This window comes from Paenibacillus sp. CAU 1782, from assembly GCF_054551715.1.
Genome location: NZ_JBTOLL010000012.1, coordinates 57,672 through 115,342, shown reverse-complemented (window position 1 = coordinate 115,342; position 57,671 = coordinate 57,672). Strand labels below are relative to the sequence as shown.

Here is a 57,671-nt window from a genome sequence, read left to right as displayed (position 1 = left end):
CAGGGCATTGACGTACAGCATTTTGATGGCAATCGGCAAAATAGCGCTTTGTCCGGAATTGAACAATCGGCTGATTACCGGGTTGTCGAGATTCAGATACAGCGTTGCGTATCCCGCATTTTGCAAACCTGTGCTCAGATTGCCCAGCACGGACGAAAACAGATCCGTCGCGGCTTCCCTTGTAAGCTCCAGCGAACGCAGATCGGAGGATTCCTTGGACAGTGTATATAGCGCGGGCAGCTCCGACGGCTTGAACCGCTTCAGCTGCACCTGCGTGCGGAAGTCCTGCAATACGGCGTCTGCCGAACGCGTTGCTTCATAATAGTAGCGTCGCTCATCACCTGTCAGGTCAGTGAAGGTGAAGGAGACGTCTTCAGGCAGCAGCCGCTCAACCTCTACGCCGCCATGCACCAGCGGCAAGCGGGACATAAGCTCGGAGTCGTAGATGTACCCGCCGTTAATGACCACAAGCGATTGGGCGGCGGCGACATGCGTAATTTGGCGATATTCATCCAGAGTCAGCGTGTAGTACAGGTGCTTGTGCTCCCGAAGCAGCTCGCCAAGCTCGCGTTGGCCGGCGCTGCTGTGGAAAGGAAGCCAGCGGTAAATGATCCGGTAGAACTGGTCGTCTTCTACGGCAAGAGCTTTCATGGACAAGGCGTGAGCGCCGATAATGGCCTGCAATCTGTCGGGAGCCAGCTCCGCCATCGTGATCAATTCCCCGCGAATGGATTCGCCCAGCTCGGAGCGAACCTCCTCCAGCTGCTCATTTTCATAGAAATGCTCCCGTGAAGCAGTAAGCTGCAGCTCGTCGCTCCAGATCAGGCATTTAACGAAAAAAGCCCAATCAGGCAATATATTTTCCGCTTTTTCGGATACAAGCATATGCTTCAAATAAACGCGGTGCGCCCGTTTTGCGTTCAAGTTGACGCCTTGGGGCAAAATAAAAGCAATGCCGCCCGTGCGGCCGGATGCGGTCTGCAGCGGGATGAAATCCCGGAACCGTTCTCCCAGCAGCCGTTCGCCCCATGCCAATACCTCCGCCTTGTGGCTGCGAGCCATATCGGGGTGTTTGATCCAAATCGGCAAGGTTTCGTTTATTTTTTTGAAGCCTTGCTCCGTCTGCAAGGTAATGGGATAAGGCAGCATGGCGCCATAATAATAGATGGAGTTTTCCAGAAACTCTTGTTCAAAATAAGCCTCGCTGCCGGGTTTGCAACGAAGGAATACTCTAGTTCCCGGCGTCAGCTCGGTATCCAGCTTGCGAATGGAATAAGTGCCGTCCGGCTTGCCGCGCCACTCAAGCGACGGACCGCCTTTAGCGGATTGCGTCAGGACGACGATTTCGTCGCTGACCATAAAGCAAGAAAGTAAGCCGATGCCGAAACGGCCGATAAATGTTGTATTTTGAGCAAGCAGATCGCCGCTCCGTTTGGAGGATTGGCCAATCACCGCCAGAAATTCATGAATATTTTCTTCGGTCAGACCTATGCCGTTGTCTTGTATCGTCAATGTGGCTGGCCCGCCTGCTCCGGTGACGTCGATTTTGATGGAGCCTTCGGCCGACGGCTCGATCTCCCGTCTTGCCGTTACGGCGTCTACCGCATTTTGCAGCAGTTCGCGCAGATAAACCTTGGGTGAGCTGTACAAATGATTGGACAGGATGTCGATCATCCCGCCTAAGTTTACTTGAAATCGATAGTTGTCTTGCTGGCTCATTGCCTCTCCATCCCCCTGAACATTTGTTCGTCTTCGCCATTTATTTTACTCCATTGGAAAATAATACGCCAGCAACCAGCCCCTCCTTCGCCAAAACAGTACAATGGTACTAGGCAAGTAGTATCATTATATACCCTACAAGGGTATCGTAAATAACAATTGACTAATATAGGGTAGGGGGGTATACTGAGGACATAAATCGGCAGCAGGAGTTGATTACAATGGGAGCAATCCCGGCAAAAGAGCAAAGGAATGGAACTGGGCAGCAATCAGACGTTCAGGTGACATTGGATATAACGGGAATGACCTGCGCGGCATGCGCAAACCGGATTGAAAAGGGGTTAGGACGCATGGCAGGCGTCACTAGCGCCAGTGTCAATTACGCAATGGAAACCGCTAACGTTGTCTTTGCGCCGGACGCAGTGTCGACGGCGGATTTGCAGAACAAAGTGAAGCAGCTGGGGTATGAGGCGGCTCTGAAGCAGGAAGAGGAGAATAAGGAGCAGCGTAAAAAAGAGGAAGCAGCAAGGCAAAAACGAAAATTTTGGCTGGCTGCCGTATTGTCCTTGCCCCTCCTGTGGAGCATGGTGGGACATTTCAGCTTTACTTCATGGATGTTTGTTCCTGATCTGTTTATGAATCCGTGGTTCCAGCTAGCGGTGGCGGCCCCGGTGCAGTTTTACGTAGGAGCGCCGTTTTATGCAGGAGCCTACAAGTCACTTAGAAGCCGCGGCGCCAATATGGATGTGCTGATTGCGCTTGGCACGTCGGCGGCTTATTTCTATAGCGTCTATCTGACGCTGGACTGGTTCCGTGGCGGGGGAAGCTCCCATCACGCGCCTTCGCTCTATTTTGAAACAAGCGCAGTGCTTATTACCCTCGTTGTTCTTGGAAAATGGTTCGAGAGCAAGGCAAAAGGCCGCACCTCCGATGCGATCCGTTCACTTATGGGGCTGCAGGCGAAGATGGCTCATGTGCTGCGGGACGGCAAAGAACTGCGGATCCCGATCGAAGAGGTGCTTGTTGGTGATCAGGTGCTGGTCAAACCTGGCGAGAAGGTTCCGGTTGACGGAGTGGTGGTTGAGGGGGCGTCTTCTGTCGACGAATCCATGCTGACGGGGGAAAGCATTCCGGTGAGCAAACGAGAGGGCGACCCCGTCATTGGTGCGACCTTGAATAAAAACGGCTTGCTTATAATCAAGGCGGAAAAAATCGGAAAAGATACGGCGCTTGCGCAAATCATCAAAATCGTCGAGAAAGCTCAAGGCTCCAAAGCGCCGATTCAGCGGATAGCCGATGTCATTTCCGGCATCTTTGTTCCGATAGTCGTTGCCATAGCGGCAATCGCTTTTGTACTGTGGTATTTCCTGTTGGAGCCCGGCAATGTAAGCGGGGCGCTGGAGAAAAGCATTGCGATTTTGGTCATCGCATGCCCTTGCGCATTAGGGCTGGCCACGCCAACCTCCATCATGGCGGGTTCCGGACGGGCGGCGGAGCTTGGCGTTTTGTTCAAAGGCGGAGAGCACTTGGAAAAAACGCAAGAAATCGACACGGTCCTGCTGGACAAAACGGGAACCGTTACGGTAGGCAAACCGGAACTGACGGATGTCATCGCAGTATCTGACGAGGCTGAAATGCTGGCTTTGGCGGCGGCGGCGGAGAAGGGATCGGAGCATCCTTTGGCTGAAGCTATCGTCGCCGGAGCGGAGCAACGCGGCATCCAGCTGCCACAGATAGAGGCTTTCGAAGCGATTCCGGGTTATGGTGTCCGGGCTGTTGCGGGAGGCCGCAGCGTATTAATCGGCACCCGAAAGCTAATGGCGGCGGAAGGCATCCATGCATCGAAAGCCTATGGCAGAATGGCGGAGCTGGAGGGCAAAGGAAAAACCGCTATGCTGGTTGCCATTGACGGAGAATATGCGGGATTGCTTGGTGTGGCGGACACAGTCAAAACGACCTCCGTTTCGGCTATTGCAAGGCTGAAGGCTATGGGCCTTGAAGTCGTTATGATCACCGGGGACAATGAAGCAACCGCCAAAGCTATTGCCGCGGAAGTAGGCATAACCCGAGTACTTGCGGAGGTGCTGCCTGAAGGCAAGGCGGAGGAGGTCAAGAAGCTGCAGCAAAACGGCAGAAAAGTCGCCATGGTTGGCGACGGCATCAATGATGCCCCGGCTCTGGCGACTGCGACGATCGGCATGGCGATTGGCACGGGCAGCGACGTGGCGATGGAAGCCGCAGACGTAACGCTTATGCGCGGGGACTTGTCCGCAATCGCCGACGCAATTGCCATGAGCCGCAAAACGATGTCCAACATTAAGCAAAACCTGTTTTGGGCGCTGGGCTATAACACGCTTGGCATACCGATCGCCGCGATTGGTTTGCTTGCGCCATGGGTTGCAGGAGCGGCGATGGCGTTAAGCTCCGTATCCGTGGTGCTGAACTCGCTCAGGCTGCAGCGAATGAAGCTGTAGCCGAGTACGAAGCTGAGTACGAAGCTTCGCACGAAGCTGTGCGTGAGGCTACAGCGGCACGAAGCAGTATCCGAGTACGAGAAGCTGTGGTCGAGTACGAAGCTGCGCACGAAGCTGTGCGTGGGGCTATATCGGCATGAAGCAGTATCCGAGTACGAGAAGCTGTGGTCGAGTACGAAGCTGAGTACGAAGCTGTGCGTGGGGCTACAGCGGCACGAAGCAGTATCCGAGTACGAGAAGCTGTGGTCGAGTACGAAGCTGTGCGTGGGGCTACAGCGGCACGAAGCAGTATCCGAGTACGAGAAGCTGTGGTCGAGTACGAAGCTGCGCACGAAGCTGTGCGTGGGGCTATATCGGCATGAAGCAGTAGCGTATGGATCAGCAACATGAAGCAGCAGTAGACGAATCAATGAATGAAGCTTTAGCTTAAGAAGCGACATGTAGTAAAAGCCGCATAGAGGGGCTGTCCAAAAAGTTACAAAAATTGGCTGGGTGAGACGACGTAAGGTTTTCCGTCCAGCCTTCGTATGATTAGGTCAACCAATTTTTTCTGGTTGGCCTTTTTAAGTATCTGATTTTGCAGGTACATGGGAGGTGCATCTCCATCATATTCATCTGCTTGTCATTTTCGCTGTAGCGGACATGAATGTCCCTTACAAGGGGAAAATGCAACTTTTCTACATTGTAACGGACACATATGACCATTACAGCTTGAAAAAGAGCTAATATGGCATGATTTGAGGCTGTAACGGACACGGATGTCCGTTACATTCGCCAAAAGCTATGAAAAATACGGTTAATGGACATGGGTGTCCTTTACATTCATCAAAAGGTGTACTCCTGTCACAGAATTGAGAAACTGCTGCGTGAAATCTCCCTGTGATGTGGCTGACGGCGATGCAACAACCTGATTTCCGTACGATCTAATGGCGACCGGAAGATTCCTTTGTCTGTTGTCATTTCGTTTGCAGGCTGAAGGGGTTGGAATGGGGTCAAGAGGGCAGTCTATAATTGTCACCTATAAACGCGATCGCCCGCCCACCTTCTATATAAGTTCAACTAAATAGTGTTGGCAGGGGTTTAGGCTGCCGTAAGGAAGGTTCTTCCGATCGCAGTTGTTTCCAGATTTCCTGATTATATAGGTGTAATGTTGAACTCCGGAAACACAAGCGAACGCCTGAAACGTTCTGGAAGAACGTTACTTCGTAAGCATATGCTTTTCTTCAGAACCATCCTCACTTTGGCCTGCTACTGCCGGTTTTAAGTTGAACTTATATAGCAGCCAAAAAATATGCTTGACGATTGGACACTTAAAATATATACTTAATAACAAATAGTAAGTAACAATTCAATATATAGATATATACGAAATGAATGAGCCGAGGTGATAAAAATGTCTCATAAGCTGCACCCCGATACAAAGCTGGGAGCCGTTAAGCTGCGTGTCAGCAATTTGGCGCGTTCGCTCGCCTTTTATCAAGAGATCATTGGATTTTCCCTGCTGAAGCAGGAGGGGAATACGGCGGAACTAACCGTTGACGGTAAACATGCATTGCTGGTCCTTCAAGAGGTACCGAATGCCGTCGTTATTCCGCCGCAATCAGCTAGCGGGTTATATCATTACGCTATCCTGCTGCCTTCCCGCAAAGCGCTGGGGGTTTCGCTCAAGAGGCTTGTGGATGCCGGACTTCGAGTTGGGCAAGCGGACCATCTGGTTAGCGAGGCATTGTATCTGTCGGACCCCGACCTGAACGGTATCGAGATTTACCGCGATCGTCCAAGGGACGAATGGAGCTACAACCCGCAAGGTTATGTGAACATGGCTACCGACCCAATCGATTGGGAGGGGTTATTGAAGGAAGGCGAAGGCGTTCCATGGACCGGATTGCCGGAAGGAACTACGATCGGGCATGTCCATTTCCATGTAGGCGATATGTCAAAGGCCAAACGTTTCTATAGCGAAGCGTTGGGTTTTGATATTGAGGCCGATATGATGAGGATGGGTGCTTTGTTTCTGGGAGCGGGACGTTACCATCACCACATTGGCCTGAATCTGTGGGCCGGAGCGGGCGCTCCTCCCGTACCCACAAATGGAACGGGCATTGACTATTTTACCGTTGTTGTGCCAAACCGCGAGGAAATGGAAAAAACGTCTAAATCCGCTCAAGAATTCGGATTCCAGGTGGAAATAGACGGCGGCATCACATGGATTACAGATCCCTATGGCATCAAGATCAGACTCATCGCTGAATAAGCAACTGAAAGTAATTGAATGTGGAATATATTAATAGTTCTGCGCTTTGGAAACGAACGAACGAACGAATGCATGAACGAACGAATGCATGAACGAACGAATGCATGAACGAACGAATGCATGAACGAACGATCGAACGAATGCATGAACGAATGAACGAATAAATGAACGAACGAGCGAGCGCCAGACTCTAGGAAAGGAGGTTTACCGGTATGAAAATAGCCATTATCGGAGCAACCGGAAAAGCCGGCAAGCTCATTGCGGAGGAAGCGCTCAGCCGAGGCCATCAAGTAACAGCTTTCGTAAGAGACGCATCCAAAATAAGCGACAGCAGGCTTTCGGTTAAGCAGCAGGATGTATTTCACTTAACAACAGAGGATTTAACGTCCTTTGATGTGGTGGTTAATGCATTTGGCGCCACGCCAGGCAACGAGGCGGCTCACGTGCAAGCGGGCAACGTGTTGATCGACGCGTTAAAAGGCGTTAGCGGCACACGATTGTTTGTTGTTGGAGGCGCAGGCAGCCTGTATGTGGACGAAGCTGCAACTGTCCGTTTGATGGACACGCCGAATTTCCCAAAAGAATATTACGCTACAGCAAGCAATCAGGGAGAAAACCTGAATCTATTGCAAAAAACCGAAGGGTTGAACTGGACCTTCCTGAGTCCTGCCGCCTTTTTTGATCCACAAGGGAAACGAACCGGCTCCTATAAAGTCGGCAAGGATCATCTGCATACGAACAGCCAGGGCAAAAGCTATATCAGCTATAGCGATTATGCGATTGCAGTGGTTGATGAAATAGAGGAGCCCAAATCGTTAAACGCACGTTTTTCCGTAGTAGGGGAAGAATAAGAGAACGACTACGCTTCAAACCTAAAAAATATACATTTATTGGAGGAGTTTGCATTATGGGAATCATGGACAGCTTGTTTGGACAAGGAAAAAAATCGGAAACAGGTGCAAAAAGCTTTAACGAAGCAATCGAAAGCAGACGTTCTATTTATGCCATCAGCTCGGAGCAAGTTGTATCTGACGAGCGCATTCAAGAAGTCGTTAATCATGCAGTGAAACATACGCCATCTTCCTTCAACTCCCAAAGCGCACGCGTGGTGGTTTTGGTTGGCGAGCAACATAAAAAGCTATGGAACCTGACGACTGATACATTGAAAGCTATTGTACCGGCTGATCAGTTTGGCCCGACTCAGGATAAAATGAATGCTTTTGGCGCTGGTTACGGCACGGTGCTTTTCTTCGAGGATGTTGAAGTAGTGGAAGGCTTGCAAAAACAATTTGCGGCTTATGCCGACAATTTCCCGATCTGGTCCAATCAATCCAATGGCATGCTGCAATTGGTAATCTGGACAGGTCTTGAGCAAGAAGGTTTTGGCGCAACGCTTCAGCATTACAACCCGCTGATCGACGATGCCGTTAAAGCGGAATGGAGCATTCCATCCAGCTGGAAGCTGATTGCCCAAATGCCGTTTGGCAAACCGGTAGCGCCTGCTGGCGAAAAGCAATTTGCGCCGCTAGAAGGCCGCGTGAAATTTATCAAGTAAGGAAAGAGAAGATTCTTGCCGCTAACGCTGAACGCTAACGCTGAACGCTAACGCTGAACGCTAACGCTAAACGCTAACGCTAAACGCTAAACGCTAACGCTAAACGCTAACGCTAAACGCGGTTGCGCCTCCTCAAAGGGAGCTCTAGAGGCTTTCTCTCCAAACGAAACCGTCTGCAAAACAAAAGGCGCCTGTCGCCTCCGTCTTGCAGACGGTTTTTTTCTGCGCGCTGTCTCACTTGCCTTCTCCGCTCGGTACCAGGGATAGTTGGTACTTTTCGCGTCTGCTGCTCCTTGATATAGTTGTGACAACAACCAATCATTCAAGGAGGAGATTGTTATGCCGGCGGCCCGCATTCACAGCCATGTTCATGAAACCAGCAGAGAACGTTCCATTTATGTGCTGCTTACCGACACGGGAACGTTGTTTACGAAACTGATCAAAGGCTTTACGGGCGCTCCATACAATCATGCCTCCATTGCGCTGGATGCCGGGCTGAACGAGCTGTACAGCTTCGGGCGCAAAACAGCCAACAATCCTTTAATTGCGGGTTTTGTAAGGGAAGATGTCTATACGGGTACCTTTGCCCATTATCCCGCTACAAGCTGCGCGCTGCTCCGACTGGAGGCGACTCCCGAACAGAGGCAAGCCGTAAAAGAGATCATCTCGCGTTTTCAACATCAAAGCGAGGACTATCATTATCACTTGCTGGGGCTGCTGGGATTTCTGTTAAAGCGGCCTATCGAAACCGACAATGCTTATTTCTGCTCGCAATTTGTGGCAGATACGCTGCGGCAAAGCGGCTTTGAGCTGTGGGACCGCTCGTCGGCGCTGGTATCGCCGGATGACTTTTTGCGCCATGGAAGCGTGGAAATATTATATGAAGGCGATTTGTACGATTATCCGCTGCTGGACGAATTCCGTCTCCGTCAGGCAAACATATACCAGACTCGCACAGTGGCGCGGTACGTCAGTTGACCTGGAATAATGGAAGTGCCAAAGCTGTCCATAGCTGCGGCGGCTTTGAATAAAGGCTGACCTGGCGGCGTAAAGCCTGACTCCTCGACCTTGCAGGGAATGGCAGACAGCGAGACGCCAAGCGTATTGGCAATGACGGCAGCTTTTTCCTGCGCCTGCTTGATGGCGTTGGCTAGAGCTTGATGATAAGCAGCCTCCGTATTGGCGGCCTGGAAGGTTACCTCCGATACCCGGTTGGCTCCGTTTGCGACAGCGGTGTCGATAACCGTACCTGTCATTGCGATATCGTTCAGCGTGACGGACAACATATGAGTCACTTGATAACCTTGAAATTGCTGCGTTCCGTCTTCATAGGTATAACGAGGCTCGATTCCAAAAGCAGCGGTTGAGATATCGCTGATTTGCGTTCCCAATGACTTTAACGCCGCCGTGATCCCATTGATTGCAGCGGCATTTTCCCGTTGGATGGTTTCCAGACTTTCGCCTTCGCTTACAACCCCCAATTGAATGACTGCAATTTCCGGGTTTGCATTTGCCGTTCCTTCGCCAACAACCTCAATTGTGAAGCTGCATGCATCGGTGTTCGTTTCATTTTTGCCCAAACCGGTCATGGCCACCACTCCTTTCTTCCATTTATGACGTCTCCCGTCGTCTAATAGTTTCTTAACTCCTGAACCTTTCCAAATTAGAGATTAACTGGTATCCTTTGAAAAGGGAACGACTACCACTACGTACCATTATGTTCAGGGGGAAAAACATATGCGTATAAATGCTGCAAAGATGGCGGTAACGAAAAACCGCTCAAGCAGAAGGGAGATCTGCAAAGTTGATTGATCTGGAATTTCCGGGAAATCTCGTTTCATGGCTGCTAACTTCCGCGGCCTGGATCGGTATATCGATTGTGTTGATTCGTCATTACAGGAGGCAGGAGAGCAAACCTGTTTTATGGAAAGCGCTGCTGGCCGTTATTATAGGGATTCCCGCTTTTAATGCCCATATTGATATGTTCGGCTTTACAGGCAAGCTGGCGGTGTTGCCCATTGGCGTTGGATTGATTTATGTTGTCATAAAAAAAGAATCCTGGCAGAAGTATAGAATGTTTGCTTGGGCCGGTTTTTGGAGTAACTACGCCATGTTGGCCGTTGCGCTTTTAACGGGAATGCTGTTTTCGGCAGTTTATCCCACAGGCGAGTTGTCCACTTACCTTGCACATGTGGATAAAGCCAGGCTGGTGCAAACCCATCCGTCCGCGCCGTCTGGACAATTCACTGTGGAGAAGCTAAAGGTTTCAATACAAGAAGCTGTGCTTCAAGACAATTTTCCGGTTTTAGACTGGTATCATCAGTCCATGCTGGAAGGCGAAGTTTTATACCGGAAGGAACGATTTCCGTTTATGCTAAACGGTATCGAACCCCAATGGGGCAGCGGCATCCATAGCTCGGCGTTTGTGGAAGCTGACGGCCAGGGGCTGCTAATTGTTACCGGGAGCGATTATTTATATTTCAGGTCCGAGGAGCCATTTGTTTGGATTGGAGGGGAGGGGCAATGAACAGAAGGAAGCTGTTGAAGATTTTGATTGCTTTGGCGGCTGTCATATGGCTGGCCTGGAATTTTGACGGCAAGCCGGGAGCCGTCCCGGCACATGATGAGGCTCTAACTATGCTGAAGTCATTTGCCCCCGACGTCAAAATAACAGAAGCGCTGGATGTGATGCCCCTGGGGCCAAAACATCTGTTTGTTCCCTTTTCATATGAAGGAAACAATCGCGGCTCCAGCTTCATTGTCTGGGAACGCTTCAAATGGCGCGTTGCAAGGGTTACTACTGACACGACCCCGATTATTTGGCAGTCGGGATTAAGCGATAACTCCAAAAAAGCGATCGTTTGGCATTTTGCTCCCGAACAAAATGTGGCGGAGCTCAGCTTTTATTTTTTAGCGGATAGGAATGTCGGATATAGCGGGGGACAAAATATCTATTTTCCGCGTATTCAAATGGAGCAGGCGATTCCGTCGGAAAACATCTCCTACGGGGTGATGGCATTTCCGCAGGAATGGGAACACCTCGGCAAGCTGCGAAAGGTTTCTTATGCCGGCTGGTTTATCCGCAAAGAGAAAATGGGAGAAGCTCCATCCATAGTTGAGAGCCGTTCCATTGAAACCGGCAAGATCATTACGCGTCATTTGCGAATTATTAATGAATCGGAATTGGATTAAACGGATATTTCGCAAACCAGCATGAAAAACGGCCGATCGTCCCTTTTGCAAGGGAAGGTCAGCCGTTTTTTTGATCCCATGTCTCGGGAAAGCTGAGCGTCTCAGCCGTATCGTAGGAAATATAGGTCATGCCATTCTGTACAAAAAAGTGAGCGGCCAGCTCATAGCCGTTTTTCATCACTGTCCCTTCGTGCAATAGCAAGGAAAAGGATTCTTCGCCGATCGTGATATCGATTGTTGCATTTTCGGCATTATAGGTTAAAGAGCCTCCATGCTGCTCGACGTATCCGCGAAGAGGTATAAAGCTTCTGCCCGCCGTGTGAACGACGTCAAGTCCAACTTGCGGAGATGCTGCGGCAGAAACAGAGACGGCTTGAGCTTGAGCCGCCACTGTTGATGGATTGTTTTCCGCCTTGAAAAATGCCGCTCCGATCGTTTGCTCTTGAGGCGCAGCAGCAGTTTCTCCGGATGTATAGTTTTGCAATAAAGCCGAGGGTAACTCGGCGCTTTCTTCGTGGATCGACAGGGATACAGGCTGTCCGGCCGCTGCGCTCCGATTGTATTGATCGTCAGGCAAGCGGGGATTGGTCAACGCGCCGATCAATGTAAAGAAGGCAAGTGTCATGATCGTAATATTTCCAAAGTTCAGCTTCATGGTTGCAGTCTCCTATCCTGAAATTAAGGATAGTGTACCCCGCAATTGTATGGAGAATGATAACGTAATATAAATTTTTCGTTATCTTTAAGAGGAAGCTTTCAGCTTGGGAGATGCGCTTTCTGGTTGAGAGGCATTCATTTTGCTGGTTCCGTTAAAAACGCCGCCGGCTTCAATAATAAGCGAAGCTGCCGTCAAATTGCCGTTCAGCACGCCCGTCGAACAAATTGTCAGCTTGCCGCGCACGTTGGCGTCGCCGTTTAACTCGCCTGCAAGCACAAGGTCGCGTGCGGAAATATTGGAGTTGGCGCAGCCTTTTTCGCCAATGATGACGTCTCCGCTGGAGGCGATATCCCCGATGACGGTTCCCTCCACGCGAATGCCGGCTTCGGATTTGATTTTTCCTTCAAAGGTGGTGCCTTCCCCAACTAAAGTGTCCGTGGAGTCCGGATTGATTTTGCCGCCGCTTTTTGGTTTAAACATCGTTATTCACTTTCCTTTCGATCTTCTTTAAGATAGGGCATCGGATTGACGTTTGTTCCATTGACGAATACCTCGTAATGCAGATGCGGTCCCGTGCTTCGCCCCGTATTGCCAAGCTCTCCGATTTGCTGCCCCTTGGTGACGGTGTCCCCAACTTCCACCAAACGTTTGTTTAAATGCAGGTAGCGGGTTTTAATGCCGCGTCCGTGATCCACAATAATGTTGTTGCCCTGGGGATATGTATTTTCGGACAGAGTAATGACGCCATCGGCCGCGGCATAGATCGGATCACCTCTGCTGCCGCCCAGGTCAAGACCGGAATGCAGCGACGTTCGGCCTGTAAAGGGATCGCGCCTGACGCCGAAGGTCGAGGTAATCTTGCGGGAATCCGCAGGCCAGATGGTTGGCGTGATGTCCTGTATATGCTGGTATTGCAGCATGGCTTCCTTGGTTTTCTCCAGGCTAGGCTTAAGCTCCTCCATCAACTGTGACAATGCGGAAAAGTCTTCTATGGTCTGCTTCGCCAGATGCTCCTGCTCCATTTGCGGAAGAGGGAATTCTTCTCCTCCTTGTCCTCCGCTTTCCTCCGTTAAGGCAGAGCTGATTTGGACTTCGGAGCTTTCGATGCCGGCAATATCCTTTAATTGCGCTTCCAGCTCCGCAATATCAATCATCTTGCTTTCAATTTCCCGCGCCTGCTCCGCCAGCACTGCCAAATCCGACTCCAATGTGGCAATTTGGTTGATTTTGTCCGACAGCTCTTCTGCGTGTTGCTCCTGCGAGGCTGCGATTTGACCGGTTAGTTTTCCTATGACGGCTTGATTGTCAGTGAACAGGTAAATAAACAGCGCCGAGCATGCCGCCAATAATATGAAAATAGCCGGAATAAGCACAAGCAGACTTGCGGATACGCTGTAACGCCGGACGGATTGATTGGCGTCGGGAATAAAAACCAGCGTAAACCGTTTGGACATCCATTTCATGACGTTCCTCCTACATTTTCCAGAGCATTAAAAAGTTAGGAAATATATGGTTCATAACATAATTAACCAGTTTTTTATTCGACAACCTCTTGCAGAAATCCTTTATTTTGCTGAAATATAGCGGGAATTGGCTTCTGTCATCTCTTCATGTCGTGAAAAAGGGAAGGGCGCGTTATTCCCTTTACGAGGATACCCGGGGTTATGGTAATCTATTGATAGGAGTACGTACATGTTAACCTGAAGATGGAGGAGCATTCTGATATGTTGAAGTGGGATGGTCATACACATACCAAGTTTTGTTATCATGGCAGCAACGATGAACAGGAATTGTATTTGGAAGAAGCAATCGCGCAGGGCTTTCAGCGTTATACCATGAGCGAGCATCCTCCGCTGCCGGAGGGCTGGGTCGATAATGAGAAGCTGATGGACGAGCTTGCGATGCCGGAGTCCGAGCTGGCGAGTTATTTCGCATATGCGAAAGAAATGAAAGCCCGTTACGAGGGGAAAATCGAGGTGACGGTCGGGTTGGAGCTTGACCATTTGCCCGGTCATTATGGCTTCACCAGACGATTTGTCGAGAAGTGGGGACATGAGCTGGAGGATGTCGTCTATTCGGTCCATTACCTGCGCGGAGCGGGGGGAATGCGATGCATCGATTTTACGCCGGATGATTTCAAGGAAGGATTGTTGTCTTTTTACGGCACGATGGATCAAGTCATTAATGAATATTTCGATCACGTTGAAACGGCCATCGCTTGGGCGGGCAAGCTGCCGATGCGCAAAAGAATCGGCCACCTGGGCCTGATCCGCAAATTCGAAAAAGAGCTTCCTCCCATAAACGAAGCCTTGTTTCGTTCGCGGCTGGAGGCGCTTCTGCCGATCCTGCACGATACGGGGGTTGGGGTGGATGTAAACTGCGCGGGCTTGCGCGTGCCGACAATCGGGACGCCGTATGTGCCGGACTGGTTTATAGCGGAATGTCTAAAGCGGGGCATTCCATGCGTCTATGGCTCCGACAGCCACAAGCCTTCGCATGTGGGGCTGGGCTGGGACTGGTTTGCTGCCCAAACAAAAAAGGCTTAAGGGCTGATTAACATAAACAGAATAGAAAGATAACGGGATGGAGAGAAGGATGGAGATGAAGGACATACTCATTAAGGAAGTACCCAGCGACAGCGCCGATTTAGCGGAATTGATTGCCGCGCTTGATCTCTATCTGTTGGGCCTGTACAGACCGGAGGAGATTTACACCGTTGATTTTGCCGATCCCAAAACAAAAGATATGATATTTGTAGTTGCTTACGACGGCGACCGGGCGATCGGCTGTGGCGGCATCAGGCTGCTTGATGCCGAATCGGTGGAATTAAAGCGATTTTTTGTTGTGCCGGATATGCGCCGTGGAGGTGTTGCCGGCAGCATTTACCGGTATTTGGAGGAGCGCGCGGCGGGGCTTGGATGCCGGATTATGCGGCTGGAAACGGGTGAGCCGCAGCATGAGGCGGTTACCTTTTACCAGAAATACGGATATTACAAAATTGAGCCGTTTGGCGAATACGAAGGCTGCGAAAGCTCTCTTTGCATGGAAAAAGTACTGCCGTAATTCAAAATGCCCGCCAGCCGGTGTTGTGTCGCCGGTCGGCGGGCATTTTCATGGGAGTCTAGGTATACGAATTTTCGCCGCTGCGCTCGAAAGCAACAATCCAATCGCCTTGCGTGGCCGCATAGCCGGTATCTCCTTCGACGACTAGGCCATACAAGCCTTTAACATCAAGGTATTCCTTGCGGGAGCCGTTGTCGAATTCCAGCGTGATGTAATAATAGGTTCGTGACGTGCCGGTTGTGCCGATATGGTCATTTTGATGGTGCATATTATGACTGGCATGCGACCGGACCTCGGTCCGTTTCGCGATTACTCGGACAAAGGCGCTTTCCTTCGGCGCTTGAGCATTTTTCGCGTTTTTGAAGATTGAAAATATGAAGGTGCCGATAATCAGGACAAATACAAGGATGAATAAAAAAGGAAACACATTAGCTATTAACGAAAATCCATAATCTCCAAATGAAGGACCAAAACCCACGACCGTTCACTCCTTATGACGATATTATAAGTGTTATACGCACGAATTTGTGTTTTGTAGCAAAAGCTGTTGTTTTTGGTCTATGCCGGAAGCCAAAGATTACCGGTTACCGGAACCATAAATCCCGAAACCGTACCCAACTCAGCGATTCCAGCGCAATACCGCGCACGGAAGGGTGAAAAGCGGTTTTGAGATGCTTGCGGTACAGAAACATCAAGTTTCCTCGGGCAGTCAGCCATTTTTCAAGCTCGATAAACTTTTCCCTCCTGACGGAGCTGTCCTCTTCTTTCAGAATAGATGAAACCATGCCTTCCGTTGCGAGGCGGCTTTCCGAAAGCATATGCTGCCCCATGCTTGTAAACAGATCCACTAGCCTCAGCTCCCGGTGTTCGTCGAGCATGATGGAGAACAGCAGCAGATCGGCGCTCATCCGCGCGGTGCCCTTGAATTGAGCCGCCGGAATCGTCTCGATATCCAGCGCTATTCCTTGGCTGGCGAGCAGACGACGAAGCAGTCTTGCATCGCTTCCGTATTGCGGAATCGTCACCAGCTTAAGCGGCGTTGTCCCGAATAACGCCTTGCTTCGTTTCTTCCAGTATTCATCGTTATTTTCATTGCTTTCCTCCAGGGAATCGGACTCGCCCCAGAAGCTGGAGGCGGCTTCAATGACATCGCCGGATAACAGTGCAAGTAGCTGCTTGCGGTCAATGAGGGCATTTAATGCCTGGCGCGCTTCGATGCTGGACAACGGGCCGTCTTTGGATTCGTTGACGGTCAAATATTTGCATGTGGTGCCGGATTGCCGCACCTGCTGCCATTCGCCAGCCGCATGGTCGCTCATGCGGACATTGTGCATCACCTGATATTGGCGACGCTCTTGACCGGGAGATGTCGATGCCTCCTGCTGGTTGGATTCTTCAACAGATGTTTTCTGCTCGGACGTTTCCGCTATTTTGCCCATTAAATCGGTGGACGTCTTGATACGCGATGGCTCGCCCGAATCGGAGCTGGCGCCGAAAGGATCCATTTCCCTGGCTTCCGAACCCGGCATGGCCCATACCTCAACCCGATCCAGAAACGCCCGCCCCAAAAAATAATTCGAAAAGGCTTCCAGGCTCCATATGCCATGCTCGGAGGGAAGAAGGCGGAAGGGACCGGTACCGATCACGGAACCGCCGGACTCCTGATGCCCGAATCGTTCACCTTCGGCTTCGCAAATATCGCGCGGAACGATGGATGCCCTGTTTGTGGTCAAAAAGGACAAGAAGGCTTCATTACGCTCCTTCAGCTTGATGACTACCGTTGTATCATCGGCCTTTTCCATATGTTGAATGCCGTTGTAGACCCAGCTGTACAAACCTGCCGGCGCCATCCGCCCCAGCCGCTTAAGAGAATAAATAACATCACTTGCCGTCATGACCCTGCCATGGTGAAACTGGACGCCCTTGCGCAAATAAAGAATCCATTCGGTGCGGTCTTTATTGCTCTCCCAGGCATGGGCGAGATGGGGAAGCGGCGTCTCCCCCTTGGCATCCATACGAAGCAGGCTGTCGAAGAGCTGATTGACCAGATGCGATTCGCCAAAATAATGGATGCGGGCGGGATCAAGCGATTGAATCGTGCCGGGCAGCGGGAAACGGAGCGTGTCCATGCGGCGGGTATTTTGCATTTCGGAATGGAAGCCGAATTGGCCCGTCAGCCAGTCCTGGAACGGTTCAAGCAAAGCCGTTCCGCCAGGCTGCAGCAGCTGCAGCGCGGACTTTAAATCGCTTCGCTGGGCCAGCTCCTTGGCTTCTTCAAGACGCAGCGCGTCTGCGGGAATTACAAATACCAGCTGCGAGCGGTTGCCGCGACCCCGTCGCGGCGTCCATTGCAGCCAGCCTTCGCCCCGCATCCGTCCCAGCACAAAAACAACATTGCGATGGGTGCAATCCAGCGCTTCCGCAAGCTCGGTCAAGGTTGTTTCGATCGGCTGGCCTTCTCCGACGCCGGGAAACATGCCTCTTAACACAAGATAATGCCGCCTGATTTTCACCGTATCCCTCCTTTTTGAACGATTATATATAAAATATGAAATTACTGACGCAGAAGTTGCACTTTTTGTTCCTGTTTTATAGGTTACAATAAAAGTGAGAGTTTAAAAAGTCTGGTTTTCAGACTCGAGAAGTTTGGGAGAATGTGAAAAAGGAGTGTTTAGCAATGAGAGATCCGGCGCCATGGCAGAGAAGGTATGACCGGCTGCTGGCAATGGCAGTGGTGTTTGGCATTGCCTCACAATATTTGTTCGTTGGCAAATCGTTTGGCCTTTCGATTCCATTATTTGTTCTAGGCTTTTATGGCCTCTACTTTTATTCCATGAAAGGGAGATTCGGCGGCTTCGACAAATGGCAGGGCCAGTCCAAAACCGGATGGCTGTTATTTGTGCCGATCGCCATGTTGTCTCTTAGCTATGTTTTTTTCGCCAATTATCTGTTTTGGTGGCTGAATATTCCTGCCTTATTCCTGTTGATCGTCATTCAGACGATGCTGCTTACTAGAGGCGGCTCCCAGCCGTGGAATCGTCCGGTTTTCTATAGCGAGCTGCTGTACCAGTGGATGATCAAACCTCTGGAGCATGTGCCGGTTCCCTTTGGAATGGTGGCGGAAAAGCTGCGCATCGGCAAAAGCTCCCCCGCCCGCAAAGGGCCTTGGGGGAAAATCGCGCTTGGACTGCTCATCGCCGCGCCGCTCTTATTGATTATCGTATCCTTGCTGGGATCGGCAGACAGCATCTTTATGTCATGGATTAACTCGATCCCGTCATTGTTCGACTCCCGATTTGCCGGCGAAGGTTTTCTGCGAGTATTTACAGCTGTTTTCATAGCTATCTATGTATTTTGTTATTTGTGGGGTTTGATGTTTCCGCGCAAACCAAAGCCTCAGCCGGATTTTGGTCCGGAATTTGGCCGGGTTGCGGAGCTCCCCTCCGAAAAGGCCGCGATAGGCGCGGATCCCGTAATAGCTTCAACTGTTCTGGTCTGCATCAATTTGGTTTACGTATTGTTTGCCGCCGTGCAATTTACTTATCTGTTCGGAGCGGCGGAAGGCTTGCTGCCTGCCGGAACGGCTTATGCGGAGTACGCGCGCCAAGGCTTTGCCGAATTGGTGATGGTCGCTATTCTGAATATTGGCCTGCTGCTGCTGGGGTTGCATTACATTTCCCCTGGCGGCAAAGGAATGGATGCGCTTCGTCGCATCTTGCTGACCCTGCTGATGCTTAGCTCTCTCGTCATGCTGGTATCGGCCTACAGCAGGCTTTCCCTGTATGAGGATGCTTACGGCTACACCCAGCTGCGCTTGCTGGTGCATGGGTTTATGATCATGCTTGGCGTCTGGATGGCAGTGGCGCTAGCCCGGATCTGGTATGGACGTTTTTCGCTAGCCAAAATATATATTGCGATTGCGGTGGCATCCTACGTCGTGATGAATTACGCCAATCTGGATGCGCGTATAGCGGATAACAACATCGCGCGTTATGAAGAAAGCGGAAAAATCGATTTTAGCTATTTGGAGATGCTTTCGCCGGATGCAGCTCCATCGCTGCTTGCCTTCAGCGAAAAATATCCCGATCTTCTGACGCTGAGTAATGTGGTCAAGGAATTGAAGCTGGAAGCCAGGAATGAAAGACGAACCACCTGGCCGTCTTGGAATTTGTCGTACCATCGGTTGATGGAGTAGGAGGATGGCAGCATGAGCAAAACAAAACGGTGGCTGTTTATCTATTTGCCCGGAGCGATCGTGCTGTTGTTTGTGTTCCTCCATCAGGAGAACAACGCCATCGGCATAACGACGCATCAATTGATGTCGCCTGCGCTGCCGCAAGGTATTGAGGGATATCGTATCGTTCATTTGTCCGATCTCCAGAGCAAGGAGTTTGGCAAGGAGCAGCGCCCCCTGCTGCGCAAGGTGAAAGAGCTGAAGCCCGATCTCATTCTGATGACGGGCGATCTCGTGGATTCCTCCCATTTTGATAGGGATGCCAGTATGGGGCTGATGGATGGGCTTCTGGATATCGCGCCGGTGTATTTTTCGGTGGGCAATCATGAATATGCGGTGCGAGAGTACCCCGAGATGGAAGAGGAAATGATCGCAAAAGGCGTTCACGTGCTTCGCAATGAGCTGGAGTATGTGCCCGCAGGCGAAGGGCAAATTGTTCTGATCGGAGTGGACGATCCTATCTACAACCGGGTAGAGGACGGGGATGTGGCCAAAATAAACAGCCATCTGGATCAGGCGATGCAAGAGGATGATGGCGAAGGATATTATCGCATCCTGCTCAGCCATCGGCCCGAGCTGTTTGACGTTTACGCCGAACGCGGCTTGGAGCTAAGCTTGTCCGGCCATGCCCATGGCGGGCAAATCCGGCTTCCTTTTGTCGGCGGCATGTTTTCCCCAGGCCAGGGAAGCTGGCCCAAGCTGTCGGAAGGCATCCACTGGCAGGACGAGTCCGCCTTGATCGTAAACCGCGGCCTCGGCAATAGCGTCTTTCCGCAGCGGCTGTTCAACCGCCCCGAAATCGTGCTGATCGAGCTGTCTCACGGCGAGCCGGCTACGCTGCCTCTCTCCTGACAAGCTCCCGGTATTGTCGCCTAAGCGCTGCAAGGCGCTCTCAGAACTAACAATCGGGCGTTTGGCTTCGTTGCAATGGCCAAGACCCCCGAGGCTGCTCCTTCATAAACTATGGAGACGAGATGTTTTGGGGATTGAGCAAGTGCAACGGTCGAGACGGGATGTTTTGGGGGATTGAGCAAGTGCAACGGTCGAGACGGGATGTATTGGGGATTGAGCAAGTGCAACGGTCGAGACGGGATGTTTTTGGGGATTGAGCAAGTGCAACGGTCCAGAAGGGAAGTTTTGGGGATTGTTCAAGTGCAACGGTCCAGAAGGGAAGTTTTGGGGATTGTTCAAGTGCATCGTTAGAGACGGGATGACTTGGAAATTGTTCAACTGGAGCGCCTGAGGTGGCGGCATTTTGAACAGATGGGTTGAGGGAGCGGCTTGGCATGAAGCGTTATTGCAGCGGAGTTACCATTGTCAAAAATGAAGGCACAATTGTGTTCGGAAATATCTTTGAGCTGTCGCCCTCCTCCAACTCCACCACGATTGCAAATTCCGGTGCGGGAAACGAGGGCGAGGTTATGCTGGAAAACGGGCGCAGTGGGAGCAATGGCGGGAATGGGGCAAGTGGGGCGAGTGGAGGCAGCGGGACCAAGAGGTCTAAGAGTAGCAAGAGATGCAACAAGAGGTCTAAGAGTAACAAGAGATGTAAGAGGCGTAAGAAAAACAAGAGATGTAGATGTAAGAAAAACAAGAGATTTAGATGTAAGAAAAACAAGAGATGTAGATGAAAGAGAAACAAGAGATGTGATAGAAGTTAGGAATGTATGAAAGCACGAATATTAAGAAATGGGAGAAAAAATATGTAAAGAGTATTTATTATGTAAAAATATATATAATGAAAAAATGTGATAGAGGTAATAAAGTATGGGGAGCAAGAGAAGTAAGAAATGCAAGAAGCAATAGAGGAAGCAATAGAGGAAGCAACAGTTGTGGTAGGTGTAAGAGAAACAGGAGATGTAACAGATGTACGAGAAACTAAGGGTCAAGAGGTTTGAGAGCAAGATGAGGACCGAAAAAGCAGCGAGCGAAAAAGACTCGTGATGCGGAAGGTGCAATATGAGCAGGACAAGGGCAGGCAAGATCAGGATAAGGGCAGTACAAGGGCAGATATAAGAGAAAAAGCCAGGTATGCAGCAACCCAAAAATCTCTAACGGACATCCGTGACCGCTAGCAGCGTTTTTTGGAGAATTTTCGCGGCTAAAGGACATCTGTGACCATTAGAACAGTTTTTTGGGAGAAATGGGCTGATTTTCGAGCGCTAGTGGACATAGATGTCCGTTACAGTTGCTGTTTTGTTCATATTTCGCCTTTAACGGTCACCGATGACCATAGGTTCAGCCGAGAAGAATTCCCAGAGAAAAAAGGTTGCGATCGATTCGACCACTTGCTTGCCGCGAATGGTTCAGTCGAGGAGAATGCCCAAAGAAAAAAAGGTGCCCGCTGCAACGGGCAGCGGGCTAAAAATTTATATTTTAAAAAAGGGGGTCGAGTTCTATTATAGGCCTTCTTCATTAAGAACGGATGAAAGAAATATTTCAGTTGCATTACAAATGATGGATGAGTCTTCCACCCAATTTAATTTATGTATGTAGGAGCTTGCTTTTGATCTGTTCCAGGTGATGGCTGTCATGTTCCTTCACCGACCGGTTCAAGCAATGTAAGCTCATCTATTTCTGCTAACGCTGCAAGTTGTTCGGTTGTTTCTTGAAATGCGGCAGCCGCCTTCAGTCCCACCACGATTACCTCCTGTCACAGCTAAAAATGGGGATCTCTGAAATATTATAAGTCAAAGAACGTGTAGAGACAAAGAGCACGGAGAGACAAAGAGCACACAGAGACAAAGAGCACGGAGAGACAAATATCATCTAGAGACAAAGAGCATAGAGAGACAAAAAATATGCAGATACAAAAAATATGTAGATACAAAGAAATTGCGTTGCCATTTTGAGATTCGATTGCGAAGCAGAAAAATATCTTCAATTGCGAAGCAGAAAAATATCTTCAATAAATCAATGGCGGCAGGGAAGGCTGAACGACCTTGGGCGTAATATTTAAAGCTCCATTATCGTCCACTGTTGCAAAAAAAATGTCCTCGGCTGCATATCCGCTGCTTTTCAACTTTTTCTCGAGCCACGCCTGATTGTACCCCAAAGAAGACAATGTTTTTTCCAGCACGATGCCTTCTCGTATGAGAGGATAGGACAAGCCGATGGCGGCGTCGTTGTTTTGAAGCAGCTCCTGCGTCAATTGCTGATTGTTTTTTTGCTGGAGCACGCTAAGCCCGCCATCGCCTTCCAGGATAGCCAGCTCGACCGTTGAAGCGTCAAAAATGCTCTGTTCCCTCAACATGGCTGTAACATCCTCAATACTGTATTGCACCTTCCGCATATTGCCCTGAATAAATTGCCCCTTGTTGATGACGATAACGGGTTCAAAGGTCACCAGTTTGTTGAATTTGCGGAATCTAATGACCAGATAGGCGAACAAGCGCTGGAGTATGCCAATTGCGATTACGGCTACAGCCGTATGGATATGCTCCACTTTTGGGTCCGCGATATCCGCGCCAACAACTGAGCCCAACGACAAAAAGATCAAAAAATCAAAGATCGGCAGCTGTCCAACAGACCGCCTCCCCATGTACAGAGCGACAATCAGCAGCAAAGGATAGATGGTATAGATCCGTCCGATTACCAGCATGGAATCTTTAATAAACGACATGCCTGCCTCCTGGAAAAAAATTACCGTACAGATCCGTTTGCCTCGGCTCTCCCGGTTGCGAAACCTTGATTAGTTTGGTCACCAGCGTAATTTTCCAGTTTATGGTGTCCGATTGGTCCATTGATTATGCACGCCGGATTGAGGGACTCTAGTAATTTTGAAGAGAAAAAATAAACAGATTAGCAGGATTTCCCTCGTATCCCGTCGAAATTCGTAGAGATACGTTTGTAAATGGAGGGGAACGGGCTTTGAAGCTGCGAAATGTTGGAATATGGGGAACTGCCGCCATTTTGTTATGGAGCGGGGCAGGGGATGCAGCTTACGCATCCGTAAAAGTGACGGGCTCGACCACCGCCATTGCTGCGGAGGCAACAGCAGAAATTTTGAAACAGGCAACTGTTGTACATATAGTGGCAGTCACGAATTTGCGTAAAGGACCGGGCATGGAGCATGACATTGTGGGCAAAGCCCAGGCCGGAGATACGTACAAAATCGAAGGTATAGAAGGGGACTGGTTCAAAATAGCGCTCCCGAGCGGCAGCAAGGCTTATGTGGCCAACTGGGTCGTGGAGACGGATGCCTCCGCGCAGCCGGAGCAGCCAGTTTCGGAACAGCCAGGCTCGCAGCAGCCGGGCTCTGGGGATGGCAACGCCAATCCCGGGGGGAATGTTGAACCTGCGGCGACTATGGTGCATATTGTTGCTGTCACCAATCTTAGAAGTGGCCCCGGCATGGATTACGATGTTGTGTCCAAGGCCAAAAGCGGCGATGCTTTCCGGATTGACGGTTCGGAAGGCGAGTGGTACCGGATTCTGCTTGTTAACGGCAGCAAGGCTTATGTGGCCAAGTGGGTGGTTAAAACAGGCGAGGTGCCGCATAGCGAAAGCCTTGTCTATATCTACCATACTCATAATCGCGAATCATGGAAAAATGTAGCTCGCAGCACAAAAGGCGGAGCCTACGATGACCGCGAGATCAATATTACGCTTGTAGGCAAACATATGGCGGAAGTGTTGTCGAAAAAGGATATTCCCGCAATTGCGGAAAATGCGGACATCGCTACCCGGCTGACAGAGCAAAAGCTGAGCTATTCGCAGTCCTACGCGGAATCAGGCAAGGTTGTTTCCAATGCGGTCAACACCTATGCTTCGTTGTCCTATTTTTTCGATATCCACCGGGATGCAGATGTGCCGCGGAGCAAAACGACGGCATCCATCAATAAAAAGTCATACGCAAAAGTGATGTTTGTCATCGGCACGGCCAATCCCAACTACAAGGAAAACAAAAAATTCGCGGATGCGCTAAATGCGATTATGAATAAAAAATACCCCGGCATGTCGCGCGGCGTTTTATTAAAAAGCTCGCATCAGGGCAACGGCGAATATAACCAGTCGGTTTCCCCCGGCAGTCTGCTGATGGAATTCGGCGGCGTAAACAATACGCTGGAGGAAAACCTCAATACGGCCGAGGCGTTTGCAGACGTATTCGCGGAATACCTGAAGCAGCAAAAGGCGGCAAAATAAAGATTCGCCCATACGCCAATAGAGTGTAACCTTATGCAAACAGAAACAATACCTTTACGCCAATAAAGACAACGTCTTTATGCCAACAGAGCGGAAACCTCTGTTGGTTTTTTGCGATTAAAATAAAAAAAGAACAGTGCATGAGAAGGGGGCCTAGGGCTTGGATTTGGCGGAAACGACAAAACAAATGCTGATACAGGCGGGATGGGAGCCTGGTGAGCGAGTGGATATAGACCATGCGGTCCGTTTCCTGGAGGGCATGGGGTATGAGGTGCCCGAGGCTGTCAAAGAAGCATTAAGCCGCTTTGGAGGAAAAATATTTGAGGTAACGCATCCTGAGGGACATATGGAACGGTTCCATTTTTGCCCCGATATTGCAGCGGGAGATTATTACGAGAAGGAAGATTTTGAAGAGTTCGAAGACCTTGTGAAAGAATCATTATTAATTATCGGAGAAGCGTACCGCGAGCATGTCATTTTGTTAATTTCCGAGTCGGGCAAAATATATGGTAAAAACGGCGGCTCCTTAAGTAAACTCGGCGATACGATTTTTGACGCCTTGGATACGTTTTGCCTTTTCAAGTCGACGGAGGAAGTGTCGGGGAGATGAGGATGTGTTAGGAGTCCGAGGAAATGCTAAGGAGTCTGTAGAGGTGTTAAGGGGTCTGTAGAGATGTTAAGAAGTTAATTAAAAACGACAAGCCGTCCAATTAAAACGGCTTGTCGTTTTGCCTTAGTGGCGGTAGGATTTGCTTCGATCACACTGTTGAAAACTCACAGCACTTAACGAGATGATTTAAGACTAGTCATCACATCTTGATTGCCCTGAATTGTCCTGAATATTGGTCTTAGTTTGGCAGCTTGCCCCGCAGCTCTTGCCATTGAGTCAATTGACCTTGCAGAGCCGTAATAATAGCGTCGATCTCTCCGGCGGACAAAGCTTCGGCCTCCTCTTGAAGAGAAGCCGCCAGCTTGTAAATCGTGCTGCTCAGTTCATTCTGCCTCGGCAAAATCTCCTGCAGCTGCCGCATCAAAGCCGACACGCTGCTGCGAGCTTGCGAACCCGGAACGCCAAAAGCAGGCGCCGTGGCCGGCTCGCCAGAATAAACAACGCCGCTGCCGGTTGTCCCGCCCACGCTCACGCCTGCGCCCCCTGCCGCTCCAGCCCAAGCGGCAGCAGCCGAGTTAGGGCCGCCGCCGGCAGCTCCGTTAAAGTCAGCTGCTGCACCGCTGCCGCTGAGCATGCCACCGGCAGCCGAGCCGCCGGCACTGTTGGCCGTGCTACCGCCACCGGCAGCCGAGCCGCCGGCACTGTTGGCCGTGCTACCGCCACTGGCAGCCGAGCCGCCTACACCGCTGGCCGTGCCACCGCCAAATGCTGCACTACCGCCACCGGCCGCCGTACCGCCCGGCGCAGCGGAGCTGTTGTCGCGGGAGGCTTGGGCCTCGGCGGCAAGCTCAGCTTTCCTAGCTGCGGCTTCCTCTTGCTCCTGCTGAGCCTTGGCGCGTTCTTTGCGGTTTTGTTCATAGACCGACCAGGTTTCGATCAAGCCGCCGCCATTTTTGAGCAGCAGCTTTTCCTTGGTATTGTCGGAGATCGTTTTGTCCTTGAACAGCTTGGCGATTTTTTTGACATCGCTGACGGCCAGCTCGTCCCGCGCCGCGATAAGCGCGAGCGGATCGCGATGCTCCATCGGCAGATCCTTCAACGGCATCAGCTGATCTTCCGTCAGCCGGTCCTTGCGAATTTCCGTTCCGCTCACGATCAGCTTTTTGACGGCGTTGCTGAATTTGAGCAGCTCCATTTTATTTTTTATGTAGCTTTCCGGCTTGCCCAGCTTGGCCGACAGAAACTTGACGGAGCTGCGGAACCGGTCATCATTCAACAGCTTATGGAAGGCCTCGGCTTCCTCGATCGGCGAAAATCCTTCCCGCGTCAGGTTTTCCGCGATTTGCTCCAGGTAAATCTCCATTTCATCCGTAGCCTGGGATACGATACACGGAATCGTTGATCTTCCCAGCATCTGGCTGGCTTTATATCGGCGGTTCCCGTAAATAATCATATAACGTCCGCCTGCTATAGGCCTTACTTTGATGGGAGACAGCAGACCGATCTCCTGAATGCTGCTCATCAGCTCCTGCAGAGCCTCTTCGTCAAACTGGTATCTAGGTTGATCTTTATCCTCGTCGATCAACGCCATTTGTATTTCAACAACGTTCATTTCGATTCTCCTTCGCCGTTCTGACCATTTCTACTAATTGTCCTTATTATATAATAGAGCAAAAGTAAAAGGTAACTAATCTTCCCTTCGTAACGTCTTATAAACAACAACATGACCTGCCCGTTGAAAAATGATTTCAAGGGATAGGAGTATGGAATATGAATAAACCATTTTGGATGACGGCTTTGGCATCGTTGCTGATTTTGGCGTTTCTGATTATTCCGGGATTAAAGAAGGATACCGGACAAAGCCCTGAGAATGCAGGCAGTGAGCAACATATTCCGGCATCAGAAATGCAGGCACCGGAAATGCAGGCATCAGAAATGCAGCATGCCGAGGTTATTCCGCCCTCCTTCACGCCAGTGGATGTAAAAGAAAAGACGATGGCGGAGTCAATAACAGCCGCGGACGTCGACGGAGGAGGCTTCAAGCTTTCGTTCCCGGCAGACTCTTACGTGAATCTGCTGGCATTGGAGCGGACGGGGGATTCTTTTGTGCAATTGATCTCCTATGAGGACGGAAGCAAAAGCGAAGGGGAAAATGAGACGATTCGTTACGAAGCGCTGGTAGTGAATCCAGGCGAAAAGGAATGGAGAGGCATACCGCTTTACGAGACTTGTGGACATGAATACAGCTGGGATTACCCCTTCCGTGTCATCGATGATCGTTACATCCTGTTTGTGAAGCAAACAAGGACAGGGGATATTCTACAATACGATTTAGTCCGTTTGGATGTGAAATCGAACACCGTAGAGACTGTTGCGCCAGCATTTTGGATACGGTATCAGGAGCCGAATAGCTACGTTGATGATTTTTTGCTGGCAGACTGGCAAAGCGACAGCGGCGACAAATTGCTGTTGTCAACATTTATGGGAAAGATGTGGCTTTTTGACAAGTTTAACGACCGCGTCACTTCCTTCTCGCAAACATTCCCGGCATATGGCGATCTCGGCAGCAAGCCGCTCCGCAGCTTGTCTTATCCTTCACCGGATTTGAGCCGGATGGTGTACCAGGTTGTCAGTGGCTCGCAGATTGAGCCAAGCCGGCATTTTCAAGTCGTTGATTTGGAGAAAACCGACGTTCTCGCCCAGATCAGCCTGGAGGATAGCTATATCGCAGGCGACGGGAGCGTGGTATGGAACAAGAGCGGAACGGCTTTTTTTCTGGAATATGCCAATGACATTGAACCAATGGGAAGCGCATTTGAAAACGGGCAAACTGTATTCGCGCAAGGCATCGGTCTGTATGACCGTAACGGAGGCGAAATCCGCAAGCTGAAGGTTCGACCCGGCTCGCGGGAGCGAATGAACGTGTTTGGATGGATTGGCGATGACGAGCTGCTGGTAGAGCATTATGTTCCGACAAAGCAGGGAGAGAACGGCTGGGAGAAAAGCGATTCCGTCTACAAGATTCATCATGTGGAAACCGGACAAACAACAGTCCTTGCGACGGTTTTGGATGGGGCCGATTTAAAGGAACCGCTGTTGATCAGACGGCATGAAGGGATAGCGGTTGGTTTATCGGGGTTTGTGCTGCTGGACATGAATAACAAAAAGATTTGGGATGCTGGGACGGAAGGGCGGACATGGGAAAACGAAGGCGAGGTTTACTTCCAGCCGTATAGCGGGGAAACCACTTTTTTGTTCCGCTGGAATGGAGAGACCAGGGAACTGGAATGGATGTCCGATATGCGGAGCCAATTCATCGGCGCTTTTGCCGGGGGCTGGATAGCCTCATGGGATGATGATGGAGGATTGCAATTCAGACCAACAACCCTCGATCCTTTTAATGTAAAAGGCGATTTGCCTATCCTTCCAGCAGCATTTTCGGAAGAGCTGTCAAGCGGAGAGTGGTGGCAGAGAGAAATCACGTCAGTTAACATCTTGCCAAGCCTTGGTCAGAAACGCGACGAGGGCAAAAGCCGATTCGGATCGATTGAGCTTTTGGCAACGGACGGGGAGCAGTACATGCTGGACGGGGGGGAGCGGCGCTATTACGGAACCTATGAAACGGTATTTGTTGGTCAAGACGGCAAACGCCATGAGCTGCAGCCCGACCTCCGGGAATTGTCTCTCGTCTTGGATTCGGAGAAGGCTTCTATGGAGGTATTCGGGATGGAAGAGCATGATCTGATTCTGCTGGATACCGATCAGAACCATTAATCTATTTTATGCCATCGGCCATGCTGCCCATCTGGAAGCCTGTCTTAAGCCGGTTAACGGAGAATGGCAAATCTATGATTTTGGCACGCTTGAAACAGAAAAGGTCGATGGCTTTCCGGGTTACAATGGCTTTAAGCTTGAGGATTCGCTTGATGTTCATTAACGGCTATACAAGGTTGTAGACGCTTTACATGCGCCGGGCCTGGCTGCAGCACTTTCAACATGTGTTGTTGCCAAGTCCGGCGTTTTTTGCAGAGGTCCTAACTCCCGCAGACAAGGCTGGATTACGCGGAAGTCAACAAATGGAAGCAGGCCACTCTGTTTCAAAGGGAGAGGATGCGGTTAAGAACTAGCAAGCCGGTGGCAACTGATTAGATTTACAAAAAAGAAAGCGTGGTGATACTTATGTTACGCTGGGCATTAGCATTTTTTATTTTCGCCATTGTGGCGGGCATATTCGGCTTTATGGGCATTGCTTCCGCCATGGCAGGAGTCGCCAAAGTATTGTTTGTTATCTTTGTTGTACTGTTCCTGGTATCCCTGATTTTTGGCCGAAGACGCGCTTGAAAATGATCATTTCAGATGGCGGTTTGCATCGCCGATACTTGAAGCTTATAATTTACTCTTTTTAAACAATAGATAACGGAGGGATTTATGATGAAAACAACGAATACAGCTATTACGAGAGTGTTTACAGTAGATTCCCGCGAGGAAGTGCAAGAGCAAGCAGACAAGTTCCGCAGGGATGGTTATAGGGACGATCATATTTTTGTACTGACGCATGATAAATCCAGAACCAAACGGATCGCCGAGCAAGAAAATGTAGAGGAAATCGGGATCGCGGAGGAAGGGCTGGGAACGGCAATTGCCAACCTGTTCCGTTCGACCGGCGACGAGCTGAGAGCCAAAATGCAGTCGCTCGGCATATCGCCCGGCGAAGCGGAACGGCTGGAGCGGGAGATGGACGGCGACCGGATCGTTGTGATCGCATGGGGCGGCAAGGAATATGGCGAGGACGACTTCGACAGGGATGTATATTACCATCCGTATCCGGGCTTTCATCATGGAGGTTTTCCGCATAACCGTCCTCCATTCTAATGTATTGAAATAGCCTGCTCGAAAGGGTAGGCTATTCTTATATGTACGCAGTATCGTGAACCGTTCATAGGAGGATAGACAGATGCGTATTATAATCGTAGACGACAACGTAACCAATCAGATGATTATAAGGACAATATTGAGCAAGGAGGGGTATTCCGATCTCCGTATTGCTTCTTCGGCGGCGGAACTGTTTCGCATGCTTCATCTGGATTCGGAGTGCGGCGCGGAGGAGCCGGTCGATTTGATTTTGCTGGATATGATGATGCCGGAAATCGATGGGCTGGAGGCTTGCCGGCGCATTCAGGCGGAGGAACGGTACCGTGATGTGCCTATTATTTTTGTCACGGCGGTCGGAGAGTCTACCAAGCTGGCGGAAGCGCTGGATGCGGGAGCTTCCGATTATGTCATGAAGCCGATCAACAAGCTGGAGCTGATGGCCCGAATTCGTTCCGCGCTGCGTCTCAAGCAAGAAAAGGACTGGCACAAAAAACAGGACAAGCGTATCCGCTACGAGTTGGAATTAGCCAAGCAAGTGCAGCGAAGCGTGCTCAGCGATCCCATCCTTAACGAGCGGATTGAAATAGAAGCCGAATACCGGCCATCCTCGGAGCTGGCGGGAGATTATTACGCATGGTTTCGGATTGACCGGAACCGTTACGGCATTATTTTGCTGGATATGATGGGGCATGGTATTTCCTCTTCATTGGTTTGCATGTTTATATCATCGGTTTTGAAGGATCTCATTTTGCGAATTACTGATCCCGAAGAGGTGATGGTGGAGCTGAATCGTTACATGGGGCAGCTTTATCAGAAGGATGAACTCATCAATTATTATTTTACCGGAATTTTTCTGGTCGTGGATACAGACAGCCGAACGTATGAATACGTCAATGCGGGCCATCCGCCCGGACTTGCCATTACGGAGGACGGATGCTCCGAGCTGTTGCCTGGCGGTCCTGCAATCGGACTGTTTCATCAAATAAAGGTCGTAAAAGAAGTAGTATCGTACCAGCCTGGCACTGTTATTACGCTTTATACGGATGGCTTGCTTGACGCAATGGGGGAAAACGGCGATGAAGAGCGCCGCGAAGTCATGAGCGCCGCTGTTCGCGGCGGGCGGGGAGACAATCCCGGCGTATTGGTCGACACCCTGCTTGGAGAAGGTGAAGAAAACGCGCAGCGGGATGATATTTGCCTGGTTCGCGTTACGTTGAATTGATTTTGCCCCGGCTGCTCCCACTCCTTTTATACAATTTGCCGCAAAAGGGTTTCAAACGTTCCATTTACGTTTATAAAGAATTATAAGTGCGCGTTCAAAAAATACGGTTAGCAGTACCGAGAAGACGGGATTTCGACTGAATGCCAGATTCGACGACTGACGATGCCGCTTGGCATGCTTCGTAATGGAAAGCGGATGTTTTGAACAACCTCTATAAGAACCTTAAACCGAGGCAATAAGCTGGGAGGCGACGGACATGAGAGTATTGTTTCTCGTCACGTTGATCATATGCGGTGCATTGGGAACAGCTGGAGGCGAAGGAGCGGACAATAGTAATGCGGTGCCGGAAAACCCGCCTGTATTTGTAGCGGGGGTCCCGGGAGGGCAAAGCCTGGGATTGGCAGAGCCGAATAAAGACGATGCGTTATGGACATCCAATTCGGTGAAGGCATCAACAACAGAGCCCGTAAGAGTTGAAAAGAGTGCGACAACGGCGATGCAGCCGGCAGAGCATAAGCTGAAGACGGTATGCGGCGTTTCGCTTTACGATAGCCGGGAGGATGTTGTCGCCAAGCTTGGCGAGCCATCTGTTATCCAGACGGATGAGTTTTTTGCCGATTTGGAAGTTTATCAGTATGAAGGTTTGCGCGTTGCCTTTATGGGCGAGTTCATCCAATACGTTGATATCGAGCTGACGCATGGCCTGGAGCTTGACGGCATTCCCGTTGAATCCACCAAGGAAGCTTTGGTGAAGGCCTTGGGCGAACCGGATTATAAGGCCGAGGACGGTATTGTGTTTCAGCGGGACGAAGCGCTGCTTAAGCTGTTTCTCGACCCCGAAACCGGAAAACCGTATGCGATAAGCTATTATCATATTGCGACCGTTTGACGGCTAGACATAGAGCGCTTTTTAGAAGAAACCTATTTTTTCCAAATAAAGACTTGTCAACCATGTATTCAACCGATATGATTTAATTATGATAACAGGGCGGAGTGAAACAATGATGAAAACGGTACCTTTTGCAATCCAGCAGAGCGAGCGCGACGGAGTTTATACACTAAAGCTGAGCGGTGAGCTTGATTTGTCCGTCGTCCCCCAGCTGCAGAAGTCGCTCCAGCACGTGCTGCAGCGCACCGATGTGGCGTTGGCGCTTCATCTTGGCAGTTTAACGTACATCGACAGCACGGGAATTGGCATAATCGTGTCGATTCTGAAGGCGAGGGATGCCATTAACGCACCGTTTTACGTTCAGGAGATTCCCTCCTCGATTCGCCGTTTGTTCGACTTGACGGGATTGTCGGGTTATTTGAAGGAAGGGACAGAGGCGCAGGGATGAAAGCGATAGGATTGCAGATACCGGCCCATGCCGATTATATTGACGTGGCAAGATCGTGCCTGTACGGAGTGGCAGTTAAGCTGGGGTTTAGCTTTGAGGATATAGAGGATATGAAGGTTGCGCTGTCGGAGGCTTGCAATAATGCGGTGTTGCATGGCAGCGGCGATGATGATGGTCCCGTGATCGACATCTCGTTCCAGCCAGGCGACGGCGTTCTTGCCATTTCCGTTATCAATCGCGGCCCTTCCTTTCCGTACGAGGCTGCGCGCCATGATTCATTGCCGCTCCAGGGCGGGAACAGCAGCGAGCTTCGCGTAGGCGGACTTGGGATCTTCCTGATGGAGGCGCTGATGGACGAAGTTAATGTGTTATCGCAAGAAGGCTGCACGGAGGTGCGCTTAATCAAATACAAATCCTGAAAAAAGGAGGCCTGACATTTGTCGCCCTCCTTTTTTGCGTTTTCGTCTATTACCCCTCGATCGGAAGCTTTCGGAAAATACGTTCCTCCGGCATAAATTCACTAAATTGCGACTTGTGGGGGGAGATAAAAGATTCTTTTCCTCCTAAAGCAAGGAAACCGCCCTTGGCCAAACTTTCACTTAAAACACCATGCACCCGGTTTTGAAGCTCCGGATTAAAATAGATCAGCACGTTCCGGCACAGGATAACGTGAAACTCGTTAATGGAGCCATCCGTCGCCAGATTATGCCGGGCAAACATCATTTGTTTTTTGATCTCGTCATGGAAGTAGGCAGAGGCGTGATCCGTGGAGTAATAGGCGGAAAACTCGCGTGTTCCTCCAGCCTGCAAATAATTTTTTGTATATGCCTGCATGCGCTTCAACGGAAAACGCCCTTCCTTCGCCAGCGAAACGGCCTCCTTGCTCATATCCGTTGCATAGATCGTCGAACGTTCCAAAAGTCCCTCTTCCTGCAGCAGAATAGCCATGGAATAAACCTCTTCGCCGGTGGCGCAGCCGGCATGCCAGATGCGCAGCTCCTTCTTTTCCCGAAGCACCGGCGCTACGTTGCGGCGGAAGGCAAGAAAAAACTCGGGATCTCGGAACATCTCCGTTACTTTAATCGAAAAGTCCTCCAGCAGCTTCTCCAGAAAACCTTCCTCGTGCAACACTCGATTCAGCAGAGAAGTGACGGTTGGAAGCTTGTCCTGCGTCATCCGGTTGCGAATGCGGCGGCGCAGCGAGGAGCGCAGATAGTTGCGGAAGTCGAAGCCGCTGCGGCGCCGAATAGCCTCCAGCAGCAGCTCGATTTCCAACTCCTCCAGCTCAGCCGGATCTTCGTCCGTATCGGCATAGGGGATAACTTTGTTATTCCACCATTCAATCGGCATTAATGATCCACCTGCTTTGTCAGCCAAACGCGCATCAGGGAGAAAAGCTGCTCCATCTGAATCGGCTTGCTGATATAATCGGAGGCGCCCGCTTCCAGGCAGCTCTCCATATCGCTTCTCATCGCTTTTGCGGTTAACGCGATGATTGGCGTATTTTTCATAAGCGGATGGCGCCGCAATGCGCGCGTCGTCTCGAAGCCATCCATAATCGGCATCATGATATCCATAAGAATCAGGTCGAAACGAGTGTCCTCGTCCACCATTTCCATACATTCCTTGCCGTTTCCGGCCACCGCAACCTCAAGTCCCCGCTGCTCCAACGCATGAATAATAGCAAATACATTGCGGGCGTCATCCTCCACCAGCAGCACCCGTTTGCCCTGGAAAGGATTATCCTTGTTTTTGTCGCTGCTTTCCGGCTCTCCATCGAGGACTACTGTATCCGCTGCCGTTATCGCAAGTGGACTTTCTTCCATCGCCGGAACACTTTTTCCGGGAGCTGCCAAGTTTTCCCTTGCTGCTGCGGATTCCTGTTCGGCCTGCTGCGCTTCCATGGCGGCCGCATCATATTCCGTTGGCATATACAGCGTGAAGGAGCTTCCTTTGTGCAGCTCGCTGTCAACGACGATGCAGCCGTGAAGCAGGCGGGCAAACTCGCTGCAGATGGACAATCCAAGTCCGGTGCCGCCATAAATGCGATTTGTATTTCCGTCTACCTGCTGGAATGCTTCGAAAATCAGCTCCTGCTTGTCTTTTGGAATGCCGATGCCGGTATCGATTACGGAAAAAGCGACGATCCGGTTGGGATCGGCATAGGGCAAGCGATGTCTCGCAACGACAGGGTCGGCTTTATGAATTTTCAGCGTAACGGAGCCGCTATCGGTAAATTTAAAAGCGTTGGACAGCAGGTTTTTCAGAATTTGCTGAAGCCGCTGCCCGTCTGTACGAATGATTTGCGGAACGTCAGGCTGCATTTCGTGCTGGAACACGACATTTTTTTTCTCCGCGACAGGGTCGAAGCTCAGCTTCATCAAGTCGGGAATTTCCGTCACATTGACCTCATCCAGCACAATCGAAATTTTGCCGGCTTCAATTTTGGACAAATCCAGAATGTCGTCGATCAGGGTCAACAGGTCCCTGCCGGAAGAGTGAATAACGCGGGCGTAACCCTCCTCCTCGGAGGACAACGACTTATCCGTATTTTCATACAGCAATTGGGACAAAATCAGAATGCTGTTCAGCGGCGTGCGCAGCTCATGGGACATGTTGGCCAGGAAGTTTGTTTTGTACTGGGCGCTTTGCTTCAGGCGGTCCGCATATTGCTCCAGGTCTGCTTTTGCTTGCTCCAGCTCTTTCGTTTTTTGCTCGGCGTACAGATTTTGCTCCTCCAGATGCTCCGTTGTCATCCGCATTTCCTCTTGCTGCATCTGCAGCTCCTCGGATTGCGCCTGAAGTTCTTCCGTTTGCGCCTGAAGCTCCTCGGTAAGCGTCTGCGATTCGCCCAGCAGCCGTTCGACTTCCATTCGTCCAGCGGCATTGTCGATGGCTACGCCAAGATGGTCTTCGATCGCCTCCAGAAGCTGCAAATGCTGGGTTGTAAATGGTTCCAGCGAGGCGAATTCAATGACGGCTATGGAGTGGCCCTGGAATTCAACCGGCACCACCAGCACGCTTTTTGCCCGGAATTCGGCAAGTCCGGATTGAATGCTGGCTTCGTAGTCCTGCGGTTGATTCAGCAGAAATGCCCGTTTGTCCTGTGCGCATTGTCCCACCAGCCCTTCGCCAAGCCTGAAGCTTCTGCCGCCCGCCGGATCTCCGGAGCCCGCATACGATGCCAGCTGCTCCAACCGGTCTTGGCCTCCGCTGCCCCTGCGAATATAGAAGGCGCCGTAACTTGCCGAAACCATGGGCGCCACCCTGCTCAGGAAGGAAGAAGCCAGATTGCGCAGATCGTCCATGCCTTGATTCATGGTGGCGACTTCCGCTACTTTTTCCTGCACCCAGGACTTGGCCTCCAAATTTTCCAGAAGGATATTCATGGATTCCGCCAAATCTTTGATTTCATCATTGGACTGAACGTTAATCCGTTTGGTCAAATCGCCTTTTGAACGCGATATTTCGCTAATCATGCCGACCACCTGCTTGATGGTCCGCACAATGGAATTGGATACGATCAGCACAATCAAAAATGCGATCACGGAAACGGCGCCCACCATAATGTACAGCCCGATCGTCAGAGCGGTATTGCGGGTATCCAGATCGCTCAGATAAGCTTCGTTATCCGCCAGATGTTTGACACGGAGCGATTCCAGCAGCTCTCTTAATCTTTCGATATCGCGTTTGCCGGGATCATCCTGAAAAAAGTGCAGGATCGCTTCGTTCTGATTGTTGCGTTTCATCTCGATTGTGGGTTCCCCGGTTGTGGAGATCCAGCGTTCTATCGTTGTTTTAATTTCTTCCAGCTCGCCCTGCTTGGAGGGATTGTCGCCGATAAAGGCTTGCAGCGCTTTAAACTGGCCTTCCCATTCCATAATGCTGGTTTTGTAAGGCTCCAGATAAGCCTCGTCCCCGGTAATGAGATAACCGCGCTGGCTTGTTTCCATATTAATGACATTGTAACGGATGGTGGTGATCAAATTGCTGATCTCCATATCTCTCGCCGTCATGGTTTCGATTTCGTTCTGAAGGGAGGAGATTCGGTTGGTCACGATGAGGATAGCCGCCCCCATGCAGCAAATAATTAAAATATATCCAATGGCTATTTTGAGCCGGATGCCGGCCCGGAATGCTTTCGGCATAATGGCCTCCTTTTTGAAGTCGTTCAAAAGTCCGCTGCGTTTTCTATACTCTATTATACCATGCCGAGAGGATGGCAGACCCTTTTTTGGCGGAGTCGTTTCAAAGACTGATTACAGGGGTATAACGTTACAAAGGGAGTGATGAGCGATGGAAATCGTGATCGGCATATGCGCAAGCGTGCTGACCGTTGTTCTGGTGCTGGTGCTTTTGATGGTGCTCAAAACATTGCGGCAGGCGAATGTAGCCATAGATGAGGCAAAGCGCACGATGAGCGAACTGCGGGAGGAAGTCCTTCAGGTCAGCCAGGATGCGCGTTCCGTTATTCATCATACAAATGCGGTAACGATAGATATCCGCGAGAAGATGAAGGAGCTTGATTCATTGTTCGGCAGCGCCCGGGAAATCGGCCACGCGACGTTTGCGTTAACCTCGGCTGTGCGGCAAACCGCCTCAGGCATGGCTGCCAAAATAAAATCAACGGGCGTTACGGCGGCAGCGGCAGTTTCCCCAGCCCCTAAGCCTGCAGCGCAAAACCGGAAGGAAGAGGCGACGGTTGCAGCCATCGCGGACGGCGTAGCCTCGGCGATACGCATTTGGACCAAACTTCGGCAAAATTAGTTTATAATAAATAGACTCGAGAAAGGAACGTGCCCTATGACGAAACAGACGCCGATCCTATTGCGAATACCGGCTTCGGCCGACTATCTGGATATCGTAAGAACGACACTTTATTCCATAGCCAGCAAAACCGGCTTTTCATACGAGGACATCGAGGATATGAAGGTTGCCGTGACGGAGGCTTGCACAAATGCGATCCTTCATGCATATGGCGGGCGGGGAGAAGGCGTTATCGAAATTGCTTTCCAGCATGCCGATGACGAGGGGCTTCAGATTAACGTCCGCGATAACGGAGACAGCTTTCCGTTCTCCCCATTGGAGCCGCAAAGCGCGACGCTGCACGACACTCCGCTTCGGGATGCGGCGATCGGCGGGCTAGGCCTATTTATGATGCAAGCGCTTATGGATGAGGTGGATGTAAGAACGGGACAAGGCACCGAGGTTGTACTCATCAAGCGCAGGAGCAGAAACGAGGAGATGGTATGAGCCTTCATTCCTCTGGACTCACCCCTCAGCAAGCAGCGGAAATGATGGAGCTGTACCGGACGGAAGGCTGCAATGACAGTGCGACAGAGCTGCTTCGCCACTACGAGCCCATTGTTCGGATGGCGGCGGGAAAGATGTCGCGCAGCCGGCCGGATCTGTATGAGGACCTGTATCAGGTAGGTCAAATGTCCATGCTGAGGCTGTTCAAGCAATACAATGCCGACCGTGAAATTCCTTTTGAAGGCTATGCCATGAAAAGCGTCATCGGCCACCTGAAAAACTATTTGCGAGACAAGTCATGGTATATTCAGGTGCCGCGCCGAATCAAGGAAAAGGGGCTGCTCGTCCAACGCGCAATCGATGAATTAACGGTGAAGCTGGGACGTTCCCCTCAAGTTGAGAATATCGCCAATTATTTGGAGCTGTCGGTGGAGGAAACGATAGAGGTGCTGGCCTCAAGAGAATCCTATCAGTATGTTTCGCTGGATACGCCGCTGTCGTCCGAGGGCGAAAGCGTAGCAACAATTGGCGATATGATTCGGTCGGATAGCGATGATCTGCAATCGCTTGATGGCCGTCTTGATTTGCGCGAGGCGATTGGCAAGCTCAAAATTCAGGAGCAGACGGTGCTGTCGCTGGTCTATGACAAAGGACGCTCCCAGCGTGAAATAGCGGATGAGCTGGGCATTTCCCAGATGAGCGTTTCCCGCATTCAGCGCAGGGCGATAGAGCAGTTGAAGGGTTTGCTGGGAGAGGATCATTCTTCCGGCTAATCCGGTTTGAGCGTTTAACCGCAATCATACATAACACGGACTGGCAAGCGCTATATCCTGGACCCTGCTAAAGCTCGTTATGCCGATTTATATCCGAATACTGGAAGGATAACTGCTCGCGATCCATATGCCTCTAATAGGTTCATGCAAACGGGAAGTCGGGTGCTCGCACACCGGACTTCCCGTATTTGTTGTTTTACTGAGGCTCGCTTGTTATGAGCGGTGCCGTCTGTTTATAAGGTTGCTTTAGTTGGAGGAATTTCCATTGACCGGCGGCAGCGAAGCGATATCCGATTTGATGCCTTCAGCAGCGTCTTGAATCGCTTCTTTTGTTCCAGTGCTGAATGCTTCAGCCGCTTCCTTGGCTCCTGAGCCAACAGCTTCGGCAGCTTCTTTGGCATGTTGACCAATGCTGGCTGCTGCTTCACCGGCATTGCTGACAGCCTGGCTGGCTGTTTCCTTCGTGCTGCTGCAAACGGCGTCTGCCAAATCTTTGGCGCGTCTGCCGACGGTTTGCAGTTGTTGTCCCAAATCGGATCGAAGCTCCTGTCCCGATTTTGGCGCCAGCAGCAAAGCGGCGATAACGCCTACGGCTCCTCCGACCAGTGCTCCTGTAATAATACCCGATGTTGTTGAATTATGTTTAGACATGGTTCATCTCTCCTTTGGATGTTTGATGGTGTGTCTTATAGTTGGTACTTACCCTCTTTTGTCGGCATCGAATCAGGAAGTGACAGATAAGTTTAACGAATGGGTGAGAGTGAAATTCATGTTTGGCTTGTGATAAAAGTCACTTTGGTGGATTTGGCGCGGCGGTATACTGGCATTGAAAGGAATGATAGCAATGAACAGTATACTCAAATTTCTCAAGCTGGTGGAGATACAGACTAAGGTAGCCAGCATGCTGCCCTTTTTGCTTGGCTCCGTTTATGCCTGGTTCCGATTTCAATCCTTTGATATCGGCTTATGGCTTCTGATGTTTGCCTCGCTGCTTTTATTCGATATGACGACTACTGCAATCAATAATTTATACGACTATGTCAAAGCGCAGAAAAAACAGGGTTACGGCTACGAGGAGCATAATGCGATTGTCAAATTCGGCATGAATCCGGTGACGGTTTTTATAATGATCGTCGTGATGTTTTTAACATCCGTCGCCGCCGGGCTTGTGCTTGTTGCCCAGACGGGATTGGTGGTGCTGGCACTGGGAGCCTTGTCGTTTGGCGTGGGCATCCTGTATTCCTTTGGCCCTCTGCCGATTTCCCGCATGCCGCTCGGCGAGTTGTTTTCGGGGTTGTTTATGGGTTTTGTCATAACTTTTGTCGCCGCCTATATCCATACGGACGGCAATCAATTGGCTTCGATTACCCTTCAGGACGGAATGCTTGGCGTCAGTGTCAATCTGATGGAGACGCTGCTGCTGCTGCTGGTTTCCATGCCGGCCGTGCTGGGAATCGCAGGTATTATGCTGGCCAACAATATATGCGATATGGAAGAAGATTTGGCCAACAAGCGCTACACGCTTCCGGTATACATCGGTCAGGAAAAAGCGCTGCTGTTGTTCCGCATCATTTATTATGCCGCTCTACTGGATGTGCCGATTTTGCTCATTATGGGCGTAAATCCCGTTATTGCGCTGCCGCTGCTGCTAACACTGATTCCGGTGCGTCGGAACATAAAGACTTTTGCCAAAGCGCCGGCCAAGGCAACCACTTTTGTGCTGTCGGTTAAAAACTTCAGCCTGACTACAACAGCTCGCATAGCTGTTATGCTGCTTGCGATTTTTATACCTTGGCATTGATGGCAAGTTTGCAGGACAATGATCGGTATGAATGGAATTAAAAAAGGGGCTGTCCAAAAAGTCAAACGCTCTAACGGACACGGAAGTCCGTTAGAGGCGTAAAACGCAGATTTTGAAATGCTAACGGACATCATTGTCCGTTAGAGCCCCAAAATGGGTATGTATTGGATGATCTTCACTGTAACGGACATCCATGTCCGTTACAAACGCAAAAAGCAAAAAAATAAGCGCTAACGGACACGAATGTCCGTTAGCGCTTATTTTTTAATTGAATCAGATACGTGGATCGGCTTTTTGGACAGCCCCTTTAACAGAGGGTCCAACCGATTAAATATAGGTGGATTTATTTGGTAGTGCTGTTTTTAACCCAATTGCCGATGTCGTTGATGACTTCGAACGGAATGTTGCCCGGCTTGAGGTATTCATTTGGCGTGCTCATGGCACCCTCGCCTTCGGTATAAAAGTGATTGAGTTTTGGATACAGCCGATAAGTTACGTCATTGCGATCTTTCAAATTGTCCTTCCAGATATCAAGCTGTTCCGGCATAACTTGATAATCGCGCCCTCCCTGCAGGATCAGCATTTTCCCTGTCTGGTCCTTTGCCATTTCAGCTGGCTCATAGCCGCGCAGGTCCATAAACCAATATCCGAGCGAATATTCTTTGGGAGGATTGGCCGTGGAAAAGTTAGGGTCCTTCAAGATGGCAAACTGCCCTTTATAGAATTCCAACGATTGTGGGGGCATCTGGTTCAAATCTACGAGATAAGAAAATTGCTTTTCCATTAGGTCAAAAAAGGATCCGCCTGGTGCTGACATTAGAACTGTTCCGGCAATTTGCTTATCTTCATCTGCTTCCACAAGGCGCGGCATCATAAAACCTCCTTGACTGTGTCCCAGTACATAAATCTGTTCCGGATCGATGCCTTCCGTGTTGCTCATTTGTTTGACGGCAGTAAGGGCATCGTCAAGCGCTTCTTCTTTCATCGTTAGATTTGGCAAAAGACTAAGCTGCGCTGAATATTCAAGGCTGCGTTTTTCGTAACGCAGAACGGCAATTCCTTGTGACGCCAAGCCTGCTGCAAGATCGCTGAATGGCTTCAGCGCGCCAAGCCACTCATCGCGGTCATTCGGCCCCGATCCGTGAACGAGCACAACTACAGGATGCGGACCCTCGCCTGTCGGCAACGTCAGTGTGCCAGGCAAAGCCCAGCGACCTTCACCGACCATAACTTCTTTTTCGGTATAGGCCTGCGGATTTGCATAGCTTGGCAATTTGTAGCCTTCTAGCTTCGTTGCCGCGGAAAGATCGAGCAAAAAGTCATCGATCTCTCTTCCGTGATTAAATCTAAGGACGAATGGTATTTCACCTTTTTCAAAAGCGAGCGCGAGCCTCACATTTTCATGTACGATAGTTTTATCGGTTGAGAGGTTGGTAATGCCTTTAAAGTTTCCAAGTTGACCTGTTGCGTTTCTAAAAAAATAGTTGATACGCTCCGCCGTAGCAACTGACCCAAGATTGGCGCTAAAATACTGTGTCGAACTGATAGTCGAAGAGCCCAAAGCAGAGGCAATAAAAGCTGTCGCTTTGCTAGTGAGATCCATCTTGTCAACGATGATGGCTTGGGATTGTTCATCCCAACCTATTGTGATGCCGAGCGCTTCATTAAGAGCATGAAGTGTAATATGGGTTCGTTTTTCAATGAGCTGCGCTGCCGATGGCATTGTGATCGCCTTGCCGTCGCTTACGGCTTTATTGCTCCCTATTTTCAAGGATAATGTATGTCCGAGATACTTGACGCTTACAGTCGAGCTGGTTTCGTCCCACAACACTTCTCCGCCTAACATTTCGACAACTGCACGTAAGGGTACGATTTGCTCTGAACGGTCAGCATCAATTTGGACATTTGAAGCTGGAGTAACCACCTGATTATTAATTGACGCAGCACTTGAGATGGTCGGAAGACTGATGGACAAGGCCAGTATTGCCGAGATTGCTTTTAAGGGAATGGTTGGATTAGTTCTCAATTGTGTATACCTCCATAATTTAAATTTGAAATTTGAACGCCACTTTCCGATCTTGTATATAAAATGATCTCATCGGAGCTTCCGACTTATTGCATAAGAATACAATGTCGGGATTATGATCAACACTAAAAATGCGAATAAAATAATCCATAAAGGTTTTTCGAAAAATAATGAAATAAGCATTAGAATTCCTGAGACTATAAAGACAGGTCCGCCAAAACGATGGGTGCGTCTCCATACATCTTCGTTCGCAAGCGTCCAGGGTGTTCGAAAGCCGATGAAATAATTGTAACGAATGCGTCCTGTTATGTTTCCGATAAAGATGAGAAAAACTCCTAACACAGGAATACCCCATCGTTCCATCGTGATCGTATAGCCTATGTTATACAAAATAGTAAGTATGAACAAAACACTCAATAAAACCGTTATTAAAAGGCGAATCATTTCGAAAGTATCTTCAAATTTAAGATAGTTAAATCGTTTTGGATCTATTTGACGTGTTATTTTAAACAACAGCGGAAACCCTATTGTAAAAAAACAAATCAATGGTAAATACAACTTTTTCATAATGAAGCCGTTTCCTTCACCATTGAATAAATTAAAATGAATAGCCACTTGCTCCGGCAAACTCGAGTAATAAATGAAGCCAATAATAAGCGGGACTAAACCGATCAAAAACAACAATATATCCCGCCGTCCCAATTTAAGCTTACTTATCATGTTCAAAACCCTCTTTCCGAACCTTGTCTGAAAACATTTCCAAAAACCATCCCATGACTTCATGCACTACAGTAGTATTCAATGAGTAAATGATGTTTTGGCCATTACGTTCATCCAAAATGAGTTTAGCATTTTTTAAAGTGCTTAAATGATGTGAAATACTTGGCTTCGTCATACTAAATTGTTCGGCAATTTCTCCTGCTGTCAAATCCCTCTCTCGTAACAAACTAATAATTTTACGTCGGGTAGGGTCAGATAAAGCTTTAAATGCATCGTTCGTTGTTGTTCACCTCATTCCTTCCTCATTTAGATGATTGTCTAATTATCTAATAGTAGCATTGTTACTACCATTATTCAAGCTTCAAACGTCTAGGGCGTGTCTGAAAACTCACTCAAATGCATCTATCACCGCCTTTTTGCCCCCTGCTGAGTTTTCAGACACGCTCTAATGATTTGTATGTTGAGATTTTTTTGTTTTTCATGAAGCGAAATGCCGGGTTGGGGAGTCTAATTAACAGGAGGTGGTTGAGGGATGAAGGAGCCGGCCGGCCCAATCGTACAGGAAAGCTTTCCGAAGCATCCGGATGACGCACTTGAAATGATGATGACGCAATACGGAACAACTGTGCTTCGTTCCGCTTATTTCTATACGGGTGATCGGCATCTTGCCGAAGATATGAGCCAGGAGGCCTTTTTGCGGGCTTATCGGGGCTGGCCCAAGTTTCGGGGAACCAGCTCGGTCAAAACGTGGCTAATCAAAATAACGATAAATGTATGCCGGGACAGATTGGGACTGAAAATGTCGGGAGAAGAACCTACCGATCCGCAGACGCTGGAGGCAACCCGCAGCTTTCATGTTGAAGAGGAAGCGCTGAACAAGCTCGCGCGCAGCGAATTGCTGCAGCATGTCATGAAGCTGCCGATGGCTTTTCAGGAAGCGTTATACCTGTACTACTATCTGGACATGAGCACCAAGGAGATGGCGGAAAGCCTTGCGCTGCCGGAAGGCACTGTTCGTGGCAGATTGCACAGGGCGAGGGAGCAGCTAGGGATTTTGCTAACCAGGGAGGAGAGGAACCATGAAGGAGCTTGAACAGCGATTGAGGGAGCAATACAAGGAGGAAAGTGACAACTATCTTTTTGGCGATATGGCTATGGACGATAAATTGAAACAAAGCATCAGAGAAAAAGCAGGAATAAAAGGAGGAAGCATTATGACAAAAATACAGGGGAACAGCATCAATCAAAAGGCCAATAACGACAGTAGAGAAACCCGTCGAGGATCGTTTATGACTCGCAACAGATGGATATCCGGCATTGCGGCCGCAGCGCTGGTTGTTACAGTGGCGATCTCCGCACCGCAGTTATTCCCGGGAGACGGCAATGGTTCAACGGTCGTTCAAAATCCGGGCACGGGTCAAAATACGATTTCGAACCCTGGGGACGGCGGCAGCGTGACGACACCGGGCGACGGAGCGTCGGGCGGATCAAGCCTGTCTCCGCTTGTTACGGTAGAGGTGGGATCGACGGAGGAAGCCAAAACATTATTCGGAAGCGATCTGCTTGCGCCTTCGTTTGTGCCGGAAGGCTTTCAATTATCCAAAATCGAAGCTACAGGCATGAAGGAAGGAGAGAACACAGCGGTAACGCGGATCGTTTATATCTACAAGGCAGGCGAGCAGGAATTTACGTTTATGGTTGACCGTGCGGATGCTGTCATCCCGATGGAGTTTTTTAGCGATACCGAAGTCGCGGGAGCGGAAGCCTATGTGTTCGCACAGCCTAACATGACGGAGCTCTACTGGAAAAACGGCGGTCTGCAATTCAGCGTCGTAGGCAGCATTAGCGAGGAAGCGTCTCTGGCCGTAGCGGAGTCGCTGCAATAGCGGCAACGCCGCGATAGCCTGGCCGCAGCACGGCTACAAGCGACAGCGGAATCGCTGCAATAACCGTACTGCTGCATCTACTATACGCGTCAAGCTGGACCGGGGCTCATGTTGCTCCGGTCTTTTTTCGCCGGCGGGATTTGAAAAGGTGGAGCAGATAAACCAATCCGATCAGCACGATGAGATTGGTGATGGACCAGAGCGACCAAGGCGGGGCCAGAGAGTTGAGAAAAACGATATCCGGAGCCATAATATAGGAAAAACCAAACATCAGGAAGCCGACGGGTATAATAAACGCGCGGCCGTTCCGCAGCCTGAACAGCTGCAGGATTGCCTTTTTGGCGGCGTAAATGATAATAACGCATTTGAAAAAGGTGGACATGACATAACTGATGACCAGAATAAACTCCAGCCGCTGCAGAAAATCGCCAATGCTTATTTTTTTGGCCATTGTATAGGTAGGGTAAAGCTGTTGCTCGGTCAAATAAGCGCCGAGAGACAGCAGGGACAGCGTCACCAGCAAAATAATGACCAGGCCGCCCCACATAACGGCGTGCATATAATGCTTGAACATGCGCTCTTCCTTTTTCACTGCGGGAAATATCATCAGAAAAGCCGTCATTTCCCCATAGGGGAAAGCGGACATCATTAGAGTCCCCCTGGCAAATTCCGCAGGCGTATGATTGAGCACCGGGAGCAAATTGCTAAATTCAAGCTCGCCAAAAAGCAGGGCAAACAGCAGCACGGACAAGCCGACGAACAACAGGAAAAACACCTGCGCGGTGAGCGAGATGGCCTCCAAACCGGCAAACAGGGCGATAACCACCGTGGCTGAAAAAATAAACAGGATCACGCGCATCGGCGTCTCCATCATAATTTGGGTTGTGACAAACTGTCCGATTGCTCTTACCTCCGCGGATGCGGCGGAAACCATGTGCACAATAAAAAACAGCGACAGCAATCCGCCGATCCATTTGCCCGCAACCTCCCGATGGATGTCTACAAGCGTTTTTCCCGGAAAACGCATGCCGAACCAGAAAATAAACGCCGCTAGTCCCCACCCCGCCGCGCTGCCGATGATTGCGGCAATCCATGCATCCTGATGCACGATGCTGGCGGCCAGAGATGGAAGAAACCATGCGATATCCCCAACGATAAAGAAAATAACCAGCACTTTCAACTGGCGTACCGACATAAACGGCATTATCTTTGAAGTCATGTCTAATCAATCCCCCTGAATGCTAGTTCATGCCGAAAAGCTTGATTGCGGGAGCGTATGCGGCTTTCAGCAGAATAAAGGGGCTGGGAAGCGTGATTACATTAAAGGTACAGATGCTGAACCAGCACCCCAGCGACATCAAAACCGTATAGATGGCCGCTTCTTTAAACCATCGCTTTTGGAAAAGAGTCAAGCCTTCCGCCAGAAACGGAACAAGAATGATCCCCAGCGTTATCAAAATGCCGAACAAGGCAGACACCCCTTACTTTTTCAGGTGGTTAATGAAAGAATCGCGAGTAGTGCCGATTTTGTGGATCTGGCACTTGACATCGTACTCAATCTTCAGATTGGGCCAATATTTTGTTGCCCATTCGCTTTTCATTTTTTTCCATTGATTCGGATGGCTCTGATAAACCTTTTGCCCAAAGCCAAATACATCAAAATCAAAGTTATCCTGTGCGTAGGCGATGGTGTGCTCAATAATCTTCTGAAGTCGTTCCCCGGCCTGATGCTCCAAATCAGTTATGGTTGCGGGATCTGACAGGTTGATTTTGCATTCCGTGTCGGCAACGGTGTTAATGTTAGTGATCTTGATGGAAATCAGCGGTTCTCCGTCAACGACATCCGCTTTTACGACCGTCTGATTCCTCAGCGTTTCCAGCCCGATCAACCCGCCGGAAGGACAGTTCAAATGGCCGGCGGAGCTTTTTACATTATCAAGGATGTAGTTGTAACCCCTGCTTTTGGTTTCGTCCAGCCAGCCCGCCAGCTTGTCCCCCGAGAATACGGCAAGTCCCGTGAAGCGCACCGTCGCATCGGGCTTGACTTGCTGGACGTTGGAGATTTTTTTGCCTTGTTCCTTATTGCCGATAAGCTGAACGCCCGTTAATACGGGATTGCGCCCCTCCGAAACCAATTGCTCAATTAATTCCTCAATCGTTACGGTCGTGGTAGGCGACCAGTTTTTGGCGGAGGTGTCCAGCGAATAAAATAGATTTTCGGCAGGGATACGCTCCATCGAGGTCAGGGTTTCCAATATGCTGACCGCGGAGCTATGCCTTGCCACCATCAAATAAAAGTCGGTGCGGGTTTCGGGATTCCGCGAGAACAAATCCAATACTTCGGCAATGCCCTCCTTCGCCAGATTTTCATCGATGATCAACACCCGCAGATGCGCGGAATAGATTTTGCGGGAGCTGCTCTCCGTCATTTTGCGGAAAGCCTCTATCATCGTAGGAGCCGTTGCTTGAAAAAGGGTGACGGGAGACATGCCGCTGCTTGTTGTTTTGGCGGAAACCTCGCTGGGAATGACGACTTGGGAGGCTACCCGGTATTGCTTGCCCTCCTTGTCGATGGAGGTGGCAAGCTGAATCGCCAGCTCATTCAGTTCCTTGCGGTTCCAGCAGCCGCTGGTCAGCAGCATACAGCAGCCCAATACGAGAACGGAAGCGATGCATCTTCGCAGAATCATGAGTCTGCGCCTCCTTCACCGTCTCTTGCGGGCCAATGACGCGGCTTTTGGCGGAAGCGATTGAGCTTGCCGGTCGCAGAAGGCCGCGTTTTCATCCATAGCCAAGGCACCCGGAAAATGCCATCCTTCTGATCGCGCCAGTTAAAAGGGGCGAAGGTATGCAAATAATGAACGCCAAACGATTTGAGCGTTCCGAGGTGAAGGACGATAATGATCATGCCAAGCAAAATGCCCAACAGCCCAAAAGAAGCGGACAGCCCCATCAGCGGAAAGCGCAAAATACGTACGGCAATCGAAAAATTGACCGCCGGTATCACAAAGCTTGAGATCGCTGTTATGGATACGATAATAACCATGGCAGCGGAGACAATTCCGGCATCGACGGCTGCTTGACCGATTACGAGCGTGCCGACAATAGAGACGGCTTGGCCAACTGTTTTGGGCATGCGGACGCCGGCTTCCCGCAAAATTTCAAATGTAATTTCCATCAGCACCGCTTCCACAAAGGCGGGGAACGGGACCCCTTCACGCTGAGCGGCCAAATTGATCAGCAAGCCGGTTGGAAGCATTTCCTGGTGAAAGGTGGTAATGGCTATATAGATCGAGGGCGCAAGCATGGCGATAAAGAAGGAAATATAGCGCAGCATTCGAAGCAGCGTACTAATATCCGCCCGTTGGTAATAATCCTCGGAGGATTGGAAAAATTGGACGAACAAAGCCGGCACAAGCAGCACAAACGGCGTTCCGTCCACCAGAATGGCGACCTTACCTTCCAATAGCCCTGCGGCAATGGTATCGGGCCGCTCCGTATTGTAGATTAACGGGAAAGGCGTATAGATTTTATCCTGAATGAAGCTTTCAATATATCCGCTTTCCAAAATGCCGTCGATTTCAATTCGGTTCAACCGCTGCATAACCTCGTCGACGATATGCTGCTCGGCGAGGCCTTCTATATGCAGAACGGCAACGTTGGTTTGCGTAACGTCGCCAATTTTCAACTCGTGCACCCACAACCTGGGATCTTTGATTTTGCGGCGGATCAACGTTGTATTGGTGCGGATATTTTCGGTAAAAGCCTCCATGGGGCCGCGAACGACGGATTGGGAGGTGGGTTCGCTGACGCTGCGGTCTTTCCAGCCGACAGCGGTGATTGACAGGCATTCCGTACTGCCGTCCAGCAGAAGAATGATGCCTCCCGATAGCAGTGAATTGTAGATTTCATTGTGTTGGTTCAAAATATCCGTATGGCCTGCGGTAATAACCTTGTGAATTAAAAAGGAAACGGGGTTTTCGTCTATTTCGGAAGTGTCGTCGCATTTAATATGCAGGAAATCCTGAATAGCGTGATGGATGGCAACGCTATCGGACAAACCGTCAACATAAAGCATGGCTCCGCGCCAGCCCAGATTGTTGGACAGCTGCTTGATGATCAGGTCCGAGCTGCCTCCCATTCCATGCTGAAGCACGTCCAAATTATTTTTTAAGTCAGGCTGAAGCGTTCCGTTGCTGGCTTGAGGCTTATCTGTCTTAGGCACGCCGCATCCCCCTTTCCATCCCTAAGCTCCCTATGTATCATCTCCGGCTGCCAAGTTTTTCATTCGCAGGGAGGAGATGCAGGCATAGGAAAAGGGGGGGCGGCAAATCAAGGCTATAACAGGACAGCAGCGGGATATGGCTATGGGAGCAGGCAATCCTGCAATGCAGTTTCAAGTGAGGAATAGTGGAATTCAAAGCCGCTGTTGCTCAGCTTCTCTGGCAGGACGGCTTGTCCTTCAAGCGCCATTACGCTCATTTCGCCTAAAAGAAGCTTTATTGCAAAAGCGGGAGCGGGGAAATAATGCGGTTTGCCCAGCACTTTGCCGATGGTTTGGCCAAATGCTTTCATCGTTATAGGTTTGGGCGAAGTAAAATTGACGGGGCCCTGAAGCGAAGAATCGCCAATGCAATGCAACATGGCTCTGACGACATCCTGAACATGAATCCAGGAAACGATCTGTCTGCCGCTGCCCAACGTCCCGCCAAAACCAAGCTTGTACGGGAGCGCCATGCGGGGAAGCGCGCCTTCGCCTCGGCCAAGCACAACGCCAAATCGCATCAGAACGGTTCGAACGCCGGCTCCGTCGGCCTCGGCCTCCCATTGGCAAACGACTTGCGAAAGAAAGTCCGAAGGCTGGACTTGATTTTTTTCGGTAAACGTTTGGCGTGTCGACGTGCCGTAATAACCAACCGCGCTGGCATTCAGCAATACGGCAGGTTTATGGTTCAAACTTCTAATGATGCGTTTGATCTCGTCCGTTGCATGCAGCCGGCTTTCCAGCATCCGGCTTTTGCGGGCGGGAGTCCATCTTCCGCTGCTGAGGGATTCTCCGGCTAAATTGATAATGGCATTCATGCCTTCAAGTCGGCTCTCCGGCTGATCGCTTTCGCCTAGCCATTGTATGTATTCCACATTTTTTTTGGTAGTCGCAGAAGCAGTGCTACGGGTCAAAATATAGACCTGATGGCCGTGCTTCAGAAGCTCTTCTGTTATCGCCTCTCCAATAAATCCGCTGCCTCCGGCAATGGCTATCTTCATCCGTGACACCCTCCCTGTTGTGAATACCTCTATTATAGGCCAATCTCCGACCGGCGGACAAATTTGTTTTTGGCGTCGGGCTGCCGTAAGGGCTTGCTTCCTGTCTGCGATTTTGGTAGCGTTGGATGAAAGCCATTTTACCGCTCCCTTGGGACATGTATGCAAACCCGCTTAGGGGCAGTTGCATACACGCCTTAGCTTGGGAAGCCTATCATCATGCAGGAGGAAGCATATCCTATGGCATTGGAAATCGAACGTAAATTTTTGCTGGCGGAAAGACCGGAGGCATTAATTCAAGAGGGTAAAATAAAGGTTCTGCATACCCAGAATATCTGGCAGACCTATTTGGCAATTGACGATACGCAGGAGCTGCGGGTTCGCAAATTGAAGAATGAGGACACGGGAGCCGTCTCTTATACGCATACATTCAAAAACGGCAATGGCGTGCAGCGGGAGGAAATCGAATACGAGATTACGGAAGGCATTTACGAGCAGGTAGTCAAGGCGTTTGGTTTTGTGCCGTTGACAAAGTCCAGAATAACCGCGGACTGGGACGGACGAACAATCGAAATCGACGTTTATGACCAGATTCATCTGTCCGTGCTGGAGGTTGAGTTCCAGTCGCTGGAGGAAGCCAATACGTTTGAGGCGCCGCTTTGGTTCGGCGAGGATATCAGCACGCAGAAGCAATACAGCAACAAGACGGTATGGAAAAAGCTGCAAGGCGATAAGTGGACTGAATAGCGCTTATGACGATCTATGAGCGCGGGGCGTTTTTGCGGAGGATGGAGCTGCTGCGTGATGATGTTGATTCATGGGAGGCGTATCCATTCCATATTGAAGCCGTTCGGCAGCTGGAGGAGCTTGCGTTTCATCCCAAGGTGACGTTTCTGATCGGCGAAAACGGCAGCGGCAAATCGACTATTATGGAAGGGATCGCGGTAGCGCTGGGCTTTAACGCCGAAGGCGGCACCATTAATTTTTCGTTTCAGACCGAGGAGTCGCATTCCGAGCTTTATCGCTATTTGCGACCCGTGAGGGGGCCGCAGCGGCCAAGGGACGGCTTTTTCTTCCGTGCGGAAAGCTACTACAATCTGGCTACCAATATTGATCAGATGGACCGCGAGCCGTCGTTTGGATCGCCGATTTCCCATTCTTATGGCGGAAAGTCGCTTCATCAGCAATCCCATGGCGAATCTTTTTTTGCAACGTTTCTTCACCGCTTTGGCGGAAAAGGGCTGTACATTATGGACGAGCCCGAAGCCGCGTTATCTCCGACCCGCCAGCTTTCCATGCTGGGCCGCATCCATGAGCTCGTGAACCAGCATTCCCAATTTATTATTGCCACCCATTCCCCCATCCTGATGGGGTACCCGGATGCCTGGATTTATGAGATCGGCAGGCATGGCGTCAGGCGGGTAGAATGGGAGGAGACGGAGCATTATATCGTCACGCGCCGTTTTCTGGGCAATCGGGAAAAAATGCTGGACGAACTGCTTGACGGGCGGCATGGGCAATAACCGATATTATTCGGGAGGGCTTTCCTTAAAGGCAGCCAGTTCATTATACAATTCCGTTGTCGCCGCGGCCTGATCTTCATTAAAGACAACGTAAAGATCGGGCAGCTTGATGACAATAAACGGCGGCGATTTTTTGAAAACATACAGCTTGGCATCGCCAAGCTCGTTTAAGGAAAAATTCCCTCTGGCATAAAGCGAGGTTGCAACTCCATTGCTGCGAAAGCCGGAGGGCAATTGATCCTCAAGCTTAACTTCAAGCATGTCCTCCAGGCTAAAGCTGTATGGGTACTCCGTATTTACAATTGAGGCCGTGCCATCCTCGTTAATGATGAGGGAAGGCGCGACGGCATCGCCGCGCGCAAGCAGGAGCAGAACGGGAATAAGGATAGCCGCCGCCAAGGCCGCGCCCCCGTAAACCAGCAGCTTGCCGCCGCGCGTTGCCATATTGACGGTGGAGCCAATGCCTATCCGTTTGCGAACCAGCATGGAGGCGTCATCCGGGTTGTAGTAAACGAGTCCGTGACGCCAAAACTCATCGTCGTCGCCCAAATAGGCCTTGCCGTTGGTATCGGCATAGCGGTACTCCAGGCCGCGAATTTTATTATTCACCGCAATAATAACGACTAACGGAATTAGCGAAACCATCATGATGCCGCCCATCCAGATGCTGAAATCGCTGGACAACCCATCCCGCAGGACGGCGTAGGCAATGAAGGCGTTGACGGCTTCGAATAGAGCAAGCGCCAGCCACATGACCGACCAGTAGCGTCTCGCCGCGCTGTGAAGAGCGGCGTTTGCCGCCGAACCGCTGTCAGGGCGGCTTCTGCCCTTGCTGAAAACCCGGTACAGCAAGAACATAACCACGGTCATGATGAAGGAAGCCAGACCTGTCAGGCGAAGCAGGCCCTCAGAGCCTACAGCGGAAACAATGATCAGGGCGCACGAAATAAAGGCCGGGAGCAGAAACCAATAAGGAGATATCGGTTTCATTGCAGACAACCGCCCTATTTCCGGCTCTATTGAAATTTCTCTTTTGGACTCTCCGAACCAATTTTTTTCGCGTTTTAGCTTGGAGGCCGAATAATGATAACGCCTGAACAAAATGGACGAGGTATAGAAAGCTCCGATTACCCAAAACAATAAATAAAGATAGGCCAATAATGGCATGTTTGACAGCAGAAGCAGCGGCAAGGCGGCTATCAGAATAGCTGCGCCAAAAATATAATAGGTTCGCCGGTATTGGGTTTGCAGCTGCAGCAGACGTTTGTCCTTGAGCGCTTTTCTGGGCAGGGTCACGCCAAACCAGAGGTCGCCCCGAGGCTTTGATTGGCTGAAGTAAACCGGCAGCACTGCCGCAAGAACAAATATGACGAGCAGCATAATTGGGATGTTCACTAATCTCTTCCTCCTACTGAATAGCAGAGCGTGTGTTCTGCCCCACTATAATACAAGAGATTCCATTTTGTCAAAAAGAGAGGTTAATAGCCATGATACGTTTTGGAGTGGTAGGCACTAATTGGATTACGGACAGATTCCTGGCTGCGGCGCTGCTGCATGAGGACTTTACGCTTGCTGCGGTGTGTTCCCGTTCAGAGGAACGCGGATTGGCATTCGGTAGCAAATATGGCGTCAGCACTGTATTTCGCAGCATAGAGGAGATGGCCGAAAGCGGAGAGGTGGATGCCGTCTACGTCGCCACGCCTAACAGCCTTCATGCCGGCACAGCAATAGCGGCAATGGAGCGCGGCGTCCATGTCCTGTGCGAAAAACCCATTGCATCCAATAGCGGGGAGCTGGCGGACATGCTGGCGTCCGCAAGGAAAAACGGCGTTGCTTTGATGGAGGCCGTTAAGTCAACTCTGATGCCCGGATTTGATGCCGTAAGAGAGCATTTGAACGAGATTGGGCCTGTTCGCCGATATGCTGCAAGCTTCTGCCAATACTCATCGCGCTACGATGCCTATAAGGCGGGAGAGGTATTGAATGCGTTCCGTCCCGAATTATCCAATGGCGCTTTGATGGATATCGGCATCTATTGCATCTATCCTGCGGTCGTTCTGTTTGGCCGGCCGCGATCCGTCAAGGCGACCGGCTTTATGCTGGAATCCGGCGTCGACGGGGAAGGTTCGGTGCTTCTGGAGTACGAAGGAATGGATGCTGTTATGCATTACTCCAAAATTACTCATTCCGCGATGCCTAACGAAATTTTGGGCGAGGACGGAAGCCTCATCATTAACAAGATCAGCGAGCCTTATACGGTTGAGCTTCATCGGCGCGACGGAAACGTCCGGGACTTGAGCCGGACAGCGGTGGAGCACAGCATGTATTACGAGGTGAAGGAGTTTATTGCAATGATTGCCGAAGGGCGGCAGGAGTCGGCAATCAACTCCTGGGAAAATTCCGTCATCTGCATGGAAATTATGGATGAAGTCAGGCGGCAAATCGGCCTTTCGTTCCCGGCGGACAATTGACCATAAAGGGGAATACAGATGCGCTCCATATCGAGAGCGGCGCTCATTATGTTTTGCGGTATTGTGTTGGTGCTGGGGATAGGATTGTCCACGCTTGCGTCTAACCGCCCCGCTGACGAACCGATGCCCAGGGCCAAGGACGGAAAGCTGGACTTGAGCCGCTGGAGCTTCTCGGCAGACGGCAATGTGCGGTTGGACGGGGAGTGGGAATTTTACCGGAATCAGCACCTTGAGCCGGCTGATTTTCAAGCGGGTCGACAGACGGACGGGGCGCTGCGTCAGCCGAGTTTCGTTCAAGTGCCCGACAGATGGGAGCAGTATCAGATCGATGGGCACAATTTGTCGCCGTTTGGCTTCGGAACCTTCCGCCTCAGCGTCAAGCTTCCGGATGATGGGCAGCGAGTTTTTGGCATCAGGCAGATGAATATTAAAACATCCCATACGTTGTACGTAAACGGCCAGCATCTCGGAGGCCGGGGCCATCCGGGAGAAAGCAAGCAGGACACCTTGTCAGCCAACTCGCCCTATGTGCGTTTTTTTTCAACAGAGGACGGTAAGGCGGACATTATTATACAGGTTGCCAACTACCGGTATTTTCAAGGTGGAATTACGCATTCCATCTTGCTTGGCGAACAAGGGGATATCTTGCAGGTTCGGGAATCCGCTGTCGGCAGGGATTGGTTCGGCGCCGCTTCCTTTGTGCTGATGGGCGTCTATTTCAGTGTGCTGTTTCGTATGAGAGGAAATGAGCGTTCATGGCTGTATTTTGGTATGGGCTGCCTTCTGATCACCCTCTATTTCGTGACGCACGGGGAAAAAATTATCACGATGCCGCTGCCGAATATTCCATATGAGCTATTTACCAAACTTCAGGATATTTCGGGCTCTGCGGCCGTTTTCTGCATTCTGCTGTATACACGGCATACGCTGCCGGGCCTGTTCAGCCCAAGGGTGATGAAAGCATTCGGTGTGCTGTTTGCATCGATGATATTGTTCATTGCGGTTACACCGGCAGCCATCTTCACCAGCTTCAGCATTATCAATTTCAGCCTGTCTCTTGCAGCCGTTCTCTACATCGTCTACGTTATGCTCCAAGGGGCGCTGCGCAGGATGGAAGGCACGTTGTATATGCTGGTCAGCGTACTGTCGCAGCTTGTAATGGTTGTGGTGTCCATGCTGGATTTTATAGGTGTGCATGGATTTGTCTCGATGCAAATGACTGCCTGGCTGCTGTTTATTATGGCCCAGGGACTGTTGCTGTCCCAGCGCTTTGTCAGCGCGTTCGAAGCTGTACAGAAACTGTCGCAGCGGCTTGGTTCCATGGATCGGCTGAAGGATGAATTTTTGGCCAATACGTCTCATGAGATGAAGACGCCGCTTCACGGCATCATTAATATCGGCCAATCCTTGCTCGAAGGCGCAGCGGGGCGAATGACGCCGCAACAGGAAGAAAATGTGGCGCTAATCGTCGGGACAGGGAGACGAATGAGCACCCTTGTTGGCGATCTGCTCGATTTTTCCAAATTAAAAAATGGTCACCTGTCGCTCCAGCGTCAACCTGTCGCATTGCGGCCGCTAGTACGCGTCATATTCGAGATGTTCCGCTATGTGGCTGGAGCCAAACCGGTTCGTTTCATTGACCGTCTGGATGGCAGGCACTATGTCGACGCCGATGAAGACCGGCTCATGCAAATCCTGAATAATCTGATTGGCAATGCGCTCAAATTTACCGCGTCCGGCGAAATTGCGGTTGCAGCGCGCGAGGAAGGCGGCTGGCTGGCGATTTCCGTATCGGATACGGGAATAGGCATCCCGCCTGATAAGCTTAAACTCATATTCGAAACCTTCGAGCAGGGCGGCGCCGCGATAGCCCGGGAATACGGAGGGACTGGACTTGGACTTAGCATTGCCAAGCGGCTGGTGGAATTGCATGGCGGAACGATCCGGGCGGAGTCGACGTCAGGAAAGGGTTCAGTATTTACGTTTACGCTGCCGCTCGCAGCCGGAAAACGGAGCGAGGACGCCAGCGCGACTTCGGCAAGATTCGCCCCTTTGCTGGAGACGGCGGCGCTGCAGCAGAAGGCGGCAAACGTAATCAGGCTGGAGGGAAGCAGGCCGGTGACAGTGCTTGTCGTTGATGATGATGCCGCTAATCGCCAGGTGCTGCTTAATCTGTTGTCTGTTGAGCGGTATACGGTCATCGCTGTATCCAACGGAAAGGAAGCGATCCATCAACTGGAGCAGTCGCGCCGCATCGATCTGATGATCGTTGATCTGATGATGCCGGGCATGTCTGGCATTGAGCTATGCCGCAGCATTCGCGATCGATATTCGCTATCCGAGCTGCCGGTGCTGCTGCTGACCGCCAGAAACAGGCCTGAGGAGATGTTTGCGGCTTTTGGCGCAGGCGTTAATGATTTTCTCGGCAAGCCGGTGGAAGCTGGCGAGTTAAAGGTTCGCATTCGCACCTTGCTGGATATGAAGAGATCCGCAAGCGAAGCGATAGATGCCAAAACAGCCTTTTTGCAAGCGCAGATCAAGCCTCATTTTTTATACAATGCGTTGAATACGATCTCTGCCTATTCGCTGGATGATTCGCAGGCCGCAAGAGAGCTGCTGTTTCATTTGAGTCAGTATCTGCGAGGGAGCTTCGACTTTCGAAATTTGGAGCGGCTGGTGCCTCTTCACAAGGAACTGGAGCTGGTAGAGGCTTATTTATATATTGAGAAGGCACGTTTCGGCAACCGGCTGCGGGTTGTGTATGATATAGACAGCGAAGCTGATTGTATGCTGCCGCCGCTTGTTATTCAGCCGCTGGTGGAAAATGCGGTGCAGCATGGTCTGGCCGAACGCGTAGAGGGCGGAACAGTATTTCTGTCTGTGCGCGAACAGGCAAGCGAGGTTGTCATTACGGTGGAGGATGACGGAATAGGCCTGCAGCTATATTTGCATGAGGAGCGGGTTGCAGAGGGCCATGAGGCGCATAATGGCGTAGCTCTCCAAAATATCAGAATGCGGCTAATGAGGATGTATGGCCGCGATCTGGAGCTGGCAAACAGAGCCGGCGGGGGTACGATAGCTGTGGTGAGCATTCCAAAGGGAGAAGGCAGAGATGATTAATGATTAAAGTGATGGCGGTTGATGACGAGCTTCCGGCGCTAAGGATGGCCGAAAGTGTGCTTCGAACATTTCATGATGTCGAACTCTGCGGGCTTTTCAATAACCCCGAAGAATTGCTGAATATTCTGCATACGGTGGAAGCGGATCTGATATTTGTGGATATGAAAATGCCGGCCATGAATGGTCTGGAGCTGGCCGAACGAATCCATCAACTCAGACCGAATATCGGAATTGCCTTCGTTACGGCTTATGACTATTATGCGGTCGATGCATTCGAGTCTGAAGCGTTTGATTATGTGATGAAGCCGATGAATGCGGGGCGCATCCGCAAAACGCTGGACCGTTTCGTCAAGAAGCAGGGAGCGGCCTTGGCCGCCGGGACTGTCGGCAATGCCGCGGCAGTTGCGCTGGCAGAGCGCATCGCCGTACGCAGCTTTGGGCATTTCTATGTGGAGACATCGGAAGGAGATGCGCTGAAGCTGCGTAGAGTCAAGACGGAGG

Annotated in this window: 52 protein-coding genes and 1 pseudogene (2 of these 53 cut by a window edge); 32 read left to right on the top strand and 21 right to left on the bottom strand. The window is 50.5% G+C overall.

The genetic code is table 11. From position 1 onward, the window contains the following. Window positions 1-1,719 carry the 5' portion of an HSP90 family protein gene (locus tag ACX93W_RS20185; RefSeq protein WP_459394181.1) on the bottom strand. It extends 117 nt beyond the left edge of the window, so 1,719 of the gene's 1,836 nt are visible here — the first part of the coding sequence; the start codon lies at window positions 1,717-1,719; the stop codon falls past the left edge of the window. Between the two features lie 221 nt (window positions 1,720-1,940). Here ACX93W_RS20185 and ACX93W_RS20180 point away from each other — a divergent pair, with 221 nt between their 5' ends. From ACX93W_RS20180 to ACX93W_RS20160, 5 genes are all read left to right on the top strand, one after another. Beyond that, the gene (locus tag ACX93W_RS20180; RefSeq protein ID WP_459394180.1) at window positions 1,941-4,193 is read left to right on the top strand and encodes a heavy metal translocating P-type ATPase; all 2,253 of its coding nucleotides are present in this window, start codon (window positions 1,941-1,943) and stop codon (window positions 4,191-4,193) included. A 1,393-nt stretch (window positions 4,194-5,586) separates the two neighbouring features. Further along, a complete protein-coding gene (locus ACX93W_RS20175; protein WP_459394179.1) occupies window positions 5,587-6,447 on the top strand; it encodes a VOC family protein in 861 nt (286 codons plus the stop codon). Between the two features lie 212 nt (window positions 6,448-6,659). Then, on the top strand, window positions 6,660-7,298 hold the full coding sequence (locus tag ACX93W_RS20170; protein ID WP_459394178.1) for an NAD(P)-dependent oxidoreductase: 639 nt from the start codon (window positions 6,660-6,662) through the stop codon (window positions 7,296-7,298). 56 nt (window positions 7,299-7,354) lie between these two features. Beyond that, entirely contained in the window at window positions 7,355-8,002 is a 648-nt protein-coding gene (locus ACX93W_RS20165; RefSeq protein ID WP_459394177.1) for a nitroreductase family protein, read from the top strand. Between the two features lie 339 nt (window positions 8,003-8,341). Further along, window positions 8,342-8,980, top strand: a complete 639-nt coding sequence (locus tag ACX93W_RS20160) for a hypothetical protein (protein ID WP_459394176.1) — start codon at window positions 8,342-8,344, stop codon at window positions 8,978-8,980. Here ACX93W_RS20160 and ACX93W_RS20155 read toward each other — a convergent pair. Further along, window positions 8,932-9,591, bottom strand: coding sequence for an SIMPL domain-containing protein (locus ACX93W_RS20155; protein WP_459394175.1), 660 nt, complete (start codon window positions 9,589-9,591; stop codon window positions 8,932-8,934). The two genes, ACX93W_RS20160 and ACX93W_RS20155, sit on opposite strands and share 49 nt — an antisense overlap. A gap of 215 nt (window positions 9,592-9,806) precedes the next feature. Here ACX93W_RS20155 and ACX93W_RS20150 point away from each other — a divergent pair, with 215 nt between their 5' ends. After that, window positions 9,807-10,529, top strand: a complete 723-nt coding sequence (locus ACX93W_RS20150) for a hypothetical protein (protein ID WP_459394174.1) — start codon at window positions 9,807-9,809, stop codon at window positions 10,527-10,529. Continuing rightward, on the top strand, window positions 10,526-11,194 hold the full coding sequence (locus tag ACX93W_RS20145; protein WP_459394173.1) for a hypothetical protein: 669 nt from the start codon (window positions 10,526-10,528) through the stop codon (window positions 11,192-11,194). Before ACX93W_RS20150 ends, ACX93W_RS20145 begins: the two co-directional genes overlap by 4 nt. 58 nt (window positions 11,195-11,252) lie before the next feature. Here ACX93W_RS20145 and ACX93W_RS20140 read toward each other — a convergent pair whose 3' ends face one another. The 3 genes from ACX93W_RS20140 to ACX93W_RS20130 form a co-directional block, all read right to left on the bottom strand. Next, complete coding sequence (locus ACX93W_RS20140; RefSeq protein WP_459394172.1) at window positions 11,253-11,849, bottom strand: stalk domain-containing protein; 597 nt, start codon at window positions 11,847-11,849, stop codon at window positions 11,253-11,255. Window positions 11,850-11,936: 87 nt separating this feature from the next. Next, the gene (locus tag ACX93W_RS20135) at window positions 11,937-12,332 is read right to left on the bottom strand and encodes a bactofilin family protein (RefSeq protein WP_459394171.1); all 396 of its coding nucleotides are present in this window, start codon (window positions 12,330-12,332) and stop codon (window positions 11,937-11,939) included. A gap of 2 nt (window positions 12,333-12,334) precedes the next feature. After that, entirely contained in the window at window positions 12,335-13,315 is a 981-nt protein-coding gene (locus tag ACX93W_RS20130) for a peptidoglycan DD-metalloendopeptidase family protein (protein ID WP_459394170.1), read from the bottom strand. A 261-nt stretch (window positions 13,316-13,576) separates the two neighbouring features. Between ACX93W_RS20130 and hisJ the strand changes: the two genes are divergently transcribed. Beyond that, window positions 13,577-14,398, top strand: a complete 822-nt coding sequence (gene hisJ, locus ACX93W_RS20125) for a histidinol-phosphatase HisJ (protein WP_459394169.1) — start codon at window positions 13,577-13,579, stop codon at window positions 14,396-14,398. Between the two features lie 55 nt (window positions 14,399-14,453). Then, window positions 14,454-14,915, top strand: coding sequence for a GNAT family N-acetyltransferase (locus tag ACX93W_RS20120; RefSeq protein ID WP_459394168.1), 462 nt, complete (start codon window positions 14,454-14,456; stop codon window positions 14,913-14,915). A gap of 58 nt (window positions 14,916-14,973) precedes the next feature. On the opposite strand, the gene ACX93W_RS20115 is transcribed toward ACX93W_RS20120, so the two are convergent. Together ACX93W_RS20115 and ACX93W_RS20110 are read right to left on the bottom strand one after the other, a co-directional pair. After that, window positions 14,974-15,393 (bottom strand): DUF2500 domain-containing protein, encoded by a 420-nt coding sequence (locus ACX93W_RS20115; RefSeq protein WP_459394167.1) that lies wholly within the window; start codon window positions 15,391-15,393, stop codon window positions 14,974-14,976. Between the two features lie 106 nt (window positions 15,394-15,499). Further along, a complete protein-coding gene (locus ACX93W_RS20110) occupies window positions 15,500-17,428 on the bottom strand; it encodes an ABC transporter substrate-binding protein (protein ID WP_459394166.1) in 1,929 nt (642 codons plus the stop codon). Between the two features lie 164 nt (window positions 17,429-17,592). Here ACX93W_RS20110 and ACX93W_RS20105 point away from each other — a divergent pair, with 164 nt between their 5' ends. The 3 genes from ACX93W_RS20105 (at window position 17,593) to ACX93W_RS20095 (ending at window position 20,820) form a co-directional block, all read left to right on the top strand. Beyond that, the gene (locus tag ACX93W_RS20105) at window positions 17,593-19,110 is read left to right on the top strand and encodes a DUF4153 domain-containing protein (protein WP_459394165.1); all 1,518 of its coding nucleotides are present in this window, start codon (window positions 17,593-17,595) and stop codon (window positions 19,108-19,110) included. A gap of 12 nt (window positions 19,111-19,122) precedes the next feature. Continuing rightward, window positions 19,123-20,001, top strand: coding sequence for a metallophosphoesterase (locus ACX93W_RS20100; RefSeq protein ID WP_459394164.1), 879 nt, complete (start codon window positions 19,123-19,125; stop codon window positions 19,999-20,001). Window positions 20,002-20,607: 606 nt separating this feature from the next. Then, window positions 20,608-20,820 carry a hypothetical protein gene (locus tag ACX93W_RS20095; RefSeq protein ID WP_459394163.1) on the top strand — a complete coding sequence of 71 codons (213 nt, stop codon included), beginning with the start codon at window positions 20,608-20,610 and terminating at the stop codon, window positions 20,818-20,820. A gap of 1,234 nt (window positions 20,821-22,054) precedes the next feature. Here ACX93W_RS20095 and ACX93W_RS20090 read toward each other — a convergent pair. Next, window positions 22,055-22,771 (bottom strand): DUF421 domain-containing protein, encoded by a 717-nt coding sequence (locus ACX93W_RS20090; protein WP_459394162.1) that lies wholly within the window; start codon window positions 22,769-22,771, stop codon window positions 22,055-22,057. A gap of 248 nt (window positions 22,772-23,019) precedes the next feature. Here ACX93W_RS20090 and spoIIP point away from each other — a divergent pair, with 248 nt between their 5' ends. Continuing rightward, complete coding sequence (gene spoIIP / locus ACX93W_RS20085; RefSeq protein ID WP_459394161.1) at window positions 23,020-24,294, top strand: stage II sporulation protein P; 1,275 nt, start codon at window positions 23,020-23,022, stop codon at window positions 24,292-24,294. A 160-nt stretch (window positions 24,295-24,454) separates the two neighbouring features. Continuing rightward, a complete protein-coding gene (locus ACX93W_RS20080; protein ID WP_459394160.1) occupies window positions 24,455-24,904 on the top strand; it encodes an SUKH-3 domain-containing protein in 450 nt (149 codons plus the stop codon). Between the two features lie 238 nt (window positions 24,905-25,142). Here ACX93W_RS20080 and ACX93W_RS20075 read toward each other — a convergent pair whose 3' ends face one another. Beyond that, window positions 25,143-26,516, bottom strand: coding sequence for a ParB/RepB/Spo0J family partition protein (locus ACX93W_RS20075; protein WP_459394159.1), 1,374 nt, complete (start codon window positions 26,514-26,516; stop codon window positions 25,143-25,145). A 158-nt stretch (window positions 26,517-26,674) separates the two neighbouring features. On the opposite strand from ACX93W_RS20075, the gene ACX93W_RS20070 reads away from it, so the two are divergent. The 7 genes from ACX93W_RS20070 (at window position 26,675) to ACX93W_RS20040 (ending at window position 32,754) form a co-directional block, all read left to right on the top strand. Continuing rightward, a complete protein-coding gene (locus ACX93W_RS20070; protein ID WP_459394158.1) occupies window positions 26,675-28,678 on the top strand; it encodes a hypothetical protein in 2,004 nt (667 codons plus the stop codon). A 405-nt stretch (window positions 28,679-29,083) separates the two neighbouring features. Continuing rightward, complete coding sequence (locus ACX93W_RS20065; RefSeq protein ID WP_459394202.1) at window positions 29,084-29,245, top strand: DUF1328 domain-containing protein; 162 nt, start codon at window positions 29,084-29,086, stop codon at window positions 29,243-29,245. Window positions 29,246-29,332: 87 nt separating this feature from the next. Beyond that, entirely contained in the window at window positions 29,333-29,776 is a 444-nt protein-coding gene (locus ACX93W_RS20060) for a general stress protein (RefSeq protein ID WP_459394157.1), read from the top strand. An 82-nt stretch (window positions 29,777-29,858) separates the two neighbouring features. Next, window positions 29,859-30,998 carry a PP2C family protein-serine/threonine phosphatase gene (locus ACX93W_RS20055; protein WP_459394156.1) on the top strand — a complete coding sequence of 380 codons (1,140 nt, stop codon included), beginning with the start codon at window positions 29,859-29,861 and terminating at the stop codon, window positions 30,996-30,998. 256 nt (window positions 30,999-31,254) lie between these two features. After that, window positions 31,255-31,887 (top strand): hypothetical protein, encoded by a 633-nt coding sequence (locus ACX93W_RS20050; RefSeq protein WP_459394155.1) that lies wholly within the window; start codon window positions 31,255-31,257, stop codon window positions 31,885-31,887. Window positions 31,888-31,999: 112 nt separating this feature from the next. Next, window positions 32,000-32,335 carry an STAS domain-containing protein gene (locus ACX93W_RS20045; protein ID WP_459394154.1) on the top strand — a complete coding sequence of 112 codons (336 nt, stop codon included), beginning with the start codon at window positions 32,000-32,002 and terminating at the stop codon, window positions 32,333-32,335. Further along, window positions 32,332-32,754: an ATP-binding protein gene (locus ACX93W_RS20040; RefSeq protein WP_459394153.1), complete on the top strand. Its 423-nt coding sequence runs from the start codon at window positions 32,332-32,334 to the stop codon at window positions 32,752-32,754. The genes ACX93W_RS20045 and ACX93W_RS20040 overlap by 4 nt, the downstream gene beginning before the upstream one ends. Window positions 32,755-32,803: 49 nt before the next feature. Here ACX93W_RS20040 and ACX93W_RS20035 read toward each other — a convergent pair whose 3' ends face one another. Further along, entirely contained in the window at window positions 32,804-33,685 is an 882-nt protein-coding gene (locus tag ACX93W_RS20035) for a CheR family methyltransferase (RefSeq protein ID WP_459394152.1), read from the bottom strand. Next, a complete protein-coding gene (locus tag ACX93W_RS20030; RefSeq protein ID WP_459394151.1) occupies window positions 33,685-36,483 on the bottom strand; it encodes a response regulator in 2,799 nt (932 codons plus the stop codon). The genes ACX93W_RS20035 and ACX93W_RS20030 overlap by 1 nt, the downstream gene beginning before the upstream one ends. 148 nt (window positions 36,484-36,631) lie before the next feature. Between ACX93W_RS20030 and ACX93W_RS20025 the strand changes: the two genes are divergently transcribed. Genes ACX93W_RS20025 through ACX93W_RS20015 form a run of 3 tightly spaced genes read left to right on the top strand, consistent with a single transcriptional unit; the run spans window position 36,632 to window position 38,361 of the window. Beyond that, window positions 36,632-37,102 (top strand): DUF948 domain-containing protein, encoded by a 471-nt coding sequence (locus ACX93W_RS20025; protein ID WP_459394150.1) that lies wholly within the window; start codon window positions 36,632-36,634, stop codon window positions 37,100-37,102. 36 nt (window positions 37,103-37,138) lie between these two features. Beyond that, on the top strand, window positions 37,139-37,588 hold the full coding sequence (gene rsbW / locus ACX93W_RS20020; protein ID WP_459394149.1) for an anti-sigma B factor RsbW: 450 nt from the start codon (window positions 37,139-37,141) through the stop codon (window positions 37,586-37,588). Beyond that, window positions 37,585-38,361: a sigma-70 family RNA polymerase sigma factor gene (locus ACX93W_RS20015; protein WP_459394148.1), complete on the top strand. Its 777-nt coding sequence runs from the start codon at window positions 37,585-37,587 to the stop codon at window positions 38,359-38,361. Before rsbW ends, ACX93W_RS20015 begins: the two co-directional genes overlap by 4 nt. A gap of 246 nt (window positions 38,362-38,607) precedes the next feature. Here ACX93W_RS20015 and ACX93W_RS20010 read toward each other — a convergent pair whose 3' ends face one another. Next, the gene (locus ACX93W_RS20010; protein ID WP_459394147.1) at window positions 38,608-39,012 is read right to left on the bottom strand and encodes a YtxH domain-containing protein; all 405 of its coding nucleotides are present in this window, start codon (window positions 39,010-39,012) and stop codon (window positions 38,608-38,610) included. 193 nt (window positions 39,013-39,205) lie between these two features. Between ACX93W_RS20010 and ACX93W_RS20005 the strand changes: the two genes are divergently transcribed. Further along, window positions 39,206-40,162 carry a 1,4-dihydroxy-2-naphthoate polyprenyltransferase gene (locus ACX93W_RS20005; protein WP_459394146.1) on the top strand — a complete coding sequence of 319 codons (957 nt, stop codon included), beginning with the start codon at window positions 39,206-39,208 and terminating at the stop codon, window positions 40,160-40,162. Between the two features lie 343 nt (window positions 40,163-40,505). Here ACX93W_RS20005 and ACX93W_RS20000 read toward each other — a convergent pair whose 3' ends face one another. The 3 genes and pseudogenes from ACX93W_RS20000 to ACX93W_RS19990 all read right to left on the bottom strand — a co-directional run. After that, on the bottom strand, window positions 40,506-42,188 hold the full coding sequence (locus ACX93W_RS20000) for an alpha/beta hydrolase family protein (RefSeq protein ID WP_459394145.1): 1,683 nt from the start codon (window positions 42,186-42,188) through the stop codon (window positions 40,506-40,508). 69 nt (window positions 42,189-42,257) lie between these two features. Further along, window positions 42,258-42,908: an SdpI family protein gene (locus ACX93W_RS19995; RefSeq protein ID WP_459394144.1), complete on the bottom strand. Its 651-nt coding sequence runs from the start codon at window positions 42,906-42,908 to the stop codon at window positions 42,258-42,260. Continuing rightward, a pseudogene (locus ACX93W_RS19990) lies at window positions 42,898-43,185 on the bottom strand (autorepressor SdpR family transcription factor); the annotation flags it as partial. The pseudogene ACX93W_RS19990 and the gene ACX93W_RS19995, both read right to left, overlap by 11 nt. Window positions 43,186-43,440: 255 nt before the next feature. Between ACX93W_RS19990 and ACX93W_RS19985 the strand changes: the two are divergent. Together ACX93W_RS19985 and ACX93W_RS19980 are read left to right on the top strand one after the other, a co-directional pair. Next, window positions 43,441-44,001, top strand: coding sequence for a sigma-70 family RNA polymerase sigma factor (locus ACX93W_RS19985; RefSeq protein WP_459394143.1), 561 nt, complete (start codon window positions 43,441-43,443; stop codon window positions 43,999-44,001). Continuing rightward, entirely contained in the window at window positions 43,988-44,794 is an 807-nt protein-coding gene (locus tag ACX93W_RS19980) for a DUF4367 domain-containing protein (RefSeq protein ID WP_459394142.1), read from the top strand. The genes ACX93W_RS19985 and ACX93W_RS19980 overlap by 14 nt, the downstream gene beginning before the upstream one ends. 106 nt (window positions 44,795-44,900) lie before the next feature. Here ACX93W_RS19980 and ACX93W_RS19975 read toward each other — a convergent pair whose 3' ends face one another. The 5 genes from ACX93W_RS19975 to ACX93W_RS19955 form a co-directional block, all read right to left on the bottom strand. Continuing rightward, on the bottom strand, window positions 44,901-46,013 hold the full coding sequence (locus ACX93W_RS19975) for a GerAB/ArcD/ProY family transporter (RefSeq protein WP_459394141.1): 1,113 nt from the start codon (window positions 46,011-46,013) through the stop codon (window positions 44,901-44,903). A 22-nt stretch (window positions 46,014-46,035) separates the two neighbouring features. Next, entirely contained in the window at window positions 46,036-46,263 is a 228-nt protein-coding gene (locus ACX93W_RS19970; protein ID WP_459394140.1) for a hypothetical protein, read from the bottom strand. A 12-nt stretch (window positions 46,264-46,275) separates the two neighbouring features. Next, window positions 46,276-47,484, bottom strand: a complete 1,209-nt coding sequence (locus ACX93W_RS19965) for a Ger(x)C family spore germination protein (RefSeq protein WP_459394139.1) — start codon at window positions 47,482-47,484, stop codon at window positions 46,276-46,278. Beyond that, window positions 47,481-49,019 (bottom strand): spore germination protein, encoded by a 1,539-nt coding sequence (locus ACX93W_RS19960; protein ID WP_459394138.1) that lies wholly within the window; start codon window positions 49,017-49,019, stop codon window positions 47,481-47,483. The genes ACX93W_RS19965 and ACX93W_RS19960 overlap by 4 nt, the downstream gene beginning before the upstream one ends. A 140-nt stretch (window positions 49,020-49,159) precedes the next feature. Then, window positions 49,160-50,059 carry a TIGR01777 family oxidoreductase gene (locus tag ACX93W_RS19955; RefSeq protein ID WP_459394137.1) on the bottom strand — a complete coding sequence of 300 codons (900 nt, stop codon included), beginning with the start codon at window positions 50,057-50,059 and terminating at the stop codon, window positions 49,160-49,162. 237 nt (window positions 50,060-50,296) lie between these two features. On the opposite strand from ACX93W_RS19955, the gene ACX93W_RS19950 reads away from it, so the two are divergent. Beyond that, the gene (locus tag ACX93W_RS19950; RefSeq protein ID WP_459394136.1) at window positions 50,297-50,803 is read left to right on the top strand and encodes a CYTH domain-containing protein; all 507 of its coding nucleotides are present in this window, start codon (window positions 50,297-50,299) and stop codon (window positions 50,801-50,803) included. Window positions 50,804-50,808: 5 nt separating this feature from the next. Next, window positions 50,809-51,579, top strand: a complete 771-nt coding sequence (locus ACX93W_RS19945) for an AAA family ATPase (RefSeq protein ID WP_459394135.1) — start codon at window positions 50,809-50,811, stop codon at window positions 51,577-51,579. A 6-nt stretch (window positions 51,580-51,585) separates the two neighbouring features. On the opposite strand, the gene ACX93W_RS19940 is transcribed toward ACX93W_RS19945, so the two are convergent. Next, the gene (locus ACX93W_RS19940) at window positions 51,586-52,974 is read right to left on the bottom strand and encodes a DUF5808 domain-containing protein (protein ID WP_459394134.1); all 1,389 of its coding nucleotides are present in this window, start codon (window positions 52,972-52,974) and stop codon (window positions 51,586-51,588) included. A gap of 92 nt (window positions 52,975-53,066) precedes the next feature. Here ACX93W_RS19940 and ACX93W_RS19935 point away from each other — a divergent pair, with 92 nt between their 5' ends. The 3 genes in view from ACX93W_RS19935 to ACX93W_RS19925 are tightly spaced (at most 18 nt apart) and all read left to right on the top strand, a layout consistent with a single transcriptional unit that may run on beyond the window. Continuing rightward, entirely contained in the window at window positions 53,067-54,050 is a 984-nt protein-coding gene (locus ACX93W_RS19935; protein WP_459394133.1) for a Gfo/Idh/MocA family protein, read from the top strand. Window positions 54,051-54,068: 18 nt separating this feature from the next. Then, a complete protein-coding gene (locus ACX93W_RS19930; RefSeq protein WP_459394132.1) occupies window positions 54,069-57,170 on the top strand; it encodes an ATP-binding protein in 3,102 nt (1,033 codons plus the stop codon). Beyond that, window positions 57,170-57,671 carry the 5' end (the start) of a response regulator gene (locus tag ACX93W_RS19925; protein WP_459394131.1) on the top strand. Its footprint extends 647 nt past the window's final position, so the window shows 502 of its 1,149 coding nt (coding positions 1-502); its start codon is at window positions 57,170-57,172; its stop codon lies off the right edge, out of view. The genes ACX93W_RS19930 and ACX93W_RS19925 overlap by 1 nt, the downstream gene beginning before the upstream one ends.

Excerpts from the sequence above, each read along its gene's own strand:
- ACX93W_RS20175 (WP_459394179.1), top strand. The coding sequence starts at position 5,587 with ATGTCTCATAAGCTGCACCCCGATACAAAGCTGGGAGCCGTTAAGCTG.
- ACX93W_RS19995 (WP_459394144.1), bottom strand. The coding sequence starts at position 42,908 with ATGATAAGTAAGCTTAAATTGGGACGGCGGGATATATTGTTGTTTTTG.
- ACX93W_RS19975 (WP_459394141.1), bottom strand. The coding sequence starts at position 46,013 with ATGACTTCAAAGATAATGCCGTTTATGTCGGTACGCCAGTTGAAAGTG.
- ACX93W_RS20010 (WP_459394147.1), bottom strand. The coding sequence starts at position 39,012 with ATGTCTAAACATAATTCAACAACATCGGGTATTATTACAGGAGCACTG.
- ACX93W_RS20090 (WP_459394162.1), bottom strand. The coding sequence starts at position 22,771 with ATGTCGTTTATTAAAGATTCCATGCTGGTAATCGGACGGATCTATACC.
- hisJ (WP_459394169.1), top strand. The coding sequence starts at position 13,577 with ATGTTGAAGTGGGATGGTCATACACATACCAAGTTTTGTTATCATGGC.
- ACX93W_RS19945 (WP_459394135.1), top strand. The coding sequence starts at position 50,809 with ATGACGATCTATGAGCGCGGGGCGTTTTTGCGGAGGATGGAGCTGCTG.
- ACX93W_RS20025 (WP_459394150.1), top strand. The coding sequence starts at position 36,632 with ATGGAAATCGTGATCGGCATATGCGCAAGCGTGCTGACCGTTGTTCTG.
- ACX93W_RS20145 (WP_459394173.1), top strand. The coding sequence starts at position 10,526 with ATGAACAGAAGGAAGCTGTTGAAGATTTTGATTGCTTTGGCGGCTGTC.
- ACX93W_RS20095 (WP_459394163.1), top strand. The coding sequence starts at position 20,608 with ATGGGGCAAGTGGGGCGAGTGGAGGCAGCGGGACCAAGAGGTCTAAGA.
- ACX93W_RS20135 (WP_459394171.1), bottom strand. The coding sequence starts at position 12,332 with ATGTTTAAACCAAAAAGCGGCGGCAAAATCAATCCGGACTCCACGGAC.
- ACX93W_RS19930 (WP_459394132.1), top strand. The coding sequence starts at position 54,069 with ATGCGCTCCATATCGAGAGCGGCGCTCATTATGTTTTGCGGTATTGTG.
- ACX93W_RS20100 (WP_459394164.1), top strand. The coding sequence starts at position 19,123 with ATGAGCAAAACAAAACGGTGGCTGTTTATCTATTTGCCCGGAGCGATC.
- ACX93W_RS20170 (WP_459394178.1), top strand. The coding sequence starts at position 6,660 with ATGAAAATAGCCATTATCGGAGCAACCGGAAAAGCCGGCAAGCTCATT.
- ACX93W_RS20060 (WP_459394157.1), top strand. The coding sequence starts at position 29,333 with ATGATGAAAACAACGAATACAGCTATTACGAGAGTGTTTACAGTAGAT.
- ACX93W_RS20140 (WP_459394172.1), bottom strand. The coding sequence starts at position 11,849 with ATGAAGCTGAACTTTGGAAATATTACGATCATGACACTTGCCTTCTTT.
- ACX93W_RS19985 (WP_459394143.1), top strand. The coding sequence starts at position 43,441 with ATGAAGGAGCCGGCCGGCCCAATCGTACAGGAAAGCTTTCCGAAGCAT.
- ACX93W_RS20055 (WP_459394156.1), top strand. The coding sequence starts at position 29,859 with ATGCGTATTATAATCGTAGACGACAACGTAACCAATCAGATGATTATA.
- ACX93W_RS19955 (WP_459394137.1), bottom strand. The coding sequence starts at position 50,059 with ATGAAGATAGCCATTGCCGGAGGCAGCGGATTTATTGGAGAGGCGATA.
- ACX93W_RS20050 (WP_459394155.1), top strand. The coding sequence starts at position 31,255 with ATGAGAGTATTGTTTCTCGTCACGTTGATCATATGCGGTGCATTGGGA.
- ACX93W_RS20165 (WP_459394177.1), top strand. The coding sequence starts at position 7,355 with ATGGGAATCATGGACAGCTTGTTTGGACAAGGAAAAAAATCGGAAACA.
- ACX93W_RS19935 (WP_459394133.1), top strand. The coding sequence starts at position 53,067 with ATGATACGTTTTGGAGTGGTAGGCACTAATTGGATTACGGACAGATTC.
- ACX93W_RS20160 (WP_459394176.1), top strand. The coding sequence starts at position 8,342 with ATGCCGGCGGCCCGCATTCACAGCCATGTTCATGAAACCAGCAGAGAA.
- ACX93W_RS19965 (WP_459394139.1), bottom strand. The coding sequence starts at position 47,484 with ATGATTCTGCGAAGATGCATCGCTTCCGTTCTCGTATTGGGCTGCTGT.
- ACX93W_RS20130 (WP_459394170.1), bottom strand. The coding sequence starts at position 13,315 with ATGAAATGGATGTCCAAACGGTTTACGCTGGTTTTTATTCCCGACGCC.
- ACX93W_RS20015 (WP_459394148.1), top strand. The coding sequence starts at position 37,585 with ATGAGCCTTCATTCCTCTGGACTCACCCCTCAGCAAGCAGCGGAAATG.
- rsbW (WP_459394149.1), top strand. The coding sequence starts at position 37,139 with ATGACGAAACAGACGCCGATCCTATTGCGAATACCGGCTTCGGCCGAC.
- ACX93W_RS20035 (WP_459394152.1), bottom strand. The coding sequence starts at position 33,685 with ATGCCGATTGAATGGTGGAATAACAAAGTTATCCCCTATGCCGATACG.
- ACX93W_RS20180 (WP_459394180.1), top strand. The coding sequence starts at position 1,941 with ATGGGAGCAATCCCGGCAAAAGAGCAAAGGAATGGAACTGGGCAGCAA.
- ACX93W_RS20120 (WP_459394168.1), top strand. The coding sequence starts at position 14,454 with ATGAAGGACATACTCATTAAGGAAGTACCCAGCGACAGCGCCGATTTA.
- ACX93W_RS20065 (WP_459394202.1), top strand. The coding sequence starts at position 29,084 with ATGTTACGCTGGGCATTAGCATTTTTTATTTTCGCCATTGTGGCGGGC.
- ACX93W_RS19980 (WP_459394142.1), top strand. The coding sequence starts at position 43,988 with ATGAAGGAGCTTGAACAGCGATTGAGGGAGCAATACAAGGAGGAAAGT.
- ACX93W_RS20005 (WP_459394146.1), top strand. The coding sequence starts at position 39,206 with ATGAACAGTATACTCAAATTTCTCAAGCTGGTGGAGATACAGACTAAG.
- ACX93W_RS20045 (WP_459394154.1), top strand. The coding sequence starts at position 32,000 with ATGATGAAAACGGTACCTTTTGCAATCCAGCAGAGCGAGCGCGACGGA.
- ACX93W_RS20040 (WP_459394153.1), top strand. The coding sequence starts at position 32,332 with ATGAAAGCGATAGGATTGCAGATACCGGCCCATGCCGATTATATTGAC.
- ACX93W_RS20075 (WP_459394159.1), bottom strand. The coding sequence starts at position 26,516 with ATGAACGTTGTTGAAATACAAATGGCGTTGATCGACGAGGATAAAGAT.
- ACX93W_RS20105 (WP_459394165.1), top strand. The coding sequence starts at position 17,593 with ATGAGAGATCCGGCGCCATGGCAGAGAAGGTATGACCGGCTGCTGGCA.
- ACX93W_RS20070 (WP_459394158.1), top strand. The coding sequence starts at position 26,675 with ATGAATAAACCATTTTGGATGACGGCTTTGGCATCGTTGCTGATTTTG.
- ACX93W_RS20155 (WP_459394175.1), bottom strand. The coding sequence starts at position 9,591 with ATGACCGGTTTGGGCAAAAATGAAACGAACACCGATGCATGCAGCTTC.
- ACX93W_RS20030 (WP_459394151.1), bottom strand. The coding sequence starts at position 36,483 with ATGCCGAAAGCATTCCGGGCCGGCATCCGGCTCAAAATAGCCATTGGA.
- ACX93W_RS19950 (WP_459394136.1), top strand. The coding sequence starts at position 50,297 with ATGGCATTGGAAATCGAACGTAAATTTTTGCTGGCGGAAAGACCGGAG.